Genomic DNA, 57,671 nt, shown 5'->3' with positions numbered 1-57,671 from the left:
TCTCCGCCGCGCCACCGTCCGGTGCCGTGCCGAGCAGGGCGCCCGGCAGTCCGTCGAGCAACGGCCCACCCGGCGTGGCCCGGACCCGGACGGCGTCCTGGCCCCACACCTCGACGCGGAGGGTCTCGCCTCTGGCGCGCCATTCGAGTGCGTCGCCGAGGTCTCGGAAGTGCATGGGCATGCGCCGCTCCTCGCGGTTCGTCTTCGGTGTGGATGAACGGGACAGCGGGCGTCAGGCGGCGGTCAGGGCTGGCGCGGCGCGGGCCCCGTGCTGTCCCGGATGGTCAGGGCGGGCGTGAGCAGCACCCGTTCGTCGGCCGGGCGGTCGCCGCCACCCGCCGCGGCGAGCCTGCGCATGACCTGCTCGACGGCGACCCGGCCGAGGGTCTGCGCGGAGCCGGTGACCGCGGTGAGTCTGGGGGCGAACTGCTCAGCGAGCTGGTCCTGGCAGAGCGCGATCACCGAGGCGTCCTCGGGCACGGTGCGGCCGCTCATGCGCAGCAACGTGAGCAGCGGCCCGATCGCGCCTTCGTTCTGCACCACGAAACCGGTGGTGCCCGGCCGGTCCGCGAGGACGCGGGAGAGCGTTCCCGCGGTGCTCTCGTAGGTGCCCTCGCAGGACCGGTGCAGGAACCGCAGACCGCGCTGCTCCGCCCGGTCGCGGAAACCGGTGAGGGTACGTTCGGCGTAGCCGGCGTGCCGGTGGTAGACGCCGGAGCCGTAGCCGATGAACGCGATCTCGCGATGGCCCAGATCGGCCAGGTGGTCCGCGCACACCGCACCGGCGGCGGCGAAGTCGTGGTCCACACAGGACAGTCCGCGGCCGTCCTCCGCCAGGCCGATGAGCGTGGCCTGGGTGCCCTGGGCCCGCAGCACCGGGATGCGCTCGTCGTCCAGTTCGACGTCCATCAGGATCACGCCGTCGGCGAGGCCGCTGGCCGCGATCCGCTTCACCCCGGCCGGTCCCTCGTCGTTGGTGATCAGCAGTACGTCGTAGCCGTGCTGACGGGCCGCCATGGTCACCGAGATCGCGATCTCCATCATGACCGGGACGTAGACGTCGGTGCGCAGCGGCACCATCAGCGCGACGACGTGCGACCGCCGGGCGGCCAGGGCCCGCGCGCCGGCGTGCGGGTGGTAGCCGAGCTCCCGCACGGAGATCTGGACCCGGCGCCGGGTCTCCTCGGAGATCGAGCGCTTGCCGCTCAGCACGTAGCTCACCGTGCTGGACGACACGCCCGCATGCCTGGCCACGTCGGCAATGGTCACCATGTGCGTCAACCCTTGATCGCGCCGGTCAGGACGCCCGTGCGGAAGTGCTTCTGCACGAACGGATAGACGATGAGCAACGGCACGAGAGTCAGCACCACCACTGCCATCTGCAACGACAGCGGCGCGGTCTGGGACAACGCGGTGCCGAAGCCCGAGTTGACCGAGCCCGGCATGCCGTTGCCGCGGTTGACGTACGTGTAGAGCACGTACTGCAGCGGCCATTTCTCGCTGTCCGTGGGCATGTACATCATCACGTTGAAGAAGGAGTTCCAGTAGCCGACGCCGTAGAACAGCGCCATCACCGCCGTCACCGCACGCGAGGTCGGCAGCACGATCGACCACAGGATCCGCCAGTCGCCCGCGCCGTCGATCCGCGCGGCCTCGATCAGGTCGACCGAGGTGCTGGAGTAGAAGGACCGCAGGATCAGGATGTTGAAGACGGACACCGCGCTCGGCAGGATCAGCGCCCACAGCTGGCCGTAGCCGCCCAGCCCGGTGACGACCAGGAAGGTGGGGATCAGGCCGCCGTTGACGAACATGGTGACGATCAACAGGGTCAGCAGGAAGCGGTGCGCGAACGACCGCGAACGGGACAGGCCGTAGGCGCACATGACCGAGACCACCATCGACACGACCGTGCCGACCGCCGTGATCCCCAGGCTCACCACCAGAGCGTTGCGCACCGTCGCGTCCTGCAGCATGACCCGGTAGGCCTCGAAGGTCACCTCGCCCGGCCAGAGCACGAGGCCGCCCGCGCGGTTGACCGCGCCCTGGGTGGACAGGCTGGTCACCACGATGATCCACAACGGCACCAGCATCACGAGCAGCACACCGGTGAGGGTCACGCCCTTGGCGGCCTCGCCGACGACGGTCGGCGGTTCCTCCCAGGCCGGGCGGTTGCCGCGCCGCTTGCGGCGGACGAGTGGTTCCGGCGCGACCGCGGTCGCGCTCATGCGTTCGACGACGCTGAGTGTGTCGGTCATTTCCGGTACAACCCGTCTTCACCGAAGGCGTGCGCCATCTTGTTCGCACCCCAGATGAGCAGCAGCGAGATCACGCTCTTGAACAGGCCCGCCGCCGCGCCGTAGCTGTAGTCGCCGGTGGCGATGCCGTAGTAGAACGAGAAGGTGTCGAGCACGTCGGCCGTGTCGTAGCCGACCGCGTCGCGCTGGATGAGGAACTGCTCGAATCCGACGGTCAGCGCGTTGCCCAGGCGCAGCACCAGCATCAGCACGATGACGCCGCGCAGGCCGGGCAGGGTGATGTGCCACAACCGCCGCCATCGTCCGGCGCCGTCCGCCGCCGCCGCCTCGTAGAGGTCGGTGTTGATGGCGGCGAGCGCGGCCAGGAAGACGATGATCCCCCAGCCGGCCTCCTTCCAGATCACCTGGGAGGAGACCAGCAGCGCGAAGGTGTCCGGGTTCGTCATGACGTCCCAGGTACCGATGTCGTTGTTGCGCAGGAAGTGGTTGAGCGCACCCGCGCCGCCGAGCATCTGCTGGAAGATCGTGATGGCCAGCACCCACGAGAAGAAGTGCGGCAGGTAGACGACGGACTGGACGAAGTTGCGCACCCGCGGCGACAGCACCGAGTTGAGCAGCAGCGCCAGCGCGATCGGGACCGGGAAGAACAGGATCAGCTGGACGAAGCTCAGGTACAGCGTGTTCCGCACCGCGTTCCAGAACAGCGGGTCACCGAACAGCCGCTGGAACTGGTCGAGACCCGCCCACGTGCTGTACCAGACGCCCGCCAGCGGGTCGTACTCCTGAAACGCCGTGACGAGCCCGAACAGCGGGACGTAGTTGAAGACCAGCAGCAGGACGACGGCGGGCAGCGTCATCAGGATCAGCGACCGGTCGCGGCGCAGCCGCACCCGCCAGCTCAGCCGCGCCGGTCGCCTCGTGAGGTCCGGCCGCGCCGTGGTCGTCGTGGTCACTGTCCGGTGCCGTGCTTCTGCAGGACGTTGTCATTCGTCCACTGGATCAGCTTGTCGCCACCACCACTGGTCTTCCAGCTGGCCACGGCATCCTTGACCTCGGACACCTTCTTCTTGCCGTGGTAGCAGTCCTTGATCGCGTCCTCGACCTGCTGACCGGCGTCCGCCGTGGCCTGCGCCTGGGGCATGCTGATGTTCATGTTCCAGAAGACCGGCTTGACCAGCGCCTTCACGTTGGCGATCTGCCAGGAGGTGTAGTCCTTGGTGACGACGTCCGCGCCGGGGTTGCTGACGGCGGCGGCCGCGGCGGCCAGGAACGGGTAGGTCTGCGCCTGGACTTCCTTCTTGCCGGCCTCGGTGGCGGTCGGCACGCCGTCGACCATGGTGAAGTGGGTGCCCTCGACGCCGAAGTTGACCATCGTGAACTCGGCGGAGCCGAACGGCGCGGCGAGGTAGTTCGCGACGGCCAGGCACTCCTCGATCTGTTCTGGCTTCAGGTTGACGTTGAGATAGCTCATGATGCTGGCGCCCGCGCCCATGTAGACCCGCGGTTCGCTCTTGCCGTCGGCGGAGAAGACGTTCAGCCCGCCGCGCCGGAAGTTCGGGTTGGCGGCCTTGCCGGACTGGGAGTCGGCGAGGTTCCACGCCCCCGTGCCACCACTCGTGATCAGCGTCTTGCCGCCGTAGAACCGGGTGTTGCCGTTGGCGTTGTCGCCCGCAAGCGCGTCGGGGTGCACGTAACCCGCGGCCGCGAGCCGGTTGCACCAGTCGAGTGCCGCGAGGAACTCCTCGGTCTCGTACAGGTGGACCAGCTTTCCGTTGTCCACCCGCCACTTCAGCGGCGCGCCGAAGGACGTGTAGACGTAGCGGTAGATGTCGTCGAACGCCCACACGCCGTTCTTGGCGTCGGTCAGCTCCTTGCCGAGGTTCATCAGGTCGTCGGCGGACTTCACCTGGTCGGCCTTGATCCCCCTGGCGTCGAAGACGTCGTGGCGGTAGTAGAGGAGACCCGCGATCTGGAATCCGGTGGCGAACGAGGGGATCCCGTACAACTTCTCGCCCCAGGCACCGGTCCGCCACGCGGAGGTCGGGATGGCCGCGAGGTTGGGGTACTTCTTGATGTTGTCGCCGGACAGGTACGGCGTCAGGTCCGCGAGCTGGTTCCCCACCAGGCCGCCGACGTTCATCTGGGAGTTCCACCAGGTCGGGAGCTGGATCCAGTCGGGCAGCCGCTTCGAGGCCGTCATCGTCGGGATGATGGTGTTGTAGGTGTTGCCGTCGGCCGGTTTCATCTCCAGCTGGACGCCCAGAGCCTTGTTCATGGCCTGGTAGAACGCGTTGTCAGCCGGCGGGATGGTCCCCCACAGCGGCGTGACCGCCGAGTACTTGCCGCCCTTGCCGGGGACACCGGACACGGTGGCGACCCGGTTGGTCGGGTAGCTGAGGAAGCCGGGGTTCGTCAGCACGTCGGGGCCGCCCGCGACGGACGCGATGTCCGGTTTGATCGACGTGTTCGGCACGTAGGCCGGTAACACGGCTTTGAGGGCGGCCTCGGAACCCACACCCGCCCGCTGGGCCGGGCCACCGCCGCAGGCGGACAGCAGCGGCCCCATCGCGACGAGCCCTGCGGCCGAGACGGCGGCGTTGAGGAAGCTTCTGCGGTTCAACTCGTTGCCCATGACGGAACCCGATCCTTCGTCGTCGAAGTGTCGAAGCGCTTAAACAGATTCCCGGCACGGTAGTGACGTACGTCGCACGAAACAAGCCCGTTGACAGCAGAAACCTGGTCGTGCCACCGTCGAAACGCTTCACCGCTAGCGCCGACCTGAAGGGTTACCACGTGGTTTCCGAGTCTGTGCCCGCCGCCGATCGGCTGCCTTTCCACGACCCGGCGCTGCCTGCGCGCAAGCGCATCGACGACCTGCTCGGGCGGCTCACGCTCGACGAACGGATCGCGATGCTGCACCAGTACTCGCCCGCCGTGCCGCGGCTGGGGGTCGCCGCGTTCCGCACCGGGTCGGAGGCCCTGCACGGCGTCGCCTGGCTGGGTGTCGCCACCGTCTTCCCGCAGGCGGTCGGGCTGGGGGCGACCTGGGACGAGGAGCTGGTGCGCCGCGTCGCCGAGGCCACCTCGGTCGAGCTGAGGGCGTTCCACTACCACCGGTCGCCCGCCATCGGGTCGGGCGCGAACAGCCTGCAAGCGTGGGCGCCGGTGCTGAACCTGCTGCGCGACCCGCGCTGGGGCCGCAACGAGGAGGGTTACTCCGAGGACCCGCTGCACACCGCGCGGCTCGGCACCGCGTTCTGCCGGGGACTGACGGGCGACCACCACCGGTTCCTGCGCACGGCCCCCGTGCTCAAGCACTTCCTGGCCTACAACAACGAGGACGACCGGTGCGTCACGTCCTCCGGCGTGCGCCCGCGGGTGCTGCAGGAGTACGACCTCGCCGCCTTCCGCCCCGTGATCGCCTCCGGCGCCGCCACCGGTGCCATGGCCGCCTACAACCTGGTCAACGGCCGCCCGTGCCACGTCACCCCGCTCATCGAGACGGAGCTGCGCCGCTGGGCGGAGCCGACCGGCCACGACCTGTTCGTGGTGAGCGACGCGGAGGCACCGTCCAACCTGGTCGACCCCGAGCACTACTTCGACGACCACGCCGAGTCCCACGCGGCCGCGCTCAAGGCCGGCATCGACAGCTTCACCGACCACGGCGAGGACAGCGCCACCCCGTTCCGGCGGCTGAGCGAGGCACTGGACCGCGGCCTGATCGACGAGGCCGACGTGAACCGCGCGGTGCGGCGGCAGCTGGCGATCCGCTTCCGCCTCGGCGAGTTCGACCCCGGGCTCGACCCGTACGCCGCCATCGGCCCTGAGGTCATCGACTGCCAGGAACACCGCGCCCTCGCGCTCCGGGCCGCGACCGAGTCCGTGGTGCTGCTGCGCAACGACGGACTCCTGCCGCTCGACTCGGCCCGCACCCGGCGCATCGCCGTGGTCGGCCCGCTCGCCGGCGTGCTGTGCGAGGACTGGTACAGCGGCACGCTGCCGTACCAGGTCACGGTCGCCGACGGTCTCGCGGCGGTGCTCGGGGATCGCGGCGGCGAGGTGGTCGTCGCGGACGGCGCCGACCGGGTGGCGCTGCGCTCGCGCACCAGCGGCGAGCTGCTGGGCAAGACCGCGTTCGACGTCAGCGACTGGGGCGACGGCGTGCTGACGCTGCGGTCCGCGGAGACCGGGCGCTACCTGAGCCTCAAGAGCGCGGACGACTCACTGGCCGCCGACCAGGACCAGATCAAGAGCTGGGACGTCCGCGAGACGTTCCGCCTGGTGCCCGCGGACGACTCCGTGTTGCTCCAGAACGTGCTGACCGGCCGGTACGCCGTGGTCGACCCGGTCGACGGCCGGGTCAGCCTCAGCGCGGACGCACCGGAGTCCGCCGAGCGCTGGGAGCGCGAGCTGCTGCGCGACGGCACCGCCGAAGCACTGGCCGCCGCCGCGGCCGCGGACGTCGCGGTGGTGGTCCTCGGCAACCAGCCGCTGATCGACGGCCGCGAGACCGAGGACCGCACGGGCATCGCACTGCCCGCCGCCCAGGAGGCGCTGCTGCGCGCGGTCGCCGGAGTCCGCCGCGACACCGCGCTGGTCGTGATGAGCAGCTACCCCTACGCCCTGGACTGGGCCGACGAACACCTGCCCGCCGTGGTGTGGACCTCCCACGGCGGGCAGGAAACCGGCAGGGCGGTGGCCGCCGTCCTGCTCGGCGAGACCGACCCCGGCGGGCGCCTGCCGCAGACCTGGTACCGCAGCGACGACGAGCTGCCGCACCCGCTCGACTACGACATCATCAAGGCGGGCTGGACCTACCAGTACCACCGCGCCGCGCCGCTGTACCCGTTCGGCCACGGCCTCTCCTACACCGATTTCGCCCACCGCGACCTGATCCTGTCCGCGGACACCGTCACCGGGAACAGCGCGATCGACGTCTCGGTGACGCTCACCAACACCGGCGCCCGGACCGGCAGCGAGGTGGTCCAGCTCTACGTCCGCGCGCTCGGCACCCGCTACGAGGCGCCCCGGCTGCGACTCGCCGACTTCCGCAAGGTCTCCCTGGCCCCGGACGAGAGCCGCGTGCTCACCTTCCGGCTGTCCACCGACCAACTCGCCCACTGGGACGTGGCAACGGGTGCCTTCACCGCCGACCCCGGCGCCTACGAGGTGCTGATCGCCCGTTCCGCCGACAACGTCGTGCTCACCGCACCGCTCACCGTCGCCGGCCCGGCCCCAGCACCGCGCACCGCCGTCGGCCGCCGCGTCCTGGCCGTCGACTTCGACGACCACGACGGCGTGACCATCGTCGACGCCACCCGCACCACCGGCGACGCGGTCACCCCCGCCGACCCCGCTCGGCCCACGACCCTGCGGTTCTCCTCCGTCGACCTCTCCGGCGCGGTCCGGGTCGAGGCCGAGATCGCGTGGGAGAACGGCGATCCCGGCGAGCGCGTGGAGTTCTGGACGGACGAGGGACTGCTGGCGGAGATCCCGGTGCCGGTCACCGGTGGCCGCTACGAGTGGGCGACCGCGTCGGCCACGCTGCCCGCGCCGTTGTCCGGGGTGCACGACCTGCGGGTGAGGATGCACGGCACGTTCCGGCTCGCCGCGTTCCGCTTCTCGGCGGCCGGCTGAGACCGGTGGCCCGTCACCGGCGGGAGACGGGCCACCACCTTTCACCCGCCGAACGCACGCACCTGAGCCGGTTGCGACAAGGGCGCTGTCCGCGGAAACCCCGCGGGCAGCGCCCTTTGCCGTTGCTCCCCGGCGCTCAGCCGAAGGAGACGGAGTAGCTGTTGGTGTTGAAGTTGAGGCCACCGCTGGACGAGGTGATCTCGTAGCCGAACTGCACGGAACCCACGGTGACGTCACCGAACCAGCCCTGGCCCCGGATCCAGTTCATCACCGCCCTGATGTCGACCGACCCGGAGCCGGTGTTGGACGTGCGGACGAAGGAGAACACCGCGTTCGAGCCGTTCGAGCCGCGGTGGACGTCCCAGGTGTGGCCTCCCACCGAGATCGTCGTCAGCCGGGAGCCGATCGGGCCCACCGGACCGACCTTGTTCATCCACAGCATGATCTCGTAGGCGTTGTTGTCGGCCCAGATGTCGTAGGCGGTCGTGTAGGCGCCGGAGTTGGGGTACGAGACGTTGAAACTGCTCGACAGGCTCCCGAGCGAGCTGAGCCTGCGGTTCACCTGCCTCTCCGAGTGCGGGTAGGACTTGATCCCACCGGTGTTGGGGTGGTTCGCCCAGACACCCCAGTTGCTGTAGGAGTTGGCCCAGACGGTCTGGGGGCCGTAGCCGCTGCCCCACACGTTGTTGCGCACCGTGTATCCGCCGTTCGACCAGGTTCCCCACCTGTCCGAGGAACTCCAGGTCGCCGCCAGCGCGATGCCGGAGCCCAGCGAAACCGTCAGCACGGCCACCATCGCGACGATCAACGCACGCATCATCTTGATCATTTACTTGCCCTTCCGCGCATCATTGAACGGAATTCACGCCACGTCGCCGCGTATCAAATCGAAACGCTTCGACGAGCTATTCAGAATCTGGCACAGCCGAAATCCCGGCGTCAAGGGAACTTCCGCTGTTCGACGAATTCGCTCAATTCAGCGTCGATTTTCGACTGTTGTTCGACGGCGTCGGGGCACGGGAGATTCCGCGCGGCCCGGCTTCGGCCCAGCGCCGACGTACGCGAACGTCCTGCCCCGCACTACGATGATCGCCACCTGGTGACGCGATCCGAAGGGCGGGCATGATCACGATCAAGGAGGTCGCCCGCCACGCCGGCGTCTCGATCAGCACCGTCTCGTACGTGCTGAGCGGAAAACGGAGTATCTCCGAAGAGACGAAACGGCGCGTCGAGCAGAGCATCATCGCCCTCGGCTACCACCCGAACGCCGGTGCGCGTGCGCTCGCCTCCAACCGGTCACGCGTGATCGGCCTGATCGTGCCGTTGCGGTCCGACCACAACATGCCGGTCATCATGCAGTTCGTCTCGTCGATCGTGGCTTCGGCACGCGACTACGACTACGACGTGCTGCTGCTGACCAAGGAGGCCGGGCCCGGCGAGGCCCATCGGGTCACCGCGCGGTCCATGGCGGACGCGATCATCGTGATGGACGTGGAGAGCGCGGATCCGCGCGTTCCCGAACTGCGCACGGTCGACGCCCCGGTGGTCCTGCTCGGCATGCCCGACGACCACCAGGGCCTCAACTGCGTCGACCTCGACTTCGCCTCCGCCGGTAGACAGATGGTGGGCCACCTGGCCGATCGCGGGCACCGCTCGATCGCGCTGATCGGCTCACCGCCCGCCGTCTACGAACGCGGCACCAGCTACGCCGCCCGGCTGCTGGCCGGTTTCCAGCAGGAGACCGCCAAGCGGAACCTGCCTGCCTCGGTGCACTCGTGCGCAGCGGACTACGACGCGGTCTCGGCGTGTCTCGACGACGTACTGCGCCCCGAACGCGGCACCACCGGCCTGGTCGTGCACAACGAGGCGGCGCTCGGCTCGTTGCTGCTCGAACTGCGCCGCCGGTCGCTGAAGGTGCCCGCCGATCTGTCGGTGATCACGCTGTGCCCCGACGACGTCGCGCGCGGCCTGGCCGTGCCGCTCACCTCGATCGCCGTTCCCGCCGACGAACTGGGCGCGCTGGCCGTCGAGATGGTGACGGGCCGCCTCGAGCGGGAACACCCGCCGGAGATCCGCCTGCTCCAGCCGCAGCTGACCGACCGCGGCAGCACCTCCACCCGCTGACCACGACTTCCGGTCAGCCCGCCGCGACGATCCGCCACTGCTGGTTCGCGCTGTTGCTGTCGCTCCACTGCCCGAGGTTCGCGCTGCCCGACGCACGCCCCATGCCGTCCAGGTAGAGGCCGGTGGCCCGGTTCCTGACGCGCACGTCGTTGCCTCTGCTGGTGCCGGTCACCACCGTCCACTGCTGACTCGTGGCCGTGCTCCCGGCGCGCTGGCCCGCGTCGGCACCGTTCGCCGTGCGGCCGGCGCCGTCGAGGTAGAGACCGGTGACCACGTTCCTGAACCGCACGTAGGAACCGGCGTTCTCGACGACCCACCGCTGGCTGGCGCTGGTGCCGCCGGTGCCCTGGCCCGCCGCGGCGTCGGAGGTCCTGCCGAGACCGTCGACGTACCAACCGGTTCCGACGTTGCGGATCTCGACGGCGCCTGTGCTTCCGTCACCCAGGCCCCAGGCGTGCCGCAGCTGCTGCAACCCCGACGGGTTCGTCAGCGACAGCGTGGTGTTCGGGCCGCTCCCGCTCCTGGAGGTCATGCTGTACCAGTCGCCGTCGCGCAGGCCGGGCCAGTACACGCTGCCCATCCCGAGGCTGCGCAGCTTGGCACTGACGCCTCGGACGTAGTCGGCCATGTACGACCCGCTGGGGATGCTGTAGTCGATGGCGTCGAAGTACACGCCGTTCTTGGTGCCGGGCCCCATCGCGCCGCCCCACTCGGTGGCGATGGTGCGGGCGGCGTAACCACCGATGTAGCTCGCGATGTGGTCCGCCCACTGGGTTTCGCTCTCGAAACCGGCGAAGAACGAGTAGTCGTGCACGGCGAGCAGCGTGCCGTTCAGCCTGGTGTCGCCGCCGACCGCGGGAACGTTCTGGGCGAGGCCGGCGCCGTCGAGGATCACCCTGCCGCGCGGGACGGTGGAGTACCTGGCCAGCCAGGAGGTGTACATGTTGTTCAGGTCGGTGGTGCTGTAGCCGTGCGGTTCGTTGATGACCTCGAAGTAGGCGTTCGGGTTGCCGCCGTACTTCGCGATGGCCTTGTCCCACATCTGCTGGAACGCGGTCATGTTGGGCGGCCTTCCACCGGTGTGCGCCCAGTACGCGAGGATCACGTTGCCCTTGGTGAGTGCGGTGTCGATCGCGCCGGTGTAAGCACCCCAGTAGTTCGCCACGGTCGGCTCGTTGATCGGGATCCGCACCGTGTTGGCGCCGGTGATGGAGTACATCTGGCCGACGACGCGGTCCGCGACGGTGGCGGCAGAGGAGTAGGTGTCCGACGCGCTGAGCCCGGACGGGTACAGCACGCCGTTGACGAAGTTGTCCCTCTGGTCGGCCCAGTTCACGCCGCGGAACTGGCTCGTGGAGGCCTGCGCCTGGGGCGAGACCGCGGTGACCAGGCCCGCGACGAGCAGCAACGAGGCCAGCAGGCGTAAGGAGGTAAGCGCTTTCCAACGACTCATCGGCTGCTCCACAACGTTGTGTCACTCATCGCTGTCGTTCGAGCGCGGGCCGTGCTCGGTGAACCATGAGAGCAGCCAGGCGAAGTCGACGTCAACAAGATGAGCATGCTTATCTTGATGCTCGCCTGCATCACCGGCGCCGCCGGTGAGCACGGACGATTCCCCGTTCGACGGGTTGTACTGCTCGTTCGACGCCCATGTACGCTGGTTTCGACAAGCCAAAAGTCATACCCATGAAGGAGCCGTCCCGGTGGATGCCGATGCCGCGTACGCGCCGCCCGCCTCCTACCGGCCGGGCTACGAGCTGGTGGCCGAGCGGATTCTGCAGCTCATCGCGGAGCTGGAGCTGCGCCCCGGCGACCGGATGCCGACCGAGAACGAGCTGGCCGGCCGGATGGGGACCAGCCGGACCGTGGTGCGGGAGGCGGTGAAGATCCTCTCGGCGCTCGGGCGGGTGCGCGCGCAGAAGGGCCGCGGGCTCTACGTCGCCGACGACGAGGGCATGCTCGGTTCCTCCCGGTGGGGCGGCTTCTTCCTGCCCACCGACCTCGATCACGTCTACATGCTCTTCGAGTTCCGCCGGGTCCAGGAGACCGCGGCCGCGCGGCACGCCGCGACCCGCGCCACCCCCGCTGAGCTGCGCGCCATCGAACTCGCCGCCGACCTGTGCCGCGAGGGCCACCTGACCGGGCAGGCGGCGCTGTTCGACCGCGGGGACGACGAGTTCCACCTGGCCGTCGCGGCCGCCTCGCACAACCAGTTCCTCGTCGCGGCGGTGCGCGAGGCCCGCCGCCTGCAGCGCCAGTCCAACATCATCGGGATGAACGGCGCCGTCGGCAGCCACACCGCGGAGGCGGTGGACGAGCACGCCGCGATCTACCAGGCCATCCGCGGCGGCGACCCGGATGCCGCCGCCGCTGCCGCCGCCGTGCACGTGGACCGGACCCTCGAGGACTACCGCAGGGAGATCCAGCGCCGCGTCTTCGGCTGACCTGGACCCGTCTTCCAGATGTGTGCTACAACGTTTCCGGTGTGTCAGCGCAATGAATCGCACTAATACGCCACTGAACGTACGTGCCTGACGCCGTGAGCGTGCCGTCGCCACCGGCCACTCCTGGGCGAAGATCCTGACTGTCCACTGAGGACCAACCGGAGCCGCACCGCCGTCGGCGCCCGGTGATGACGCACGGCCGGTGTGCCTCAACGCCGGAGAACTCGATTAACCCCACCTTTCAATGATGAAACGAGGGTTGCGATGTTCAACAGCCAATCCCTGCGACGGCGGGCTCGTTCGGCGGCAGCCGTCCTGGCTGCCGCAGGACTCACAGCAACAACCCTCGCCGCCTCACCCGGCCCTGCCGCGGCGGCGGCGAGCACACTCGGTGCCGCGGCGGCCCAGAGCGGCCGGTACTTCGGGGCCGCGATCTCCCAGAGCCACCTCGGCGAATCGGCGTACGTGAACACGTGGAGCACGGAGTTCAACAGCGTCACACCGGAAAACGAGATGAAGTGGGACACCGTCGAGCCCAGCCCCAACCGGTTCAACTTCGGCCCGGCCGACCAGATCGTCAGTCAGGCGCGCAGCCGCGGCATGTCGGTCCGCGGCCACACCTTCGTGTGGTACCAGCAGATTCCCGACTGGGTGAGGAACCTGAACGGGAACGACCTGCGCGCCGCGATCGCGAACCACATCAACCAGGTGGCCGGTCACTGGAAGGGCCAGATCCACTCGTGGGACGTGGTGAACGAGGCGTTCGAGGAGAACGGATCCCGCCGCCAGTGGTTCGTCCAGCAGCGACTCGGCGACGGCTACATGGACGAGGCCTTCCGCACCGCCCGCGCCGCCGATCCCAACGCGAAGCTTTGTTACAACGACTACAACACCGACGGCATCAACGCGAAGAGCACCGGCATCTACAACATGGTGCGCGACTTCAAGTCCCGCGGGGTGCCGATCGACTGCGTCGGCTTCCAGAGCCACCTGAGCTCCGGCGCGAACCTGAGCAGCTACCAGGCGAACCTGCAGCGCTTCGCCGATCTCGGCGTCGACGTGCAGATCACCGAACTGGACGTCGGCGGCTCCGGCACCGGCCAGGCCGCGACCTACCGCACGGTGATCCAGGCCTGCATGGCCGTGACCCGCTGCACCGGAATCACTCCCTGGGGCGTCACGGACAAGTACTCGTGGCGCAACGACACCCCGTTGTTGTTCGACGGCAACTACAACAAGAAGCAGGCGTACACCGCGGTGCTCGACGCGCTCAACAGCGGCGGCGGTGGTGGCGGCAGTGGAACGCTGCGTGCCGTGGCCGCCGGCAGGTGCGCGGACGTGCCGAACTCGGCGACCGCCCCCGGCACGCAGCTGCAGATCTGGGACTGCCACAGCGGCACGAACCAGCAGTGGACCCGCGCGTCGTCCGGTGAGATCACGGTCTACACCGGCGACTCGAAGCGGTGCCTGGACACCTCGGGCACCGGGGCCGGGTCGAACACGGTCATCGCGAACTGCACCGGTGGCAACAACCAGAAGTGGAACGTCAACAGCAACGGCACGATCACGAACGTCCAGTCAGGACTGTGCCTCGACGTCAACGGCGCCGCGACCGCCAACGGCACCAGGGTGATCATCTGGTCCTGCAACGGTGGCGGCAACCAGCAGTGGGCCGGCCTGACCGGTCCCGGCCCCGGCCCCCTGCCGTCGCGCTACACGTGGAGTTCGAGCCAGCAGCTGATCTCGCCCAAGTCCGACGCGACGCACAACATCGCCGGCATCAAGGACCCGTCGGTGGTCTACCACAACGGGAAGTGGCACGTCTTCGCCAGCGTGGCGAACGCGGCGGGCTACAACATGGTGTACCTGAGCTTCACCGACTGGGCACAGGCGAGCGCGGCCTCCCACTTCTACCTCGACCGGTCCGGGATCGGCGCGGGCTACCGGGCGGCGCCGGAGGTGTTCTTCTTCGCACCGCAGAACCTCTGGTACCTCGTCTACCAGGACGGCAACGCCGCCTACTCCACCAACCCCGACATCAACAACCCGGCGGGGTGGACCGCGCCCAAGCACTTCTACCCGGAGATGCCGAAGATCATCCGGGACAACATCGGCAACGGGTACTGGGTCGACATGTGGGTCATCTGCGACACGGTGAACTGCCACCTGTTCTCCTCCGACGACAACGGCCACCTGTACCGGTCCCAGACCCCCGTCGGGAACTTCCCGAACGGCATGAGCGAGCCGGTCATCGCCGCCCAGGACCCCGACAGGTACAAGCTCTTCGAAGCGGCCAACGTGTACAAAGTGGACGGTTCCGACCAGTACCTCCTGCTGGTGGAGGCGATCGGGGCACAGGGCAGGTACTTCCGCTCCTGGAAGTCCGGCAGCATCTCCGGACCGTGGACGGCGCTGGCCGACGCGGAGGCCGCCCCGTTCGCGGGCCCGGCCAACGTCACGTTCCCCGGCGGCGCCTGGACCCGCGACATCAGCCACGGCGAGATGATCCGCACCGGCACCGACCAGACGCTGACCATCAGCCCGTGCCAGATCCGCTACCTGTACCAGGGCCGCGACCCGAACTCCGGCGGCGACTACAACAGCCTGCCGTGGCGGCTGGGCCTGCTCACGCAAACCAACTCCGCTTGCTGACCGGCTAGGAGACGACGTTGTCCAACCCCCCAGACGCCCAGGACGAACGCGCGCCTGCTCACCGGCGCAGGATCCGCAGGCGCACGCTGCTCGGCGGCGGACTCGCGGCGCTGGCCGCCCCCTCCCTGGCCGCCCCCTCCCTGGCCGGGCCCGCCTTTGCTGAAACCACAGCGACATCGGCGACCGGCGATGTCGGCGCGGCTGCATGGGTCGATCCGCCCAACGGCTATCCCGAGTGGAACAACAACATCGGGTACTTCCAGGTCAACTCCCAGCCCGCGCACGCCACGTTCATGCCGTACGCCGATCTCCAGCAGGCGCTGACCGGGGACCGCACGAACTCGCCGTTCCGGCTCGATCTGACCGGCACCTGGAAGTTCAAGCACGTCAACAAGCACGCGGACCGCGACCTGAACTTCTGGCGCACCGACTACAACGACGGCGGCTGGGCCAACCTCCCGGTGCCGTCCAGCTGGCAGCTGCACGGCTACGACAACCCGATCTACGTCAACGTCACGTACCCGTGGTGGGGCAACAACGGCCAGAACGAGAACACGCAGCCGCCGTTCGCGCCGTCGCGGGTCAGTCCCGTCGGTCAGTACCGCAGGACGTTCACCCTTCCTCCCACCTGGCAGGGGCGGCGGGTCAACATCCACTTCGAGGGTGTCAAGGCCGGGTTCTACCTGTGGGTCAACGGCACGAAGGTGGGGTATCGCGAGGGTTCGTACACGCCGTCCGAGTTCGACATCACCGACCAGGTCAGAGCGGGCTCGAACCTGATCGCGGTCGAGGTCTTCAAGTTCCCGGACGGGGACTGGCTTGAGGACCAGGACATGATCCGGCTGTCCGGGATCTTCCGGCCGGTCTGGCTCTACTCGCTGCCCTCCGCGCACCTGCGCGACTTCACGATCACCACCCCGCTGCGGGACAACTACACCAACGCGGATCTCGCGGTGGCGGTGGCCGTCCGCAACAACGGCGGTCAGCAACCGGGCACGTTCACGGTGGAAACCCAGCTGTACGACCACAACCGGCAACCCGTCTGGCCGGAACCGTTGCGGACACCGGTGAACTCCCCCTCGCCGGGCCAGGAAGCGACCGCACGCGGTTCGAAAGCGGTGCAGGGACCGAGGCTCTGGTCGGCGGAGCACCCGAACCTCTACACCGCCGTGCTGACGTTGCGCGACCCGTCCGGCGCGGTGACGCAGACCGTGTCGGCACGGGTCGGTTTCCGCGAGTTCGCGCTCAAGAACGGCCTCATGCGGATCAACGGCCAGCCGGTGTCGTTGCGCGGCACCAACCGGCACGAGATGGACCCGGACCGCGGGACCGCGCTGACCCGTGAGGACCAGATCCGCGACATCACGGTGATGAAGCAGCTCAACATCAACTCGGTGCGCACGTCGCATTACCCGAACAACACCGTGTTCTACGACCTCGCCGACGAGTACGGCCTGTACGTCGTGGACGAGGTCAACCTGGAGACACACGGGATCCGCGACAGCTACCCGGCCTCCAGGTCGGACTGGACCTCGAACGTCCTCGACCGCGCGGCCCAGATGGTCCACCGGGACAAGAACCACCCGTCGGTGATCATGTGGTCGCTCGGCAACGAGGCCGGTGGTGGCAGCAACTTCGTGACGATGCGCGACTGGATCCGCGCGGCCGACCCCACCCGGGTCATCCAGTACGAGGGCGACAACCGCCCCCAGGTCAGCGACATCCGCTCCGCCATGTACGAAAGCCCGGCGGGGGTGGCGAACCGGGCGCGGAACACGTCCGACACCCGGCCGTACGTGATGATCGAGTACACCCACTGCATGGGCAACTCCGGCGGCAACCTCAAGGAGTACTGGGACATCATCCGGGCGAACCCGATCCTGCAGGGCGGCTGGATCTGGGACTTCGTCGACCAGGCCCTCACCTGGAAGACCTCGTCCGGCGTCACGTACCTCGCCTACGGCGGCGACTGGGGCGACAACCCGAACGACGGTGCCTTCTGCGGCGACGGCATCGTCACCCCCGACCGGCGGATCAGCGGCAAGGGCGTCGAGGTCAAGCAGGTCTACCAGGCGATCAACGCCGACAACGCGGGCGCCGCGGGAACCGTGCGGATCACCAACGAGTACCTGTTCACCAACGTCAACGAGTTCGTCTGCACCTGGACGCTGCTCGCCGACGGCGCCGTTGTCCAAAGTGGAGAGCTCACCGCCGAGCAGGCCAACATCCCGCCGCTGTCGAACAAGACGGTGCAGGTGCCGATCCAGCGGCCGGCCAACCCGGCGCCCGGCGAGGAGCACTTCCTGCAGCTGTCGTTCAAGCTGCGGGCGGCGACGCCGTGGGCGGCTGCCGGTTTCGAGGTGGCCAAACAACAACTGCCGGTCAACCTCAGCAGCCCGCCGGTCGTGGCGACACCGGTCACGTCGGTGCCGGTGGTGACCGCCACCGAGACCGGCGACCGCGTCACCGTCACCGGCCAGGACTTCAGCGTGGTCATCGCGAAGGCGTCCGGCCTGATCACCTCCTACGACGCGATGGGCATGCGGCTGCTGAACTCCGGCCCACAGCCCAACTTCTGGCGGGCGCCGACCGACAACGACGTCGGCAACGGCCATCCGAACCGCAACGGCACGTGGCGCAACGCGGGCACCAACCGGACGGTGAGCAGGGTCGTGCTCGACCGGCCGTCCGACCGCGCGGCTCGGATCACCGTCAGCGGCACCCTGCCGACCAGCACCGTGTCGACGTTCACGACGACGTACACGATCTACGGCAACGGTGAGATCAAGGTCGACAACCTCCTGCACCCCGGATCGTCGGGCCTGCCCTACATCCCCGAGGTGGGCACGATGCTGTTCGTGCCGGGTGAGCTCTCCCGGCTGCACTACTACGGTCGCGGCCCGCACGAGAACCAGTGGGACCGCAGGACCGGCTCCGACGTCGGCGTGTACTCCTCGACCGTCGCCGAGCAGTGGACCGGCTATCTCCGGCCGCAGGAGAACGGCAACAAGACCGACGTCCGCTGGGTCGCCCTGGTCAACGGCAGCGGCCGCGGCCTGCTCGCGGCCGCCGAACCGCTGCTGGAGGTGAACGCGTCCTACTTCACCCCGGAGGACCTCTCGAAGGGGGTCCGGCACGACTACCAGCTGACCAGGCGGCAGGACGTGGTGCTGCGGCTGAACCTGCGGCAGACGGGCGTCGGCGGCAACGACAGCTGGGGCGCGCACCCGCTCGACACCTACAAGCTGTTCCCCAACCGGGACTACACCTACACGTACCGGTTGAAGCCGCTGCCCGACGTCGGCCAGGCGCTGGCGTTGTCCCGCAAGCCGGTCGGGACCGCCGGTGGTGGCACCGGCACGGTGCAGCCGGGGGTGGACTACCGGCTCGTCGCCCAGCACAGCAACAAGCTGGTCGACATCAACGGCGGCTCCACCGCGGCGGGTGCCGCCGCGATCCAGTGGGCGGCCACGGGCGGGCAGAACCAGGTGTTCGACTTCCTCGACTCCGGCGGCGGCTTCTACCGGGTCCGGGCCCGGCACAGCGGTCTCGTGCTCCAGGTCGCGAGTTCGAGCACCGGCGCCGACATCACGCAGCAGACCGACAGCAACGCGACCAGCCAGCAGTGGCAGGTCGTCGACCAGGGCCTGGGCGTGATCAGCCTGGTCAACCGGCAGAGCGGTCTCACCATGGACGTGTGGGAGGCCTCGACCGCCGACGGTGCCCGCATCTCGCAGTGGACCGCCGGCAGCGGACTGAACCAGCGGTTCGGCCTCCAACGGCTGTAGTGCCGGTCCGAACGTCCGGGAACGCCCGTCGCACGACCTTTTGGCCGTGTGACGGGCGATCTCACCTGCTCGCGGTGTGGGCGCAGTGCCGCGCTTCGTGATGGGCGGCCATCCGGACGGGTGCGTTGACCACACCGAAACCGCGGTAGTCACCGATGCGCTCGACCACCTCGAAGAACACCCGCGCGCCGGCCAGCTCCGTGTAGAAGTGCAGGTACTCGCCGCGGTCGTCGCGGTCGTAGAGCACCGAATGCCTGCGCAGCGCGTCGATGCGCTCGGACGGCAAACCGGTGCGTGCCGCGAGGTCGTCGTAGTAGTTGCCCGGGATTTCCAGCAGTCGCGCGCCCAGCTGCCGGAGCGCCTCGGCGGAGGCGATCGCGTCGGCGCTCGTGAACGCTATGTGCTGGGGCGATTCGACTGCCGGCGCCCAGCCGCCGCGCCGGACCAGGGCGGCGTCCAGGGTGAGCCGCACGCCTCCGCCGCTCACGCCGCGGCCGCGCACCAGTCCGAACGGTGCCGCGAACTCCGCCGTGGCGCCCGGTTCCAAGCCCAGCACGGAACGGTAGAAGAGGGTGGCCTCGTCGAAGTTGTCGAACGGCTGGGTCAGCGCCACGTGGTCGATGCCGGTGATGCCCGCGTCCGGGGCCGATTCCCCGGTCGGCACGAAGTCGCCGCGCCAGTCGTCGTCCGCGCACAGGAAGATCTGCGTTCCGTCCGGGGCGGCGATGGCGGTCAGCGGGGCTTCGCCGGGGCCGGCGGTTCGGGACAACGGTGGTGCGAGCAGGACCTTCGCGCGCCGCGCCGCCGCGGCCGGGTCCGGCACGGAGATGCCGAGTGCGCCGATCGCGCCGGGCTCGCCATCCGCGTTGACCAGCACGCGTGCTTCGCCCTGCGTCCACAGTTCCACCGGCTTCGAACGGTGCACGCCCGCTCGGGTGAAACCCAGCGCGGCCAGGTTCGTCTCCCCCACGACCTCCGCGAAGGCGTAGCCGGACGGGACCGGTGCGGCGGGAACGTCCAGCAGGCCCAGGGAGTCCTGCAGGCTGATCAGCGATCGCATCGCGTCGACCGCGGCGCGGCGCGGGTCCGACTGGCGGAAGACGTCGTTGAACACCTCGAGCGAGAGTGGCCCGCGATAGCCGGCGTCGAGCACGTTGCGGGTGAACGTCGTCAGGTCGAAGTCGCCCTGTCCCGGGAAGAGGCGGTGGTGGCGGCTCCACTGGAGCACGTCCATCGGCAGCGTCGGCGCGTCGGCGAGCTGCAGGAAGAAGATCTTCTCGCCGGGGATCGCGCGGATGGCCCGTGGATCGTCCCCTTTGGACAGGATGTGGAAGCTGTCCAGGCAGACGCCGAGCGCCGGGTGGGCGGCGCGGCGGACGATTCGCCACGCGTGCTCGTAGCCGTTGACGAACCGGCCCCAGGCAAGCGCTTCGTAGGCGATGCGCAGCCCCCGTTCGCCCGCGCGCGTCGCGAGCAGGTGCAGTTGTTCCGCCGCCAGATCGTCGTCGTCGATGGCGTCCGGCGACACCGACGAGCACACCAGCACGGTGTCCACGCCCAGCTCGGCCATGACGTCGAACTTGTGCTCGGCGCGGCGCAGGTTGGCGGCGAGCACGTCCGGCGGCACGGCCTCGAAGTCGCGGAACGGCTGGTACAGGTCGATTCTCAGCCCGAGGTCGGTGCAGCGCCGGCGGATCTCCGCCGGAGCACGGCGGTCCGCGAGCAGGTCGTTCTCGAACAGCTCCACGCCGTCGAACCCCGCTTCGGCGGCCGCGGTCAGCTTGTCGTCCAGGGTGCCGGACAGGCACACGGTGGCGATGGCGGTGCGCGGGTCAGGACGCATGGGCCGGTTCCCCCTCCAACTCCTCGAAGTGCGCGAGCATCCGGTCCGCGTCCGGCTCGACACCGGTGAACAGCCGCAGCGACTCGGCGGCCTGGAGCACGACCATCCCGCCGCCGTGCAGCACCCGGCAGCCCCGCGCCCGCGCCGCGGCCAGCAGCGCCGTCTCCAGCGGCCGGTAGACGATGTCGGCGACCCAGAGTTCGTCACGCAGCAACGACTCGTCGATCGGCAGTCCGGGATGCGCCGCCATGCCGGTGGGGGTGGCGTGCACCAGTCCGTCGGCCGTCCGGACGGCCTCCGGCGTGCACAGCACGGCCCGATCGGCGCCGAACGTGCGCCGCAGCGCCGTGACCAGGTGTTCGGCGCGGGCCGGGTCGACGTCGCAGACACCGAGGCGGCCGGTGCCGAGCGACAGCAGCGCGTGTCCCACCGCGGCACCGGCTCCGCCCGCTCCCAGCAGGACGACGTTCTCCATCCTCGCGTCCGGCAGGCCTCGGCTCAGGCTGCGGGCGAACCCCGTCGCGTCGGTGTTGTGGCCGATCGCCCTGCCGTTCTCGAAGACCACGGTGTTGACGGCACCCAGCGCGGCGGCCTGCGGAACGATCTCGTCCAGGTGCGGCAGGATCGTCTGCTTCGCCGGGTGGGTGATGTTGAGCCCGTCGAACCCCTCGGCTCTGGCCGCGGCCAGCACGTCACCGACCGGTTGCCCGATGACGTCGAGGTCGAGCAGCCGGTAGGCGTAGCGCAGACCGAGCTCACCGGCCTCGCGCTCGTGCAGCGCCGGGCTCAGGGACGGACCGATACCGGAGCCGACGAGCCCGATCAGGTAGCTGGACACCCGACCTCCCGCTTAATGTACGAACTAGTGAGTTAACGCTAGCGCACCGAGTGGCCTGCAGGAAGGGTTCCACTAGAGTTGGCTGGTCATCCGCAGATCGAAGGGGGCCCGGTGGCCGCACCGTCGTCCGACACCGAGCGCCAGCGAGACAAGGACCGCACGCGCGCGGACATCCTGGACGTGGCCACCCGGGAGTTCGCGGACAAGGGCTACACGGGCGCGCGGGTCGACGAGATCGCCGAGCGCACCAGCACGACCAAACGGATGATCTACTACTACTTCGGCGGCAAGGAACAGCTCTACATCGCCGTGCTGGAGCAGGCCTACCTGGCGATCCGGGCGCTCGAGGCGGAGCTCGACGTCGAGCACCTCGAACCGGAGGACGCCATCCGCCGGCTCGCGGAGCTGACCTTCGACCACCACGAGGCGCACCCCGACTTCATCAGGCTCGTCAGCATCGAGAACATCCACCGCGCCGAGCACATCGCCCGCTCGGAAGTGCTGGCGGGGCTCGCGAACCCGGCGCTCGACGGCCTGACCCAGATCCTCGAACGCGGCCGCGCGGCCGGCCGGTTCCGCGACGACGTCGACCCGCTCGACGTGCACATGGTGATCAGCTCGTTCTGCGTCTTCCGGCTCGCGAACCGGCACACGTTCGCCGCGATCTTCGGGCGGGACATGCTCGACCCCGGCCGCCGCGAGCACTACCGGCGCATGCTCGGCGACCTGCTGATCGACTACTTGACCAGCTGAAAGCAAACCCTTGACACGCGGGGGTGGCGTATCCCATTTTGTGTTAACTAACTAGGTCGTACATAGGAGTACGCCGTGACCACATCGATGGCCCGCAAGACTGCGCTGGCAGCCTGGATCGGCAGCGCCCTCGAGTACTACGACTTCTTCATCTACGGCACCGCCGCCGCACTGGTCTTCAACAAGGTCTTCTTCCCCGCCGCCTCACCGGCGACGGGAACCCTGCTCGCGCTCGGCACGTTCGGCGTCGGCTATCTCGCCAGGCCTCTCGGCGCGTTCATCCTCGGACACGTCGGCGACCGCTTCGGCCGCAAGAAGGTCCTGGTGTTCACGTTGCTGCTGATGGGCGTGGCGACGTTCGCCGTCGGCTGCCTGCCCACCTACGGTTCGATCGGCGTCCTGGCGCCGGTCCTGCTCGTCGTTCTCCGCCTGCTGCAAGGACTTTCGGCATCGGGCGAGCAGGCGGGCGCGAACTCGATGTCGCTGGAGCACGCCCCGGAACACCGCCGGGCGTACTTCACGAGCTTCACCCTGAGCGGCACGCAGGCAGGGCAGATCCTCGCCACGGCGATCTTCCTGCCCGTGGCCGCACTCCCCCAGGAGGACCTGCTGACGTGGGGCTGGCGCGTGCCGTTCTGGTGCAGCGCGATCGTCGTGGTCGCCGGTCTCGTCATCCGCCGCAAGATCGACGAGACCGCGGAGTTCAAGCGCGCCAAGGTGGCCAAGCTGCCGGTCGCGACGTTGTTCCGGACGCACTGGGCCGACGTGCTGCGGGTCGTCCTCGCGGCCACCATCGCCTCGGTCAGCACGATCTTCACCGTCTACGCCCTGAGCTACGCGGTGAACACGATCGGCCTCGCGCGCACGTCCATGCTGTGGGTCGGTGTCCTCGCCAACGTCGTCGCGCTGGCCGCGATCCCGTTGCTGGCAGGCCTTTCGGACAGGATCGGCCGCAAACCGGTGTTCCTCGCCGGCTGTGGCGCGTGCGCGATCCTGATCTTCCCGTACCTGTGGTCGATCTCCATCGGCGCGTACGGCCTGGTGTTCGCCCTCGGCATCCTGATGTTCGGGGTGGCCTACTCCGCGATCAACGGCATCTGGCCCTCGCTGTACGGCGAGATGTTCAGCACCGAGGTCAGGCTTTCCGGCATGGCGATCGGCACGCAGATCGGGTTCGCCATCGCGGGTCTCGCCCCGAGCGTGGTGTCGGCGATCGGCTCCGGCCGCGACGACTGGATCGGTGTCGCGATCTTCACCGCGACCGTGTGCGCGCTGAGCGCGGCCGCGATCGCGACAGGGCGTGAGACGTCCAGGGTCCCGACGGCGGAGCTCGGGCGGTTGCCGCAGGAGTCCGCCGCACCCGCGGCTGCTCGCGTCTGACAACGCATGGCCGGTTGCGGAACACGTTCCGCAACCGGCTACACGTCTTCACAGCTGGACTCGCCCGGCAGCAGCGGCCGGAACACCACGATGAACGACGTCGCGCCGATGCGGAACCGCGTCCCCTTCGGCACGTCGCGGGCGAACCTCGACACCTGTGCGGCGTCCAGCACCACGCACGAGCCGGCGTCGACCCGCACGTCGGGCTGTGCGAACGGCCACGGGCGCGCGTTCTGGGAAGAGTCGGGTGCCCACGCCACGGCGGCGATCTTCGCCGGCTGGTAGGGCGTCGCGGTGCCGTCCACGTGCAGCGTCGCGTGGAAGTCGGCCAGCCCGCCCTCCGGGTTCACGGCCCTGGTGAGGAACCGGCGACCGCCGGAGTTCAGGACGAAAACCTGCGTGTACCCGTCGATCACCGAGTCGTTGGGGATGTCCTGGTCGCGGTCGAGTCCTGCGTCGTGGGCGTCCTCGTAGAAGTCCTCCGCCCTCTCGCGTCCTGTGTGGACCATCTCAGCGGTCTGCAACGCACCCGTCGCCGGGCCCGGCCGGATCACCGTGCCATCGCCGTAGAGACTGAACTCCGGCAGCTCGGCCGGTCGCGGGCTGGGCATGCCGACCAGTTGCTTCGCCTGCAACGCAAGTCCGTCCGGCAACGCGGGAGCGTCCGCCCCGCAGCCGGCCAGCACGATCGCGAACACCACCAGGAACCACCGCATCACATTCGCCCCCACGGTCAGAAGACGGAACGCGGGTGCCATCCGTTGCGCGCGTCGCGGGGCATGATGGGGACATGACTGAACCGGGCTACACCGAGGACGGCGTGCCGACGTTCGACTTCGTCCGCGACAAGATCGAGGGCCGGCACCTCACCAGCGAGGCCGCCACCGAGCTGGCCGGCGATCCGCAGCACACCCAGGACCAGTTCGAGCAGCGCGAGGAGGCCGGCCGCGACCGGCTGGAGGAGATCCGCAGGTCGTTGCGCGGCGAGTGAACCGGGGCGCCGGATAACGCCCGGACATGGGGAAGTGGCATTGGCAGGGCCCGGCGGACCGCGCCGAGACTGGCCGGACCCTGCCCCCTGCCCCGAGAGGTCCTCCCGATGGCTGTGCGGATCCGGCGAACGTTCTCGTCGGCCACCCTGCTGGTCGCGCTGGTGCTCGGGTTCGTCGTGACGAACCTCGTGATCGCCCTGTCCCCCGGCTACGGCCTGACCCTGAGCGCACTGGTTGCCTCCGGCGCGATCACCGGCGTGATGTGGTCGCTGGTAGCGGTGTACGCGATGCGGATCGCGCCACCGGAACAGGCCGGGCGCGCGCTGGCGGTCGCGATGGCGGGCACCCCGATCGGGTTCGCCGTCGGCGTGCCCGCCGGCACAGCGCTGGGCGAACTTGTCGGCTGGCGCTGGTCGTTCGCGGCGATGGGGTTGGTCGCGGTGCCACTGCTGTGCTGGATCCTGCTCGCGGTGCCGGCGGTCACCACCGAGCCCTTCAGGGCGACGCGGGACGCCCTGCCGATGCTGCGGCCGATCCTGTTGATGGTGTTCACGTACTCGTTGGGACACAACGTTCTCTACACCTACCTGGGTCCGGCGCTGGCCAGGCTGGCCCAGGAAGAGTTGCTGAGCACGGCGCTGCTGGTGTTCGGCGCAGCCGCCGTGGGCGGAATCCTCGCGGTCGGATCCACAGTGGACCGAAACCCTCGCGCGGTCCTGGGCTGGTGCCCGCTGCTGACCGCCGCCGGAATCGTCGTGCTCGCGGTGTCCGACGACGCCGCCACGACCCTGGCGGCGTGCGCGGTGTGGGGCCTGGCGTTCGGCGGCGCCCCCACGGCGTTCCAGTCGGTCACGGCCCTGATCGCGGGACGGGACGCGGATCGGGCCCAGTCGCTGACCATCGCGGCCTGGAACGGTGCGGTGGCAGGGGGTGCCGCGGTGGGAGGAGTGGTGCTGGACACCGCGGCACCCGCGTTGACGTGGACGGCGGCCGCGCTGATGGCCGTGCCGTTCTGGGTGGCGACCCGCCTTCCCGTTTCGGGGAGCGCGACGACCGCCCGTGGGTGATCTGGCTGTTCAGGGCACCCGTGCGCGTGGGCCGCCCACACCGCTCGACCGGGCCGCCGAGCGAAGGCGGTCAGTCTCCGAGCATGCGCAACCGGAGTGGATCGCTCACCACCACAACACCGTTGCGAGTGGTTACCAGGCCGACCTCACGCAGGCGACGCAGCGCGCGCACCACCGATTCGCGGGACACTCCCAGCAGGGCCGCCAGTTGCTGCTGCGACTTGATGTGCACCGGCACGTTGACAGGGGTCGATCTCCGCGCCGTCTCGGCCTCGCGGAGGAGGTAGCCCACCAGCTTGGAGAAGGCGTCGCCCTGGCCGGCGTTGGCGAGAGTCGCCTCACGGAGGCGTTCCGAGATCACCGTGCAGACCACCCGGAGCAGTCGCGGCTTCGTCTTGATCAGTTCCTCGAACTCCTTCGCCCGCACCAGAGCCGCCCGCACGGCGGAGTCGGCGATGACCGTCGCCGATCTTCGATGGCGGTCGATCACCGCCTGTTCACCGACGATGTCACCGGGGACGCGGATCGCCACCAGCCGATTGCCTGTCGCAGCGACGACGCGCACCCGGCCGCCGCACAGCACCGCGACCCAGCTGCCGGGGTCGTCGACGTGGATGAGCCGCGATCCGCGTTCGTAACGCACCAGGTCGGCGACGTCCGCGAACGCCGATCGCTCACTTTCCCGGAGGCGGCCCCAGAAGCTGCTCTGCGCGCATTGTCCGGTCAAGTCGTGCAACCAATGCCTGCTCATCACGTGTTCCCCCGCTCGTCGAGGATGGAACGGCCGGCGGTGTCACGGGCGGGCTACCGCATGGTCAGTTCCGGCCGGCTACGACGTGGGGCGAGCCCCACACGGCGTTGCCCTGCGCGCAGTTCTTCACGTCTACGGTCACCAACGAGGCCTGCAGCGTTACGGAGAAGACATCGGCGGGCAGGTCCACCGCGATCTGCTTGATCTCCCCAGGTCCGGCCACGACCTCCTGGATCGGCTTCACCTGGTCGGTGTTGACGAACACCTGGAACTTGACGCTCATCCCCGCGTCCGACGTGCCGTCCGTGCCGACCGCAGGCACCTCGAGGCGCTTGAAGTTCCTCAGCCTGAATTCTTGCTTGGCGCTGCGTTGGCTGGTGTAACAGGAGTTCAGGCGGCCCCACAGCGAGTTGTTGAACTGGGTGAGCTGAACGTCGTGGTCTCCGTGGTCGAACACCCACTGGTTCTGTGGCCGGGGCAGGCCGTCGACGAGGATTCGCGAACCGGCAGGCACCGCACCGCCGTCTCCGGGTTGCGCGGAAGCCGGAAACGAGGACGGCGGCGAGGATGCCGACGACGGGGCGGTGCTGGAAGTAGTGGTGGTCGTGGTGGTCGTGGTGGTGCTGGTGGTCGTGTTCGGTGGTGCCGGGTCTGCGCGCGGAGCCTCAGGAGTGCTGCCGGACAAAGCGATCCACACCACCAGAACGGCTACCACGAGTACTCCGGCGCCGATGAGCAGGATGCGGCTGTTCACTGGTCGATCCGGCTTGGGCACGGGCAACGGCGCTCCGCTCAGATCCGCGGACAGCGCGCGGGCGGCTTCCGGGTCCTCGCGGAGCCGTTCCGCGAGTTGCAGGCACAGCGTCTGCACCCTGACAGCGTCCTCTGGTGCGTCCTTGAACCGGGCCAGCGTTTCGGCCAGATAGGTGTCCGCGAGCAGGATTTCGAGCTGGTTGAGCAGGCTCTCCAGCTTGGCGTTGAACGCCACGGGACCTGACTGCCTCTGGTGGATCAGGTACTGCGCCAGTGCTCGAACCACGGAATTCGCAAGATCGTCGACGTTCACCAAGCGCTCCTATGCGGATCAGTGACCTAATCGCGTCAGTCGAACACGCACGGCCCAGCGCACCGGAAGGAAACTGAGTCATCTGCGGCAGTTCGGATTTCACTTGTGACCGCCCCACGGCTCCGGCACCCGGATCACCACTTGTGCTTGTGGTTGAGCCAATGCGCCCACCGAAGCCCTGCTGCTGGGAAGTAGCGTGCCAGCGTCGCGGCAGTGAATGCCTGCCACGGCAAGTCGTTGCGCCATCCGGTGATCAGCTTCGCTCGCTCGGCGACCTCGTCGACCAGCGCGTTCGCGCGCTTGCTGTCGCCGTCGCGATCGCGGAGCTTCAGGGCCATCGCGAACTCGAACTGCGTCTGCAGCGTCTCGGGGTGGGCGATCCCGAGTGCCGCCAGTTGTCCGCGGTGAGCACGGCCCAGGACCTCGACTCCCTTGTCGAAGTCGCGAAGCTGTTGATGAGCCAGTCCGTGCACGTAGTACTCACGCAGGACGATCGGGTGGTGCTCGTCCAACTTGCCGAGCAACACGGGCAACAGGGCTGACGTGCTCGCCAGCGCCTTCTTGGCTTCCCCCTGCGAGATCAAGGCGAAGTCGATGTTCACCTTGCACGCCAGCACGTCCAGGTTGCGGGCGCCGAGCTCCGCCTCCAGCTTCCCCGCGAGGCGGCGAAGAGTCGCCTCGGCCTCCGCCCATCGATTCGGTGTGGCCTTGAGTTCGGTGAACTGCAGGCGCAACTGAGCTGTCGCCAGCACGTACTCGGCCTCGATCGCGGCCGCGTGATGCTGCTGCCCCTTGTTCTGGTAGTGGTCGAGCACCTGGCGGGCGTGTGCCCGCGCCTTGTCCTGCGAATCCGTCGCCAGCTCGATGTGTGCGAGTTCGATCAGAGCCAGGAGACCCAGTGCTTCCGGCAGGCGTGTGGCTGCCGCGCGCACGTTCTCCAGTTCGGACAGGTTCTCCTTGAGAATTCCACGCAGGCGTTGCCCGCGGATCCACCGCAACCGGACCTTCACACGTTCGGATTCGGCCAGCACATCAGGATCTGACGGCTCAACCGCACGCCGCCAGTACGGCTCGGCTTCGGTGAACCGCCCCAACGCATCCAGCGCCGCCGCGCACACGCACGACAACAACACGTTCGCCCGCGTTGAACCAGAGGTCAGAGCCTTCGACGTGAGCGCAAGGCATTCTTCGTACTGGCCCGCGTCGTAGTTGTCGGAGGCGGCTTCGATCACAAGACGCGGATCCGAGACTCCGGACGCGAACAGCCGGTCCAGGAGTCGGGCAGCAGAAGCGGGGTAGCCCTCCTCGCGCAGTTCGCGAGCGATCAGCGGAAGCATCTCCTTGACCGTCGATTCGGCGACGGCAGGCTGGTCGACGAGATGACGGGCGTGGCGCACCAGCAGCTTCCAGTCGCGGGTGTCATGCCTCGACCTGCCCACCCGCAGCATGTCCACCAGATCGCCGGCGTAGGTCGAGGCGAGCCAGTCCACCGCCTTGGCGCCGAGGTGGCGCCGGACGGCCTGCCGGACCAGGCCGTGCGCGTGCCACACACCATCCTCGGCACTCACCAACATGGTGGCCTGCAGGGAATCCAAAGCAGCCACAACACGTGATTCGTCCATCCCCAGCTTGGCGAGAACGTGCCGAATCTGACGAGCGGGCACGTCTGCCGGACCACATGCGGCCAGCACCCGCAGGACTGCACGCTGGTAGTCGTCATCCACCGCGTTCAGGCGGTCGGCGAACAAGTCGGACAGTTTGGTCATGGTGTCCGACGACCCGTCGAGGACTCGTCCGACGTGCTCTGTCAGCGTCGTGAGCCCTCGCCGCACGGTCGCCGAGGCGGCCAGCAACGACACCGCCATCGCGTGGTTGTTCACCGCCGCTGCCAGCTGCCGCACCTGATCGATCGTGGCATCGTCCCGGTCGAAGCGGTGCAGGCGGTAGAACAGTTCGAGGGCTTCGTCGTCGGTCAGACCTCCGAGCCGCACCTCCTGTCCGAGCGGCGCGTACTCGGTGTGCTCGGTGATGATCAGGAGCAGCACGTCCGGACTGTCGAAACTCGTGGTGAAGAAGTCCGGTGGCACGCCGGCCGGTACGTTGTCGATGACGACGAGGGCGTGGCCCTTCGAAGTCTGGAGCTTGTTGTTGGCGTCGGTCACCGCCTCACGCAGCGCACTTTGCGCGGTGACCCCGGCGGCGTAGGCCAGGTCGACCGGAATTACGACCTGATATTCGTGAGCGAAGTGCATCACGTAGTCGTCAGCCAGACTGGTCTTGCCGGTGCCCCGGAGTCCGGTCAGCACGGCGATGCCGTTGGTGGGCTGGTGCGTCAGCCGGTAGCGCTGCGCGTGCAATGCCCGCTCCAGTCTCCACATCGCGCTGTACCGGCGGACCCTCGGCGTCACACCGGGACGCCCACCGACCATCCGCGGCAGCGTCGAGAAGTCGATGCCCTGGTAGGTGCCGGTGAGTTGGGCCAGCCGCGCCTCGACCTCTTCGACGATGTGAGCGAGGGCTGCTTCACTGCCGTTGTCCGGGGCGAAGATCCGGTCTTTGAGCACCGCGGGGTGGATGTGCTCCTTGTTGACCTCGGGGTTGATCACGAGGGTGCGCGCGACACCGCCCGCACGCCGTTCGGCGGACAACACCTGCATCAGTTCGAACTGACACGCATGGCGCGATCCATAACGCTCCGAGTAGTAGACCAGGCAGATCGTGCTGGTCTGCAACTCCGACTCGATCTTCGCGGACACCGGGTCGCCGAGACGGTTGCCCTGCCGGTCGATGTAGGTGTCGTAGCCCTTGTCCTTCAGGCGGCGAAGGATCTGCTCCATGCGGGGCAGCGCTGGGCCCGAATATGAGCCGAAGATCTTTTTGGCGGAAGAGTTCGCGGAGGGCGGCACGGCCGGACGATAACGTGTGACCGCCTGAATTCCGACAGGAAAGACGGTTCACCGCTTGGCGAGTCCGGCCAGTACATTCGACACGGAATCGGCGAACGGTGAGTCAACACGTTGGTAGAACGCCAGTGCCGCGCGGAGCGAGCTCTCCGCGTCGGCGATATTCCCTGTCGCCAGGGCAACTCTGCCCAGAGCCCAACGTGCCTTCGCTTGTTCGTGCACGCTGCCACAGCGCTCGGCATGGGTCAGGGCCTGCCTCAGTGCGACCTCGGCGCGCACGTGGTCCTGACCTCTTTCCCGTGCGGCACCAAGGGTGTTGGCAGCTTGAGCGATGTCCATGTCGTGCTTGCCCACAAGCGCGAGGCTGAGTGCCTCCTCCGCGCAACGAACCGCGTCGCCGAGTTGCCCGAGTGCGGCATGAGCGTTCGACATGCTCCGCAAGGTGATGCCGCTGTTGCGGGCAAGTCCGTCGGCGAGGTAGTAGCTCAACGCTTTCTGTTGATGCCACAAGGCTTCCTCGAAGCGCCGCTGCCTGCTCAGCACCGCGCCGAGGTTGGCAAGGCTGTCACTCGTACCACGGCGATCACCGAGCGCCTCGAACAACGCCCCAGCCGCGTGGTGCTGCTCGGCTGCCTCGTCCAGTCGCCGCACGGCCGCGAGCACCATGCCGAGGTTGTTGCGCGTGATGGCCTCGGCTCGTCCATCTCCGAGGCGCAGCGTCGCCCGCAACGCGACGTCGTGTGTGTGCAGCCATGCGTCGAGTTCACGCGAGAGGTAGAAGTAGCCGCGCAGCGTGTAGGCGAGCTGCCAAAGATGGCTGTCCAGCGCCGGATCGTCGACCTGGAACAGGGCGACGAGGGTCGCCAACTCCGATCGCATCCAATTCCGCGCGCCTTCGGCATCTGCGGGAACAAGTCCCACCGAGAGGTCGGCGGCCGCGGAGTCCGCCACCTGAAACCTGTTCGGTGTGATCAGACGATCGGCTCGCACCGCGGTCGCGAGGTAGTGGTCGAACAGCCTGCGCACCGCGCCGGAGTCGTCGGCGTGCTCGTCGCCCAATTCCGCCGCGTACGCCCGGAGGAGGTCGTGCGTCGAGTACCTGCCGGGTTTTGGCTCCACCACCAGGTGTTCCCCCACCAGTTCGTTCAGCGTCTCAGTCGCCGTTGTGACGTCCGCCCCCATCGCCGCCGCGAACGCCTCCGCGTCGAGCAGCCGGCCAGGCAGGCGACCGAACAGCCTGAACGCGGAGGCAGGTCCGGCCGCGAGGCCGCGGTAGGACCGGAAGAGCGCTGCCCGAACCGAGAACATCGGATCGTCACTGCTGAGGACGTCGAGTCGCCGTTGGTGGTTCTCCAGTTCGGTGGCCAGTTCCCTCAGCCGGAGGGCGGGACGGACGGCCGTGTGGTGCGCGAGCACGGTCAACGCCAGCGGTAGCCCTCCGCACTGGTCGACGATTCGAGCCGCCGCCGACGGCTCTCCCGCCACACGGGCGCCGATGGTCCGGGACAGCAGCTCGACGCCTTTGCCGACTGACAAGGATTTCAGCTCGACGTTCAGCGCAGCGTGCTGGACGGCGACGCTGGTCAGCCGATTCCGGCTGGTGACCACGACCGCGCAGGTGCCACACCCCGGCAGGAGCGAGCGGATCTGCTCCGCCGAGCGGACGTTGTCGAGCACGAGCAGGACGTGGCGTCCGCTCAGCAGCGTCCTCAGGTGAGCCGCGCGTTCGGCCAGGTCGACCCACTCGTCGGGGCGCGCCACGCCGAACGCTCGCAGAAAGGCCGACAACGTAGTGGCGGGCAACGCGGGTGCGTCCGGCCCGAACCCGCTCAGGTCGGCGAACAGCTGCCCGCCGGGGAAGCGCCCCGTTACCCGGTGGGCCCAATGCACGGCGAGCGCGGACTTTCCGACGCCCGCGGCACCGGAGATCACCGCCACGGAAGGAAGCCGCGAACTGCTCAGCAGGTGCTGGTCCAGCCGACGCAACTGCGCTTCCCGCCCGGTGAAATGCGCAGTTCCGGCCGGAAGTTGCTGCGGCACCGGCATGCTGCCCTTCGCCGCGGACACGTGGAAGTCACCATGGACGACACCGACCTGCGCGACCACCCCCTGCCCCTGATGCAAGTGGTTGACGACCGAGACGCCATCTAGCGGCACCGCATCACCCATTCCACTGCCTCCTGGTAGTCGACACCTCCATCGTGACGATCACGAGCGGGGATTTCAGCACCCGTACCGGGGACATCGGCGAAGGAGCCAGGTGACAGCGCGGGCCGGTTCACATCTTGTTGTGCAGTCCGCCTTTCAGATGACCGATCTGAATCGAGGGCCCGACGTGCGTGCCGGTCATGACGTTGGTGACGGGCAGGGCCCGCGAAAACCGGTCTTGTTCCGCCTCTGCGACGGCCGCCATCGGCTGCTCCTCGCCGATCCCGTGCTCCAGCAGCCTGCCGCTGAGCTTCGGCACGTACAGGTAGACGGTGCCGGCGAACTCCTTGATCTCGACCGTCCTCTGCACCACCCGCGACGGGTGCAGCGTCGCGTAACCGCTGGCCACCACGTCCTCGAACACTCGCTGGGAGAGCACGACGGACAGAAAGGTCTCCTCGGGATCCGACAGGGTGAGCACGTCGCGCACCGGCGCCGCGTCGAGCAACCGATGAGTGGTGATCACCGTGCCTCCCACGACGGCCGAGTCGCCGCCGGTGTCGCCCTCGCGCACAGGGCCGACGTTCAGGCTCGCGCGCATGCGCAACCTCGCGCTCGGCCTGCGCTCACGAAGCCTGGCATCCCGCTCGGCCAGCACGTCCTGCAGCGCGTCGAACAGGTCGCTGACCACCGCGGGCAGGTGACGCGTGGCGAACCCGATGCCGAACCCGTCCCCGGTGTTGTGAGGGAACAGCGCGCCCCGCCAGACCTCGATGAGCCCGATGCGTTCGAACGCCAAGGCGACAACGTCCGGGATCATTCCCGCCAGCAGCTCCTGGTTCGGGTCCGTGTTGCTGCCGAAGTCCTTGGTGTCGAACACCAGGACCGCGCGATAAGGCGGCAGGTCGATCGGCTCGTCATGGTCAGGCATGCGGCTCCTTCCGAATCCGTCCGATCGTTCACCAGTGCCATCACGCTGTACAGCGGAGCTCAGGCGAGACAACTCGGCCACTCAGATGTTGAGAACATCTGAATGATGTGAGTATCGTGGTGCCATGGTGAGGCTGACCAGGGTGCAGCAGCAGGAGCGCACGCGTGCGTCCGTGCTGGCAGCGGCGAAGGAAGAGTTCACGGAGCACGGCTACGCGGCGGCGAAGATCGACCGGATCGCCGAGCGCGCCGAGCTGACGCGGGGCGCGGTGTACTCGAACTTCCCCAGCAAGCGGGCGCTGTACCTGGCGGTGCTGATCGACCTGGTCGAGGGCACGTCCGCCGACGGGTCGCCGGAGCCCGCCTCGATGGAGGAGGCGCTGGGCGCGTTCGCCAGGGCGTGGCTGGAGCGGTTGCCCCTGGCCGGTGAGACGGCCTCGGGCGGCCGGCTGCAACTGCGGTCGCTCACGGGTGTTTTCGACGACGACCACGGGCGGGCGGTGCTGGCGCAGCTCGCCGGGCTGGAGGCGTTCTTGCTCGGCGCCGCGTTGGAGGGCGGGACGTCGGAGCGGCGGGTTCGGCTCGCCTCGCTGGTGCTCACGCTGTTGGGCGGTGCGGGACAACTTGCCGACACCGCGCCGGGTTCTGGTGACCCGTTCGACCTGGTGCTCGCGTGTCAGCACTTGGCCGGGCTCGGTCTCGCGGATGCCTGGGCGCCGCCGTATTTGGCGTTCGTCAAGCCGGCGCGGCCCTGCCGGGAGAGCTGGGTGGCGCCCGCTGATCTTGTTGATCTGGTCGGCGGGGAGCCGGTCGATCTTGCCGTTGACGGTCTGGTCGCGGTGCTGGGAGCTGGGCGTCTTGGTGCCGCGGAGGAAGCTTTTCGGGCTGCCCGGGCCGGTGAGCAGGTGACGGTGGTGGTCGTCGTGAGCGATGCCGCCGAGATCGGCAGGCTCGTGCGGCTGCGGATCGCCGATCTCATGGGATGTCTGCGGCGCGTGCTTCCGTTGCCGTCGCTGCGGATCGTGCTGGACGACGACGCTGCGGTTGCCACCGCGCTCGGGCTCGACGATGCCGGTGATGAGACCGAGGCGGCGATGCGGGTTCAGGGTGGGGCGATCGTTGCTCGTGCTCACGGGCGGGGCGCGGCCCACGCCGCGGCGGGCTCATGAACGACCTGCTGGTGTTGCACACGTTGCGCTGCATCGGTTTCGCGGGCTGTCCGCGCATCGCTGACGCGGTTGGGCTGGCTGAGTCCGATGTGGAGTCCGAGTTGATCGACCTGGCGGTGGCCGGCCTGGTCACGCATTCGCCCGGCGAGTTCGGTGGGTGGGGGCTGACGGACGCCGGTCGGGTCGCGGACGCCGAGCGGATCACCGGCGAGCTGGAGTCGGCGGGTGCTCGGCCCGCGCTCACTTCGGCGTTCGACGGTTTTATGGTGCTCAACCCGGAGTTGCTCGACCTTTGCACGGCGTGGCAGCTTCGTTCGGTCGACGGCGTCATGATCGCCAACGACCATCGCGATCGCGCCTATGACGCCCGCGTTCTCGCTCGGTTCGCCGAGTTCCACGAGCGCGCTCTCGTCGTGTGCCACAAGTTGTCCGCTGCCCTGCCTCGGTTCGACAGATACCGGATCCGTCTGGCGGAGGCCCTGAAACGCGCTGACGCCGGCGAATTGGGGCGTGTGGCCGACGACATCGGTTCGTACCACGCGGTGTGGGCCGAACTGCACGAAGATCTGCTGGCCACACTGGGGATCCCGCGATGAGGTGGATTCGGCCGCTGTCCGCTCAGGTCGACGAGACGGCGGAAGTGGTGGGAGGCAAGGCACATGGACTGTTGGTGTTGCGCCGCCTCGGTTTGCCGGTGCCGCCGGGGTTTGTGATCACGACCGAGGCGTGCCGCGCGTTTCTGCGCGACGGGCGGTTTCCTGACGGGCTCGACGATGAGCTCGCCGCTGCGATGGCCGCTCTCAACGCTCCCGCGGTGTCCGTTCGGTCCGGGGCCAGTGTGTCGATGCCCGGCATGATGAACACGATCCTGAATCTCGACAGGGATGTCGACCACGCGGTCGCGACGGTCTTTTCGTCGTGGAACACGCCGCGTGCCCAGACCTACCGCGAGCTGCACGACATCCCGCACGACCTGGGCACGGCCGTCATTGTCCAGGCGATGGTCTTCGGCAACCTCGACGAGCACAGCGGCACCGGCGTCGCGTTCAGCCGCGACCCCAACACCGGCGCGAACACGCCGTTCGGGGAGGTCCTTTTCGGACACCGGGGTGACGCTGTCGTCTCCGGCGGAGCGCTGACCGAACCGCTATCGCACCTCGATCGAGAACCTTTGGTGCACAATGGTTTGCTCGATGCCTTGCGTCACATCGAGGGCCACTACCTCGACGCCTGCTACGTCGAGTTCACCTTCGAGGCAGGCGAACTGTGGTTGTTGCAGGTCCGCCCGGGCCGGTTCGTCGGCGCCGCCGCGGTCCGCGTCGCCACCGACCTCGCCGACGAAGGCGTGATCGACCGCCGGGAAGCACTGCTCAGGGTTTCGCCGCAGCACCTCCGGCACGTCCGCACGCCGCGCATGGTCGCGGACCACGTCCTGGCCAGAGGGTTGGGCGCGTGTCCGGGTGTCACGTCCGGCCGAGTGGCTACCACCACCGACAGTGCGGTGCGCATGAGCGTGGACGGCCCCGTTGTCCTTGTGCGACCGGAAACTTCCCCGCACGACATGCGCGGACTCGCGGCCGCCACCGGCATCGTCATCACCGCCCGCGGCGGACCGGCGAGCCATGCCGCGGTGGTGGCCCGGGCGATGGGAAAGCCCGCCGTCGTGGGGATCGCCGACCTCGTCGTCGGCGCGGGTGAGATGAGCGTCGGCGGACACACCGTCGACGAAGGCACGCTCGTCACCATCGACGGCACCAGCGGTGAAGTGGCCCTGGGCCGTCAACGCGTCGTCACCACGGCGGCCGACGGGCACCTGCGCCGGTTGCTCGAGTGGGCCGACGACGTGTCGGGCGACCGCACGGAACGAGACGAAGCCGAACGCCTCAGCGCCGCCCACTCCGTCCTCCGCAAGAACTAGCGCCGCACACCCGCGCCATAGCCCAGCGACTCAGCGCGGCCTCCGCCATTCTCCGTGCCAACTAGGGCTGCACACCCGCGCCGAAGCCCAGCGACCCAGCACAGCCCCGCCGTCCTCCGTGCCAACTAGCACCGCACGCCCGCGCCGAACCCCAGCGACCCAGCGCCGTCCCCCGTACCAACTAGGGCCGCATGCCCGCGCCGAACCCCGTCCACCGCAGCTCCGCCGGAAGGTGGCCCATGTCGTTGTACACCACCAAAGTTGGCGCCAGCCCAGCTCGATGCTCGATCACCGTCAACGCCGTGTTCCCGCAGTCGAGTCCCAGCCAGCGCTCCGGCGGCGCGCCGAGCGCGTGCCGCACCAGCCACGCCACCGGATAGGCGTGCGTCACCAGGACCTCGTGCGTCTCCACGTCGGCAGGCCGAGCGAACCGGCCGACCAACGCCTCGGCAACGCGCGCACCGGCAGCGGCCTCCTCGGCGTCGTACCCGTCGAAGAAACCCGCCCACGTGGCAGGCGGGTTCCGCGGCACGTACGGCACGTGGTCGACGAGCTCGGCCGCTTCCCGCACCGGCACGCCCGGCAGGTGCTCCCCCACCGCATGAGCCGACCGCACCGCCCGTGACAGCGGCGAGTGCCACACGACGTCGATCGGCAGGCCCGCCAGCCGTTCGCCGAGGAGGTGCGACTGCCGCCGCCCGACCTCGGTCAGCTCTCCGAACGGGTCCGCCTCGCCGTGCCGCACCACGTACAGATGCCGAGTCGCCATACCGTCAGGATATTCACGTCATCCAGATGTTCACAACATCTGAATCCGGCGGGACGGGATCACCAAAATCAACGACAGCACGACCAGCAGCGACAGCAACACGACGTTCAGCACCTGGTCCCGCGGCTCGTACATGTGCAGCATCGTCAGGTGATAGGCGAAATGCAGGACGTTGAACACGAGCAGAGCGGCGCCCGCCAGCTGCACGACCATCGGCTTCTTGACATTGGCCAGCGCCACCAGGGCCAGCGCGGTGAACGCCAGATTGGCCGCGCCGACGTCCTTGGCGAGGTGCTCGTTGTACGGGCCGAGTTGCGGCAGCCACCGCAGTCCTAGGCCCGGGAAGTTCGCGTACCAGGACTCCGTGGCGAAGTAGGCGTAGCACCCGACGTACGCGGACGTCAGCGCGATGAACGCGAGGCTGATCCGGTCAAGCAGCAGTTTCATGCCATGCGGACGAGCCACCGGACCGATTCGTGACAGAGGCCGGCCGCGCACCCGCGCGACCGGCCCCTGGGCAGCGGCTACGGCCGGTCCGACACCTTGATCTTGCCCTCGATGATCTGGGCCTTGTAGCCCTCGAGGATGCCCTGCAGCTTGGCGTCGACCTTGCCACCCGACGCCGCGTACCCGACCCCGTCCACCTTGAGGTCGAAGACCTTCGGCAGCGACGCGAGGTCGTTCTTGGCCGCGGCGCGGAAGAAGTCGAACACCGCGACGTCGACGCGCTTGAGGCTCGACGCGACGATGACGTCCCGGTTGTTCGCGAGCGCCGGCTGGTTGTACTGGTCGGCGTCGCACCCGATCGCCAGCACGCCCGACTGCTTCGCCGCGGCGAAGACGCCGAGGCCGGACGAGCCCGCGGCGGGGTAGACGACGTCCGCACCCTTGTCGATCAGGCCCTTCGCAGCCTCCTGGCCCTTCGGCGGGTCCTGGAAGCCGGTGAAGTCACCGGCAGGGGTGATGTACTTCTTGTCGATCTTGACCTGAGGCGCGGCTGTCTTCGCACCCTGGTAGTAGCCTGCCTCGAACTTGTGGATCAGCGGGATGTCCACGCCGCCGACGAAGCCGACGTGGCAGTTCTTGCTCTGGTACGCGGCGACTACGCCCGCCAGGAACGACCCCTCCTGCTCGGCGAACACCAGCGGCGTGACGTTGGCAGCGCCCTCCACCGCCGAGTCGACCAGGCCGAACTTGACGTTCGGGAACTGCGGCGCGACGACCTTCATCGACTCGGTGTAGGCGAAACCCACGCCGATGATCGGGTTGAACCCCTCGGACGCCAGCTGGCGCAGCCGGCCCTGCTTGGCGGCCTCGTCCTCGTTCGGGGCGGCGGACACCTCGCGGGCGTTCTCCTTCTTGATCCCCATCTCCTTGGTGGCCCGCTCGAACCCGGCGGCGGCGAGGTCGTTGAACGACGCGTCGCCACGACCACCGATGTCGTAGGCAAGGCCGATCTTCAGCGCGCTCCCGTCGACCTTCTCACCGTTGGCGGCGCTGGTGGTCGAGGTGGCGGGCGCACTCGGCGGTGCCGCGAACTCGCACCCCGCACCGGCGGCGTTGGTCGTCCCGGCGGCGCCCCCGCCCGAGTCCTTCGCGCAGGCGCTCACCACCATGAGGCTGGTCAGCGCGATCGCGGCAACGGCGGTGCCACGCAGATGACGGCGCAAAGCAAATCTCCTTCCCCCTGAGGCTTCTCAGGGGGAAAGCTACCGCTCGCGGTGATCGTTTGGGACGGCAGTTCACCAACTGGGAACGGAGTTCGGCTGGAGTTAACGCCCCGCGAGCGCCTCGGGCAGGCTGAAGTACAGCTCCAGCGTCTCGTTCAGCGTGGTGGCCCGCAGCGCGCGCAACACGCTTCCCGCCGGAGTCACCAGACGCAGCGGCGTATCGCGTTCTTCGCCGAGCTGGTGGTACTCCACGAGCACGGAAAGGCCCGCCGACGCGAAGAACGCGACGGCACTGAGGTCCAGCACGACCGGCAGTCCGGCGCTGAACGCCGTGGACAGCTTGTCGCGCAACAGATCCGCCGTGTAGGAGTCGACTTCGCCTTCAGCGCGCAGCACGACAGCGGCGTCGAGCTGCTCGGTGTCGACCTTCAACGGCGGTGCGGTGCCCTCGTCCACGTCAGGCCTCCCAGGCTTGGTTCAGCGCACGCTCGAACAGTTCGGCCGGCTGAGCACCGGCGACGGCGAGGCGTTCGTCGACGACCACGAACGGAACGCCGGTGACGCCGAAGTCGCGAGCGCGTTGCTCGTCAGCGCGCACTGCGTCGGCATGAGCGGTGGGATCGTCCAGCACGGCACGGACGTCGGCGGGGTCGAGACCTGCCTCGGTGGCGATCCCGGTCAGCGAGTCCGCGGCGAACAACGAGCGCGCCTCGCCGAAGTTGGCGTGCAGCACGGCGTTGAGGAGCTCCGGCTGAAGGCCGCGCTCCCCCGCCCGGTGCAGCAGCCGGTGCACGTCGAAGGTGTTGCCCACCTCGCGGTCGAGCCGGTACTCGAGGCCCTCGTCGCGCGCGAGCTGGGCGACGGAGTCCTCCATCTCACCCGCACGCGGGCCGAACTTGGTGGCGAGCATCTCCTTCACCGGTTCGACGGTGTCTCTGCCCGGATCCAGCTCGAAGGCGCGGTGCACCACGGTGACCTCGGCGCGGTGCTCGAACCCGGCCAGCGCCCGCTCGAAACGCGCCTTGCCGATGTAGCACCACGGGCAGATTACGTCAGCCCAGAACTCGACCTGCATTGTTCGATCATGTCATGTCACCGGCTCAGCCTCTCATCAGAAACGATAATCGTTGTCATGTACGCTGCGACCCATGGCAGCGCGGGTCGTATTGGTAGCGGGGTTCACTCCCCACGACGTGGCGGATGAGCTCTGGCGGGCGGCACCGCAGTCGGTGCTGGTCAGGCACGACCTGAGCGGCCTGGCCGACGGTGTGGTGCGGCGCTGGGTGGACGGCCGGCTCACCGTGCTGGAACTCGCGCACGGGTGCGTGTCGTGCACGCTGCGCCTGGACCTCGTTCCCCTGCTCCTGGAACTGGACGGGCCGGTGATCGTGCATCTGGACCCGGTGCTCGAACCGGAGGCCGTCTGCTTCGCACTCAGCGAGACCGAGGTACAGGTCGACGCCGTGGTGACGGTGATCGACAGCGCTACCTGGCTGGCCGACGCGACCGGCACCGACTCGCTCGCCGACCGGGGCATGCGCGCGGCGGAGGGTGACGAGAGGTCGGTGGCGCAGGTCGTGGTCGGGCAGGCGGAGTTCGCCGACGCGCTGGTCCTGACCGGCGACAGCGACCCGGCCCTGGCGGCGGTGCTCGACCGGCTCTCCCCGCAGGCGCCCCGGCAGAAGCTGGACGAACTGGACGTCAGCGCGTTGCTCGGCGCGATTCCCGCCACCGCACGACGCGGCGAGGTCGACGACGGGTTCGGTCCGCTGCTGTACGGGCAACCGCCGCTGGAACCGGCGCACGGCGTGTCCGTCGTCCACTTCACCGAACGGCGCCCGTTCCACCCCATGCGGTTGCACGACTCCATCGACGTGCTGCTCGACGGCGTGGTGCGCGCGCGTGGCCGGGTGTGGCTGGCCAGCCAGCCCGACGAGGCGCTGTGGCTCGAGTCCGCGGGCGGCGGGTTGCGCGTGGGCAACCTCGGCCCGTGGCTCGCGGCGACCGACGACTGGGCGGAGGCCGGCGACGACCGGCGCGCGGCCGCCTCGCTGCGGTGGGACCCGTACTACGGCGACCGCGACCAGGAGATCGTCGTGATCACCAGGTTCGCCGACCCCGAGGAGATCGTCGCGACTCTGCGGGCGGCGCTCGTCACCGACGAGGAGCTCGCGCTGATCGCCGAGCTCGACTTCGCCGACCCGTTCGCGGACTGGCACGAGGAGATGGAACTCTGATGCGCACCCCGGTGACCGTCCTGTCCGGCTTTCTGGGCTCCGGCAAGACGACGCTGCTCAACCACGTGCTCGCCAACCGCGACGGCAGGCGGGTCGCGGTGATCGTGAACGACATGAGCGAGGTCAACATCGACGCCGCGCTGGTCGCGGGTCAGGGCACGCTCGACCGCACCACCGAGCGGCTGGTCGAGCTCACCAACGGCTGCATCTGCTGCACGTTGCGGGAGGACCTGCTCGACAGCGTCGGCGAGCTGGCGCGCTCCGGCCGGTTCGACACGATCCTGATCGAGTCCACCGGCATCTCGGAGCCCATGCCGGTCGCGGCGACGTTCGACTGGACTTTCGACGACGGCACGAGCCTCTCCGACCACGCGCGACTCGACACGATGGTGACGCTGGTGGACGCGGCGGGTTTCCTGCGCGAGCTGACCACCGGCGACCCGCTGGCCGAGCGCGACCTGGCCGCCGCCGACGGCGACGAGCGCACGATCTCGGACCTGCTCGTGGACCAGGTCGAGTTCGCCGACGTGCTGGTGGTGAACAAGACCGACCTCGTCACGCCTGCCGAGATCGCGACCCTCGACGCCGTGCTGCGGCGGCTCAACCCGTCCGCCCGTCTGCTGCACGCGCGTCAGGGCGTCGTCGACCTGGCCGAGGTGCTCGACACCGGCCGCTACGACCCGATCACCGCCGCACAGGCACCCGGCTGGGCCCAGGAGCTCGCGGGCGGGCACACCCCGGAGACCGAGGAGTACGGGATCAGGTCGGTCACCTACCGCGCGTCCAGGCCGTTCCACCCCGCCCGTCTGGTGGAGGCACTGACCGACTGGGAGGGAGTGTTGCGCAGCAAGGGTTTCTGCCACATCGCGACCCGGCCGGACGTGCTGGCCGTGTGGTCACAGGCCGGACCCAACCTGGCGCTCGAGCCCGGTCAGCTGCTGGACGCACCTCAAGCCCGGCAGGAGCTGGTGTTCATCGGCGTCGGTCTCGACGTGGACGAACCGGCCCGCCGCCTGGATCCCGCGCTGCTCACCGACGCCGAACTGGCGGCAGGCCCGCAGGCGTGGCTGACGTTCGAGGATCCGTTGCCGGAGTGGGACTTCAGCGACCTGCACGATCACGGCCCGAGGTCCGCGACCTTCGCCTGAAGATCGTCCACGAACCGGCTGAGCAGCCGGGATGCCCACGTGCTCCATCGCCCGCTCGACCAGCTGGCTGCGGTTGAGCACGGTGCCCAGTTGCATGAGGTGCGGCAGCACTCCGCGTTGACACTGCCCGATTTCGGCTAGCTTCGGACTCATGCGGACGTTCAGCCAGGTCGACGTGTTCACCGACGAGTTCACGAAGGGCAACGCGCTCGCGGTCGTGCACGACGCGGAAGGCCTCACCACCGAGGAGATGGCGGCGTTCGCGAACTGGACGAACCTGGCCGAGACCACGTTCCTGCTCCCTCCCGCGAACCCCGCCGCCGACTACCGGGTGCGGATCTTCACGGTGAGCCGCGAGCTGCCGTTCGCGGGCCATCCGACGCTCGGATCCGCCCACGCGTGGCTCGCCGCCGGGCACACCCCGCGCGACCCCGTCCTGCTGGTGCAGGAATGCGGTGCGGGGCTGGTGGAGGTGCGCCGCGACGGCTCGCGTCTGGCGTTCGCCGCCCCGCCGCTCGTGCGCAGCGGTCCGGTCGAGGACCACGCCGCGCTGGCCACGGCGCTGGCGATCACACCGGAGGAGATCGCCGGCGCCCAGTGGGCCGACAACGGGCCGGGCTGGGTCGCGGTGCTGCTGCACTCCGCGGAGGCGGTGCTCGCGGTGGAACCCGACCACGCCCGGTTCGGCGAGTTCACGGGGATCGGCGTGATCGGGCCGCACCGGGACGGCGGGGAGGCCGCGTTCGAGGTGCGGGCGTTCATCAACGAGGGCGGCCGGTACGAGGAGGACCCGGTGACGGGCAGCCTCAACGCCTCGATCGCGCAGTGGCTCATCCCCGCGGGAATCGCCCAGCGGCAGTACGTCGCAGCCCAGGGCACCAGGCTGGGCCGCCGGGGACGGATCCACCTCTCCCAGGCCGATGACGGGCAGATCTGGGTCGGCGGCAACACGGTTTTCGGCATCACCGGCCAGGTCGCACTGTGAGCTGCATGGACCGCGCCCATTGAGGTGCCGCCTACCCGCGGCGCACGAGTCTCAAACGTTGTTCTTGATCGGCAACGGATGAGAACATCGGTTGGTGGTCGCGGTATCCAGCTGGTTGCGGTCGCCGTGCCCCGCACTCGTCGTCAATGCCGCCGGTGCCGTGCATGGCATGAACGACGCAGCCAAATCCCTTTTCCCGCAGCAGGTTCCCCCGCCGCGGTGGCATCACGGCGAGTCCGTGGGCATCGCCGAGCGCAGCTATGCCGCGCACCGGGTCGACAACGAGGACGGCTCGGTCACCTGGTGGTTGCTCGACGAGACGGACCTGCGCCTGGAACGGGAGCGCGCCGCGTTGCTCACGCGGATGTCCAACGCCCTGATGACCTCCCTCAACCCCGAGCGGTGCATGACCGTCGTGGCCGAACTGGCCGCCACGCACCTCGCGGACGAGGCGCTGGTGATCGCGCCGCAGTCGAACCACGGCCATCCCGTCACGCGGTGCCTCCGGGGTGAAGCGGCGACGTACGAGTTGCAGCACATCGACGTCGATGAGGTCGTGGGCCTCAGCGAGGCGTTGCGCGGCTTCCCGCCCGTGCCGTCGCGGTGGATCGACCCGGCGGTGGCGCCGGAGTGGCTCGCGAAGGACGGCGTGTCGATCGTCGTGACGCCGTTGCCCGGCCATGGCGTGCCGGCCGGTGCGTTGATCCTCGTGCGGCGGGACAAGGCGTTCAGCGAGGACGAGGAGTCGTTCGCGCGGCTGTTCGCCTCCCGAGCGGGCGTGGCGATGTCGGCGGCGCACCTGTTCACCCAGCAGGCCGTGATCACGGAGCGGCTGACCAGAGACCTGCTGCCGCCGACGCTGCGCCGCTACGACCGCGTCGAACTGGCCGGCCGGTACCGCGCCGCCGCCGACACCGAACGCGTCGGCGGCGACTTCTACGACGTGCACGAACTTCCCGGCGACGACCTGTTCGTCGTGCTCGGTGACGTCTGCGGCAAGGGGCTCGACGCGGCCGCGCAGACCGGCAAGGTCCGCACCGCGCTGCACGCGCTGCTGCAGGTGGTGACCGATCACGACCAGATGCTGCAGGCCCTCAACCAGGCGCTGCTCAGCTCGGACCAGTCCCGCTTCATCACCACCGTCGTCGGCACCGTCCGTCCCGTCGACGAGGGCCTGCGCGTCACGCTGACCGGCGGCGGGCACCTGCCGCCGTTGATCGTGCGGGCCGGCGGCTCGGTCGAGGTGGCCCGCACCCGCGGCACGCTGGTCGGCATTCTGCCGGAGATCACGACGACCACCGACGAGGTGGTACTGGCGCCCGGCGACTCGTGCCTGCTCTACACCGACGGCATCACCGAGGCCTGCGGTGGCCCGCTGGGCGACGAGGAGTTCGGGGAGGACCGCCTGCGCCGCGCGCTGAGGTTCTGCGGCGGCATGCCGGCCGAGGCGCTCGTCGAGCACGTGCACATGCTGGCGGCGCAGTGGGTCGGCGCCGGCGTCCACGACGACATGGCGGTGCTCGCGATCACCGCTCCGCGCAGGAGGACATCGTGAAGGCCGTCGACGCTCTGTGGGAGGCCGTGCTCGACCGGGACGAGCACCGCGCGACCGACGTGGTGCTCGCGGCCGCCGACGACCTCGGTTACGAGACCGTGTTGCTCGACGTCGTCGGTGCCGTGCAACAGCGGGTCGGCCGGGAGTGGGCCGTGAACCGGATCAGCGTGGCCCAGGAGCACGCGATCACCGCGATCAACGAGCGCGCGGTCGCCGCGTTGTCGATCACCAGACCCCGGCGCGAACCCGTGCACGGACGTGTGACCGTGGCCTGTGTGGACGGCGAGTGGCACGCGTTGCCCGCGCGGTTGCTGGCGGAAGTGCTGTCGTTGCGCGGTTTCGCCGTCGACTACCTGGGCGCGCAGGTACCGGCACCACACCTGATCACGCACCTGCACAGGACCAATCCGGACGTCGTGGCGTTGTCCGGTTCCATCGCCACCCGGCTGCCGTCCGCGCACGCCACGATGACGGCGTGCCAGGCGGCGGGCGTACCGGTGATGGTGGGCGGCGCGGCGTTCGGTGCGGACGGCGGGCACGCGCGACGGTTCGGCGCGAACGCGTGGGCCGCCGACGCCCGCTCCGCCGCGGACATGCTGCTGTCCCAAACGATGCCGGTGCCGAACGCGCCGCACCAGCCGATCGACGACCTGCCGCATCTCGCCGACCAGGAGTACACGCTGGTGAAGCGCAGCGCGGGCGAGCTGGTGCGGTCGGTGTACCGCGGGCTGGAGGAACGCCTGCCCGCCATGCAGTCCTACGGCGACGAACAACGGCAGCACACGGCCGAGGACCTCGCGCACATCGTGGATTTCCTTGCTACCGCTCTGTACGTGGACGATGACGCGCTGTTCCGCGCGTTCCTGTCGTGGACCGGCGAGGTGCTCAACGCGCGCGGCGTGCCCGCTCGGGTGCTGGAACCGGCGCTGGACCTGCTCGCCGCGCAACTGCGGGACTTCCCGCGCGCACAACGGATGCTGGCCCAGCCGGACAGGTTGCTCTCCGTATGACTGTCTGAGATATGCGACAGCCCTATCACCGCTGATCGACCCCGCGCGGCCCGATCTTGCCGCAGGTCAGTGTCCACACAGGCCTTGAAACCATAGATTTGAAATGTTTTCATCTCGCGCATGGACATGGGGACATTCACGCCGCTCACAGCCTATTTAGTGGCGTGCATCGGGTCCGCCCTCGGTCTCCTGTCCGCCGAGCGCGCACGGCACGCGAACAGGACGACCCGCAACTGGTGGCTGTCGGTGGCCGCGGTGTCGATCGGCGGGCTCGGCATCTGGGGCATGCACTTCACCGCGATGCTCGGCACCTGGATGGGCGCGACCGTCGCCTACGACATCCCCATCACGTTGCTGAGCATGGTCGTCGCCATCGTGGTCGTCGGCATAGGACTGTTCGTGGTCCGGCGGTACGGCATCAACGGCGACACCCGCGTCTGGCCGCTCATCGCGGGCGGGCTCGTCACCGGCCTCGGCGTCGCCGCGATGCACTACACCGGCATGTCCGCGATCGTGATCGGTGCCGAAATCAGCTACAACCCCGCCATCGTGGCACTGTCCATCGTGATCGCCGTCGTCGCCGCGACCGTCGCACTCTGGTTCACCAGGAAGGTCAGCGGACCCCTCGCCGTCCTCGGCGCCTCGCTCGTGATGGGACTGGCCGTCACCGGCATGCACTACACCGGCATGTCCGCCATGAGCATGGCGCACGACCACACCGCCGATGTCGTGGCCAGCAACTCCCAGGACCTGATCACGTCGTTGATCATCGGCGGCGCCGGCTTCAGCGTGCTCATCATCTTCCTGCTCGCCCTCACCTCCTCCGACGACGAAGGCCGCGAGGACGCCGAACTGCTCGACCGGGTCCTGCGCCGCACCGAGGCACGCCGGTCCGGCCAGTTCTGAGTCACTGGCTGCTGATGCTCGCGACCAGGTTGATCGTCGTGGCCAGCACACCGGTGCCGAACAGGTAGGACAACAGGGCGTGCTTCAACGCCGTCCGCCGCATCTCCCGGCCGGACAGGCTGGTGTCGGACACCTGGAACGTCATCCCGATGCTGAACGCGACGTACGCGAAGTCGCCGTAGTCCGGCGGCTCCGCCTGGTTGAAGTCCACGCCACCATCCGCCCCCGCGTAATACAGCCGGGCGTACCGAAGCGTGAAGATCGTGTGCACCACCGTCCACGACAACACGACCGACAACACACCGAGCCCGACCCGCAGGAGTTCGGACGAGCCACTGGTGTGCGCGGCACGAGCCAGCACAAAGCCCACCGACACCAGACTCGCCAGCGCGGCCACGATCAGCACCACCTCGGCGACCCGGCGCGTCGGGTCGTTGCGGACGGCGTGCTGCGCGGTCTCCTCCGCGCCCATCGGCCAGATCACCAGCCACGCCCGCACGAGGTAGACCAGCGTGGCGACGTCCCAGCCGACCAGCGGGCCGAACTCGGCGTGGCCGCTCAGCGTGACGACCAGGCCGCCGACGAGGCCCGCGGCCACCGCGACCACGACCTTGGTCCGGTCCAGGACGAAGGCGTCGGTCGGCGGTCGGGACGGAAGATCATCCGGCATGCGGGCGAAGGTACTCCGGCCGAGTCTGAACAGCCCGGACGCCCGTCCAGCTGTTGCTGATCACCGTTCCAAACTCTCGGGCGCACAAACGGCAAGCGATGTGAGGTGAACCACAGACCTCCAGTTCATTCCTGGGGCCAGCCCACGACCTAAACGGATTGAACGCCTACGCGGGATGCAGCAGTAGCCCGGAGGCTCAAGCCGGATGGATGTCATGGGCACGGGTAAGCACAATGACGGCGATTCACAGGATCCGACCACGGTTGTCGGGCTGCTTTACCGAGTCGTGGACAAGCCTCACCGTGTGATCGGCTTGGCGTGCGTTTCGGCGCTGCCGTGCGGAATCATTGTGCAGGCCACCAGCTCCGCCACGGTCATGGGCATCAGCCCTGGTTGGATTGGCGCCTCGGTGAGCATGGCCTCAGCGCTGGGACTCGGGATCGCACGCGGCGTGCGTGAAATTCGCAGCAGGCACGACCGCAAAATGCAGAAGCTCGCGGCGCTCGTGGTTGCCGAACTGACCCAGGAGCAAAGCATTGCGGATACAGCGACCGTTCAAGACAACCAGTGAGTGTCGGTTCTGAAAGTTTCACCACACCTGATGGCGGGTGTTGGCCGATCAGTGACCGGCCAACACCCCGCCGTCGACCTCTTCGCCTCAGCTCGTGGCGACTACTGCCAGTCCATCATCTCCAATGTCGCCATCGCCGGCGTCTTGAGACCGAGCTCGTCAGACTCCGTGAACTCGCTGGGAACAACCCACGAGCTTCGCTGATTGCTCCGCAGCTCAGACCCTTCGGTCTGCGCGTTGTACGGCGGTCGAGTTCGACGCCGAGGTGATTCGGACCTGTTGTCCGGCCAGGACGGATTCCTGTGAGCGGGGATCGGCGCCATCACGGTTTCGGCTTCCGCCGATGCCTCCACCTCGAGTCCACGATCGACGTCCAGCATGTCGAGCCTTGCGGTCAGCGCGTCGGCGGGTGAGTCCCCCGCCAGCACCAGAGCCGAATCCAGGACCGCGCGACGGGTTGCTGCGCGACGTTCCGCAATAGCATGAAGCGAGCTTCCCGACTCCGTCTCGACCAGATGCGTCGTGCCGGCGAACCAGCGGCGCTCGTCCTGCAACGCGGACCACATGAAGGCATGCACCGACGGCAAGTCCGGACATAAGTCGAACTCGTCGATCGCGTCCACAGGCAGCATCTCAACCGCGACCGAGACACCCATTTCTGCCCACGCAAGGTCCTGACTGAATCCTCTTTTGACATCTTCCGCCACGACACCTCCTGCGGCATCGCGCCATGCTTCAGAAAGAGCGTTTCGGTTCGCCTGCAACCAGTTGTGGATCACCAGCTTCATACTTCGCGTGCCGTCCATCACGATCTGGACAGGGTCGATCACCCGCCACACGAACAACATCAAGAATGACCTCGAGCCTTGATCGCCTGCGCCGCCCGAAAGCACCACCAGTTGCCAGAACGCATGCGGCCACAGATCCACGTGGTACAGGCTGTCCCGCATCTCGTCGAGATACTCCTCGACCTTGGGCCCGATCTCGTTCGGCCAGATGGTCCGCGGCCGTCCTTCCAACGTGCTGACGAGGGCGATGTCGTCGAGAACCTCCTTGCGCCGCTTACCTCCACGTGCGTCGAGCGGCGCGGCGATCACGGGGTTGTCGTCGCCGGGGTCGGGGAACGAGCGGGTGCTGAGCATGAAGTAGGCGGCCAGCCGCCGGGACATGTAGTTGTGCCGATCGGTCGTGGCGACGGTCCAGAGAAGCCTGGTCAATCCTGCGACGTGGCGGGTGTTGCCGCCTCGCGCGGCATTGATCCATCCGTCCAACGCGCGAGCGAAGTCGCAAGTCTCCTTCTCCCCTGGCTCGGACTCCGGTGCAGCCATGGCAGTCGGCGAGGTCTTCTGCCGAATGCGGTACGCCAGCAGCCCGAGACGCTGGCGGGACACTCGGCGCGCCAGGCCGTTGCCGACGTCGTCACCCAACGACGACCGTGCGATCAACTTGTTGAGGTAGTCTTCCTCATCCGCACCATGGATCATGTCACTCATCGCTGAATCCGCCGTTCTTCGACTCGGTTTCCCCTGATTTCTCGTACGCCCGCCCGCTTCATTCCGAACCTTCGTCCAGCTCTTCTTTGCGCGCCTTGCGCATTGCGCGAGCGGAGATCGTCATCACTGTCCCGGCGTCCAGCCCCAGGAAACTTGCAATTTCCGCATAGGTGTAGCAGAGCCCATAATGCCAGTACAGGACCGTTCTCTCCATCGTGTGCAACCGCTCCAGGATTCGCCGCAGCACGTCAGTGTTGTCGACCCGATACAGCGAGGCGTCACAGGTCGCACTTTCCGCAATCTGATCAAGCTCCGGCGCAACGAGCACACCCTCCCATCCCAGCTTGCGCCGCTTCCACTTGCGGAACACGTTGGCAAACTCACGCGTGCACCCATTGAGAAAATATGTCTTCAGAGAGGCGCCGCCGTCACAACTCCATTCCTTGCCAAAAACTCCGTAGTTGAAAAATCGGGTTGCGGCGTGAAAGACTATCTCCGAGGCAAGATCCTCGATTTCGTCGAATGAGAACTTCTCCGCCTCGCCGACAGGTCGATCGATTTCGGCACTGCGAACGAAGAACGCCCCGGACCGCAGCCACGCTTCGACGACCGGCTGGCATTGCGCGATCAACCGATCACGGACCGTGGCACAGAACTTACTGTCGGGACCTCGCAAGCGCAGTGCCTGACACAGCTCCTCGTCCGCCTCAAGGCTCCCCATGACGTCATCGGCCACGCCCACCGCAGCCGCATCCCGCAAGACAGCCAGGTCACGATCAGGATCGTTGCTGCGCAGCCATGACAAGGGCCGCAGCTTCACGGTGGGCTCATCGGCCAGACCCAACACAGCGGGTACTTCAGCCACATCGACGTCATCAGAGTTAGGTGGACTATCCACACCTGCAACATTCGATGCGGAGACAGAGGCGGAGGCACTAAATTCGGCCGATCCTGCCCCCGCTTCGTCTCGCATGTCGCGCGCTACGGCACGCCCAAGTCCCGACGCGGGTTGAAGCTGTTCAATCGAGTGCGGTGACGAGGTCAGGGCAAAACTCGACCGCACCTCGACACTCACGCATTCACACTGCCTCGTATGCTCGGGACAGCTTGTCATCGGTCGTGCTCCAGAGTTGTTCGGGTAACCGAGGGGGATTTACACAGGTGCACCGCAGGGGTGAGCAGCACGAAACTCGTGGTGGGTACGCACCTGGCGACGTATAGGTCGAGCTCAAGCAAGATCACGAGATTTGACCACTACATAGTTGCTAACGCAAATTACGTTCCGGAATAGCCGCAGGTAGGCCCGATCTCACCCTCGTCGAAATTGTCACCCAACCGAAGGCTGAGATCTTGCGAGCCTTACATCCTAGCTGTTGCGGAACCGCCCGACGTACATAAAGGATTCGCGTTCCTCTGGAATACAGCCCTTACGTCTGCACTGACGACAGTCTCTGGGTGGCCAGTGAGCCGGTAGTCGTCAGCTTCCCGCCCAACCGTTCGGTCCGCGCCGAGAAACTCCAGCCGCCTGCGGACCGCTACCCGTTCACGATCCAGGGCACACTCGCAGCAGCGGTCCTCCGTTCGGTCCGCGCCGGACCTGGTCGGACACCCGGCCAAGGTCCCGAACGTGGCGTCTGCGTCGGCTACAACCTCGGCGAGCGGCCGCACTGCGTTCGCGGCGCAGGCTTTCGCATGCTCGGACACCTGCCCAAGTCGTGGAGCGGCCGGGCCACGACGCGGCGTCAACTCGTCGTAGCGAACCGACCGGCGATCTCACCGGTGGCGCCAGTGGTAGGCCGTGGTGGCACTGCTTCGAACCCCGCCACCGACAGGGGCGCCGCAGCCGTGCGGGCGGTGCACGGACCCGACCGCATGCTCTGAGCCCGCAATCGCGCAACACCATTCGTGCACCTATTCGAATTCCCATGACCGGTCCAGACGAATTCCTGATCGCGCGGAATATTCCTGACTGAACCGCATCCCGCCGGTTCACGTACTCGCCTGCATACCGGTAAGGTCCGCGATCTGCGAGTGCGGCAAGGCCGAACGGGTGAAAAATGCCGAATTCCCGTCTGCTGGGTCAAACAATCGTCGAGCGTGCCGTAGCGAAATTCGGCACGCGGTCGATATCGCGGGCAGCGGTCCGGGCGGGGGCATCTGCCGGCGGTCGCGGCACGGCCGATCGCGGGAACGAGGTGCAGGTGACCAGGGTCTTCCTCAGCTACGCCGAAGAGGACGGCGCAGTGACCGGGACGCTCGCGGAACTGCTGGAGCAGCACGACTTCGAGGTGTTCCGGTACGAGAAGACCAATCTGGGGCTGTTCGTTCAGACGCTGGCGGACGAACTCGGCAAAGCCGATCGGTTCGTCGCGTTGCTTTCGCGCCACTACCAGCGGTCCGAGTGGTGCATGAAGGAGTGGAACACCGCCGACCGGTTGTCCACCGAGTCGAAGACCAATCGGCCGGTGATCACGGTGTGCGAGGTCGGCGAGTTCGACGAACCGTTGCACCCGTTCATCGGCAACCACGCGCGGCACGACCTGCGGGCGACCACGGAGGCGAAGCTGGCCGCGGTGCTCGCCACGTTCGGTGTGCTGGCCGCGCCGTTGGACGGTGGGCGGTTCCGCAACCGCGAGCAGGAGCTCACCAACCTGCTCAACGCGTTGAGCCTGTCGAGCGGGCAGGACCTGTGGGTGGTCGCGGCGCCGCCGCGGATGGGCAAGTCGTGGTTCCTGCGGGAGGCGGAGCGGCGGCTCACGGCGAAGGGCTGGGGTGAGACGCGGCTACTCGACCTCGCGCGGTGGCCGGAGTTGTGGAGTGCGCCGGCCAAGGTCGTGGTCGAGCTGATGGGTGTGAACGTCGAGCCCGAGGGCGATGCGCTGACCGAGGACGAGATCGAGGACATCGCCCGTGAGGTCAGCAAGCGCGGCAACAACCAGCTGTACCTGCTCGACAGCGCGGAACGGCTGGACCGGGAGACGGCGGCCGAGGTGCGCAGTGCGTTGACTGCGGTCTACACACATCTGGTCGAACGGCGGGTGCGCAAGCGGTTCAGCATGATCATCGGTACGCGGCGGCCCGATTCGTGGCGCGGGCTGGGGCGGTACACGCAGTGCCGGTTCCGGACGCTGGGCCTCTCGGAGTTCAAGCTCGAGGTCATCGAGGACGCGGTGCGCGACGGGGCCGCCGACGCCGAGGACAGCCTGGTGCGGAAGTCGGCGCTGTTGCTGCAACAGGAGAGCGACGGGTTGCCCGCGTTGCTGCTCGCATGGCTGGACTGGGCGCACGAGGCGAACCTGATCGGCATCGAGCGGGGTCTGCGCAAGGCCACGACGTTCGAGGCCGTCACGGCGAAGTACGTCAGGAACGATCTGCTGACGCACGACGTGCTGTTCCCTTCCGGCGCCGGCAACGCGCTCGCCAAGAAGGCGCTCGAACACGCGCTCAAGGTGCTGGTCCCCTACCGCCTGATCACCCAGTCGCACCTGAAGTTCCACTTCGACGACGACGCGGCGATGCGCGACGACGTCACCGCGGCCGGCTGGGACATGCGCGAGCTGTGGACCGCGCTCAACTCCACGTCGTTGCTGGACCCGCGGATGGGCCTGTGGCGGGTGATCAACTCGCCGATCCGGCGGGTGCTGTACCGCTACTACTACCGCTCCGACGCCGAACGGGTCACCGCGCACGAAGAAGCGAAGTGGTGCTACCAGCGGTGGACCGTCAACGAGGCCGGTAGCGAGCAGGTCATGATGATGAAGGAGTGTCTGTGGCACGAGCTGTGCCGGCAGCTGCTGCAGCAGCCTTCCGAGCTGCGCCAGGCGTTGCCGGAGGCGGCCACCCAGTACGCGAAGGCCTTTCTCAGCTCCGGGCTCTACGACCGGCGTGAGTTCGTGGAGTGCGTGCACGAGCTGCTCATCGAGGACCACGAGTTCCAGCTGACGCTGCACGACCACGTCGGCCTGTTCCAGGAAGTGCTGTCGGCCATCGACACGGCGGTCTCGGAGGGCACATGACTTGGCGCGGCACCGAGAACGACAACTTCTACATCGGGCGCGAGGAGGAACGCGCGGTCCTGGGTGTCGTCGACGAGGTGCGCCGGGACGGCACCAGCCGGGCGGTGCTGCTGTACGGGCCGGGCGGGGTCGGCAAGACGCGGCTGGTGCGGGAGCTCGCGGATCGCGGCCACGACGGCGTGGTGTGGATGGCGCCGATCGACGTCGACGACTCGGAGTACTGGCTGCTGACCAACCTCGAGCACGACATCGCGGTGAAGCTCGACCCTGGGCACGACTTCTTCGAGCCGTACTTCCACCAGGCGGCGTCGTTCGAGGACGTCACCCGGCAGCGGATCGGCCTGGAGACCATCAAGGGGCACCTGGAACGGCTGAACGAGACGTTCGTCGAGTGCTACCGGGCGTTCGTGGCGGCCAGCGGCACGACCGTGGTGATCACGCTCGACACCGTCGAGGCCGTGCGCGGCATGTCGTCGTTCCTGGTGAAGCTGACGCAGTGGATGAAGGAGCTGCCCTCCACGGCGTTCGTGCTGTCGGGACGGCCGGTGCGCGACGATCCACTGCAGGTGCAGCTCGGTGGCGTGCACCGGCCGCTGGAGACGACGGTTCTGGAACTGGGCGGGTTCACCGGTGCCGAGGTCGAGGCCTACTTCGACGCGGGCCCGTTGCGGGGCTCGCTCACCGCGGCCGAACGCGACCGGCTGGCGGAGCTGACCGAGGGACATCCGCTCTGGCTCGCGCTGGCCGTCGCCTACCTCGTGCACCAGGACCCGCCGCGGGAGATGACCGAGGAAGGGGAGATCAACGCCAAACGGCGTGATCTCTTCCGGCGGCGGCTGATCACCCCGTTCCGCGACACCGGGTTCTGGCCGGAGGCGATCAAACGGCTCGCCGTGGTGCGGCACAGCGTGAACCAGACCATCTGGCAGCAGCTGATGAGCGACCGGGATCTGCCGGCGGACGCCGAGTCGTGGCCCCACGCCTGGGAACAGCTGCTCGCCCGGCCGTGGGTCCGGCCGCGCGCCAACCAGCGGTACGTCACGTTGCACGACGCGCTGGCCGAGGAGCTCGCGCAGCGGCTGATCCCGTTGGAGGACAGGGACGAGACGTGGCGGACGGCGCTGTGGCAGCACGCCGTGACGGCGTACTCCGCGCTGCACCAGGAGAAGAGCGCGGAGCAGCAGCACACGCTCGACACGTTGCCCGTCATAATGGCCGCGCTGCCCAGCACCGGCGACGAGGCGTTGCGCGAGCTGGCGCAGCTGCCGGCCGACAAGCGGGAGCTGGACCAGATCCGCACCGCCGAGCTGCACTACCGGCTGCTGCTGTCGTTCGAGGACGGCACCGACAGGTTCGTGGCGCTGCACCGGGAAGCCCAGCAGGACAACGACCTGCTGTTCGAGGAGCTCATCTGCCACGAGCTGGAGCGGTTCCTGCCGCACGCCAGGTTCACCGCGCCGCTGGACGACGTGCTCGGCGTCGTGGTGCGGCGGTTCCAGCGCTGGCTGGCCGACGAGGCACCGGTGCGGTACCTGGAGATGACGCTGATCATCGCGTCGTTCCTGACCCACAACGAACAGCCGGCCGCCGCGATGGAGCTGATGCAGGACGTGCCGTTGCAGGGCGCGGGACCGGAGATGCGGTACCGCCTCGCGAACGAGCGCGGCAACGCCTGCATGCGCATCCCGAACCGCATCGCCGAGGCGAAGGGGTTCTTCCAGGAGGCACAACGACAGGCGCAGCAGCTGCCGTTGCCCGCACAGGCGCGACGGGTCGCGCAGGCCAACAAGGAGCTCGGCTTCTTCTACCGCAACATCGGCCAGTGGCAGGACGCGGACAACGCCTACAGCCAGGCGCGGGACACGCTCGCGAGCGTGCTCGGGCCGGGCAGCACGGACGAGGCCCGCGAGGAGATGGCGTCGATCCAGACGAACTGGGCGTACCTCAAGGCGTTGCGCGGCCTGTACGTGGAGGCCCGCAACCTGGTCGAGAGCGCCGTGCAGGTGCGCAAACGGCTGGGCAACCGGATCAACGTCGGCATCTCGCTCAGCGTGTGCGGCGAGGTGCACCGCTACGAGCGGAACTTCCTGGAGGCGTGGCAGGACTACCGCGAGGCCGAGACGATCTTCCAGGAGCACGGGAGCTGGGCCTGGCTCGGGCAGATCTACCAGGAACAGGCGATCTGCCTGTTGCAGGCGCACCAGGCGGGCGTCGACCTGGTGGAGGATCCGCTGGAGCGGGCGCGGTCGCTGATCGAACGCTCGCTGGAGATCTGCCGCGACCGGGCGATCCGCGGGTACCCGTCGGCGTTGAACAGGGCGGGCCGGATCTTCGGCGTGACCGATGTGGACAAAGGGCTCGACTACCTCAAGCAGTCCATCGTGGCGGCGAACCGGATCGCGGACGGCTGGTTCCTGTCCGCGAACATCATCGAGTACGTCGAACTCGCCTACCAGGCGTGGAACCAGACCGAGGACCAGGCGTACCGCGACGACCTCGACGCGCTCACCGGTGACGTGGCCGAGGCCATCGAGCGGTACCGGTTCATCGACCTGCGGGGCAGGTGGGAGCTCATGTGCGGGCACCTGGCCGCGACGGACGCGCTGGCGGACGACGACCCGGAGGGACTGGATCAGGCCGTCCTGCACTACGGCAAGGGGTTCACACTGCTCGCGGACCGGCGGGTGGGGTCGCACGGCGCGGCCGCCATCTCCACGGAGTTCGTGCGCTTCCAACGGGTTTACGACAAGCTGCCGCACGACGTGAAGATCGAGTGGTATACGGTTCTGCGCCGGATGTGGACGGCGGAGAACGAGCAGAGGCAGTACACATCCCTGCTCGCCCGCCTCGAACAGCTCTACTGATGATCTTCGCCGCAGGAGGCACCGCACCATGAGTTCGACCGGCGTCCGGGCGTTCGCGTTGTCCAGCTACGACGTGCCGCACGGGCACGAGCTGGTCGTGCGCAGTTGCGAGGACTGCGCCTGCCCGACCAGCGGCGCGCGTGCCGCCCGTCCGGAGAGGACAGTCCACTCCGGACGTCCACTCGTGCGGTCGCGGGAGGTGTTCGAACTGGAGCTGGACGCCGGGCACTGGGTGCTGTTCGCGCCGCAGGGCAACGGCGGGGTCGTCGTGGTGAACGAGGCCGGCCTGGACATCTTCCGGCGGTTCCACTCCCCCGTCGCACCCGCGGAGCTCAGCGGGCACGAGCCCGAGGCCGTCACGCAGGTGGTGCGGCGGCTCGTCGAGCAGGACCTCGTGCACGAACCGGGCACGCCGGCGGTCGCGTCGTTCGCCGAGTCGCGCGAGCTCACGGCGTGGTTGCACGTGACGAACGCCTGCAACCTGCGTTGCACCTACTGCTACGTCCACAAGTCGGCCGACGAGATGGACACCGCGCTCGCGAAGTCCAGTGTGGACGCACTCGTCGATTCCGCGCTGCGTCACGGCTTCCGCTCGTTGCGGCTGAAGTACGCTGGCGGCGAGGCCAGCCTCAACGCGGCGGTGCTGCTGGAGCTGCACGACCACGCGGTGGCCCGGTGCGCCGAGCACGGACTGGACTTGAGCGCTGTCGTGCTGAGCAACGGCGTGGCGCTCCCCGCTCGCTTCACGCGCGACCTGCTGCAACGGTCGATCAGGGTGATGATCTCGCTGGACAGCCTCGGGGCGGCGCACGACGCCCAGCGCCCGACGCTGGGCGGCAAGCCCTCCGCACACCTGGTGATGCGCACGATCGACCAGCTGGTCGAACGGGGCCTGCCGCCGCACCTGTCGATCACCATCACCTCCGGCAACACCGCGGACATCGCCTCAGTCGTGCGGTTCGCGCTGGCCAGGGACCTGACGTTCAGCTTCAACTTCTTCCGCGACAACGCGTGCACCAGCGACGCCTCCGGCCTGCAGTACGAGCAGCAGGCGATGGTCGACGGCGTGACGGACGCGTTCGCCGCGATCGAGGAGGCCATGCCGCCGTGGAGCGTGCT

Annotated in this window: 47 protein-coding genes (2 of these 47 cut by a window edge); 23 read left to right on the top strand and 24 right to left on the bottom strand. The window is 68.4% G+C overall.

Annotation, left to right across the window (positions count from 1 at the left end; all coding sequences use genetic code 11):
• The 5 genes from SK803_RS34425 to SK803_RS34405 all read right to left on the bottom strand — a co-directional run.
• Positions 1-181, bottom strand: the start of a protein-coding gene (locus tag SK803_RS34425) for a glycoside hydrolase family 31 protein (protein WP_319970357.1). 1,847 nt of this gene lie to the left of the window's left edge; the window shows 181 of its 2,028 coding nt (coding positions 1-181); it begins with the start codon at positions 179-181; its stop codon lies beyond the left edge, outside the window.
• 62 nt (positions 182-243) lie between these two features.
• Positions 244-1,272: a LacI family DNA-binding transcriptional regulator gene (locus tag SK803_RS34420; RefSeq protein ID WP_319970356.1), complete on the bottom strand. Its 1,029-nt coding sequence runs from the start codon at positions 1,270-1,272 to the stop codon at positions 244-246.
• 5 nt (positions 1,273-1,277) lie between these two features.
• On the bottom strand, positions 1,278-2,255 hold the full coding sequence (locus tag SK803_RS34415) for a carbohydrate ABC transporter permease (RefSeq protein ID WP_319970355.1): 978 nt from the start codon (positions 2,253-2,255) through the stop codon (positions 1,278-1,280).
• Complete coding sequence (locus SK803_RS34410) at positions 2,252-3,208, bottom strand: ABC transporter permease (RefSeq protein WP_319970354.1); 957 nt, start codon at positions 3,206-3,208, stop codon at positions 2,252-2,254. The genes SK803_RS34415 and SK803_RS34410 overlap by 4 nt, the downstream gene beginning before the upstream one ends.
• A complete protein-coding gene (locus SK803_RS34405) occupies positions 3,205-4,887 on the bottom strand; it encodes a type 2 periplasmic-binding domain-containing protein (RefSeq protein ID WP_319970353.1) in 1,683 nt (560 codons plus the stop codon). Before SK803_RS34405 ends, SK803_RS34410 begins: the two co-directional genes overlap by 4 nt.
• Before the next feature lie 161 nt (positions 4,888-5,048).
• On the opposite strand from SK803_RS34405, the gene SK803_RS34400 reads away from it, so the two are divergent.
• The gene (locus SK803_RS34400; protein WP_319970352.1) at positions 5,049-7,892 is read left to right on the top strand and encodes a glycoside hydrolase family 3 C-terminal domain-containing protein; all 2,844 of its coding nucleotides are present in this window, start codon (positions 5,049-5,051) and stop codon (positions 7,890-7,892) included.
• Positions 7,893-8,028: 136 nt separating this feature from the next.
• On the opposite strand, the gene SK803_RS34395 is transcribed toward SK803_RS34400, so the two are convergent.
• Positions 8,029-8,721 (bottom strand): glycoside hydrolase family 12 protein, encoded by a 693-nt coding sequence (locus SK803_RS34395; RefSeq protein WP_319970351.1) that lies wholly within the window; start codon positions 8,719-8,721, stop codon positions 8,029-8,031.
• Positions 8,722-8,999: 278 nt separating this feature from the next.
• Here SK803_RS34395 and SK803_RS34390 point away from each other — a divergent pair, with 278 nt between their 5' ends.
• Complete coding sequence (locus tag SK803_RS34390; protein ID WP_455032251.1) at positions 9,000-10,016, top strand: LacI family DNA-binding transcriptional regulator; 1,017 nt, start codon at positions 9,000-9,002, stop codon at positions 10,014-10,016.
• 13 nt (positions 10,017-10,029) lie between these two features.
• Here the strand turns inward: SK803_RS34390 and SK803_RS34385 are convergent, their stop codons facing one another.
• A complete protein-coding gene (locus SK803_RS34385) occupies positions 10,030-11,469 on the bottom strand; it encodes an RICIN domain-containing protein (protein WP_319970349.1) in 1,440 nt (479 codons plus the stop codon).
• 21 nt (positions 11,470-11,490) lie between these two features.
• Positions 11,491-11,622 carry a hypothetical protein gene (locus SK803_RS34380; protein ID WP_319970348.1) on the bottom strand — a complete coding sequence of 44 codons (132 nt, stop codon included), beginning with the start codon at positions 11,620-11,622 and terminating at the stop codon, positions 11,491-11,493.
• Positions 11,623-11,719: 97 nt separating this feature from the next.
• Between SK803_RS34380 and SK803_RS34375 the strand changes: the two genes are divergently transcribed.
• The 3 genes from SK803_RS34375 (at position 11,720) to SK803_RS34365 (ending at position 18,900) form a co-directional block, all read left to right on the top strand.
• Positions 11,720-12,460, top strand: coding sequence for a FadR/GntR family transcriptional regulator (locus SK803_RS34375; RefSeq protein WP_319970347.1), 741 nt, complete (start codon positions 11,720-11,722; stop codon positions 12,458-12,460).
• 264 nt (positions 12,461-12,724) lie between these two features.
• Positions 12,725-15,112, top strand: coding sequence for a non-reducing end alpha-L-arabinofuranosidase family hydrolase (locus tag SK803_RS34370; RefSeq protein ID WP_319970346.1), 2,388 nt, complete (start codon positions 12,725-12,727; stop codon positions 15,110-15,112).
• Between the two features lie 17 nt (positions 15,113-15,129).
• Positions 15,130-18,900: a glycoside hydrolase family 2 TIM barrel-domain containing protein gene (locus SK803_RS34365; RefSeq protein WP_319970345.1), complete on the top strand. Its 3,771-nt coding sequence runs from the start codon at positions 15,130-15,132 to the stop codon at positions 18,898-18,900.
• 61 nt (positions 18,901-18,961) lie between these two features.
• Here SK803_RS34365 and SK803_RS34360 read toward each other — a convergent pair whose 3' ends face one another.
• Entirely contained in the window at positions 18,962-20,743 is a 1,782-nt protein-coding gene (locus SK803_RS34360) for a sugar phosphate isomerase/epimerase and 4-hydroxyphenylpyruvate domain-containing protein (protein ID WP_319970344.1), read from the bottom strand.
• Positions 20,733-21,581 (bottom strand): shikimate dehydrogenase, encoded by an 849-nt coding sequence (locus SK803_RS34355; protein ID WP_319970343.1) that lies wholly within the window; start codon positions 21,579-21,581, stop codon positions 20,733-20,735. Before SK803_RS34355 ends, SK803_RS34360 begins: the two co-directional genes overlap by 11 nt.
• A gap of 111 nt (positions 21,582-21,692) precedes the next feature.
• On the opposite strand from SK803_RS34355, the gene SK803_RS34350 reads away from it, so the two are divergent.
• Entirely contained in the window at positions 21,693-22,334 is a 642-nt protein-coding gene (locus SK803_RS34350; RefSeq protein WP_319970342.1) for a TetR/AcrR family transcriptional regulator, read from the top strand.
• A 75-nt stretch (positions 22,335-22,409) separates the two neighbouring features.
• Positions 22,410-23,714, top strand: a complete 1,305-nt coding sequence (locus tag SK803_RS34345; protein ID WP_319970341.1) for an MFS transporter — start codon at positions 22,410-22,412, stop codon at positions 23,712-23,714.
• 38 nt (positions 23,715-23,752) lie between these two features.
• Here the strand turns inward: SK803_RS34345 and SK803_RS34340 are convergent, their stop codons facing one another.
• On the bottom strand, positions 23,753-24,430 hold the full coding sequence (locus tag SK803_RS34340) for a hypothetical protein (RefSeq protein WP_319970340.1): 678 nt from the start codon (positions 24,428-24,430) through the stop codon (positions 23,753-23,755).
• A 74-nt stretch (positions 24,431-24,504) separates the two neighbouring features.
• On the opposite strand from SK803_RS34340, the gene SK803_RS34335 reads away from it, so the two are divergent.
• Together SK803_RS34335 and SK803_RS34330 are read left to right on the top strand one after the other, a co-directional pair.
• A complete protein-coding gene (locus SK803_RS34335; protein ID WP_319970339.1) occupies positions 24,505-24,705 on the top strand; it encodes a hypothetical protein in 201 nt (66 codons plus the stop codon).
• A 108-nt stretch (positions 24,706-24,813) separates the two neighbouring features.
• Positions 24,814-25,773 carry an MFS transporter gene (locus SK803_RS34330; RefSeq protein WP_319970338.1) on the top strand — a complete coding sequence of 320 codons (960 nt, stop codon included), beginning with the start codon at positions 24,814-24,816 and terminating at the stop codon, positions 25,771-25,773.
• Between the two features lie 70 nt (positions 25,774-25,843).
• Here the strand turns inward: SK803_RS34330 and SK803_RS34325 are convergent, their stop codons facing one another.
• The 5 genes from SK803_RS34325 to SK803_RS34305 form a co-directional block, all read right to left on the bottom strand.
• A complete protein-coding gene (locus SK803_RS34325) occupies positions 25,844-26,524 on the bottom strand; it encodes a Crp/Fnr family transcriptional regulator (protein ID WP_319970337.1) in 681 nt (226 codons plus the stop codon).
• Between the two features lie 64 nt (positions 26,525-26,588).
• Positions 26,589-27,590, bottom strand: coding sequence for a hypothetical protein (locus SK803_RS34320; protein WP_319970336.1), 1,002 nt, complete (start codon positions 27,588-27,590; stop codon positions 26,589-26,591).
• Positions 27,591-27,724: 134 nt separating this feature from the next.
• Positions 27,725-30,496, bottom strand: a complete 2,772-nt coding sequence (locus SK803_RS34315) for a tetratricopeptide repeat protein (RefSeq protein WP_319970335.1) — start codon at positions 30,494-30,496, stop codon at positions 27,725-27,727.
• Positions 30,497-30,544: 48 nt separating this feature from the next.
• Positions 30,545-32,662, bottom strand: a complete 2,118-nt coding sequence (locus tag SK803_RS34310) for a tetratricopeptide repeat protein (RefSeq protein WP_319970334.1) — start codon at positions 32,660-32,662, stop codon at positions 30,545-30,547.
• Positions 32,663-32,771: 109 nt separating this feature from the next.
• Positions 32,772-33,572 (bottom strand): nucleotidyl cyclase domain-containing protein, encoded by an 801-nt coding sequence (locus SK803_RS34305; RefSeq protein ID WP_319970333.1) that lies wholly within the window; start codon positions 33,570-33,572, stop codon positions 32,772-32,774.
• Between the two features lie 124 nt (positions 33,573-33,696).
• On the opposite strand from SK803_RS34305, the gene SK803_RS34300 reads away from it, so the two are divergent.
• The 3 genes from SK803_RS34300 to SK803_RS34290 are packed head-to-tail and all read left to right on the top strand — an operon-like array spanning position 33,697 to position 36,658.
• Complete coding sequence (locus SK803_RS34300; protein WP_319970332.1) at positions 33,697-34,740, top strand: TetR/AcrR family transcriptional regulator; 1,044 nt, start codon at positions 33,697-33,699, stop codon at positions 34,738-34,740.
• Positions 34,737-35,336 carry a transcriptional regulator gene (locus tag SK803_RS34295; protein WP_319970331.1) on the top strand — a complete coding sequence of 200 codons (600 nt, stop codon included), beginning with the start codon at positions 34,737-34,739 and terminating at the stop codon, positions 35,334-35,336. The genes SK803_RS34300 and SK803_RS34295 overlap by 4 nt, the downstream gene beginning before the upstream one ends.
• Positions 35,333-36,658 carry a PEP/pyruvate-binding domain-containing protein gene (locus tag SK803_RS34290; RefSeq protein WP_319970330.1) on the top strand — a complete coding sequence of 442 codons (1,326 nt, stop codon included), beginning with the start codon at positions 35,333-35,335 and terminating at the stop codon, positions 36,656-36,658. Before SK803_RS34295 ends, SK803_RS34290 begins: the two co-directional genes overlap by 4 nt.
• Positions 36,659-36,839: 181 nt before the next feature.
• On the opposite strand, the gene SK803_RS34285 is transcribed toward SK803_RS34290, so the two are convergent.
• The 5 genes from SK803_RS34285 to SK803_RS34265 all read right to left on the bottom strand — a co-directional run bounded on the left by SK803_RS34285 (position 36,840) and on the right by SK803_RS34265 (position 40,172).
• Positions 36,840-37,427 (bottom strand): histidine phosphatase family protein, encoded by a 588-nt coding sequence (locus SK803_RS34285; RefSeq protein WP_319970329.1) that lies wholly within the window; start codon positions 37,425-37,427, stop codon positions 36,840-36,842.
• Between the two features lie 30 nt (positions 37,428-37,457).
• On the bottom strand, positions 37,458-37,874 hold the full coding sequence (locus SK803_RS34280) for a hypothetical protein (protein ID WP_319970328.1): 417 nt from the start codon (positions 37,872-37,874) through the stop codon (positions 37,458-37,460).
• A gap of 77 nt (positions 37,875-37,951) precedes the next feature.
• Positions 37,952-39,085 (bottom strand): BMP family lipoprotein, encoded by a 1,134-nt coding sequence (locus SK803_RS34275; protein ID WP_319970368.1) that lies wholly within the window; start codon positions 39,083-39,085, stop codon positions 37,952-37,954.
• A gap of 114 nt (positions 39,086-39,199) precedes the next feature.
• Positions 39,200-39,553 carry an STAS domain-containing protein gene (locus SK803_RS34270; protein WP_319970327.1) on the bottom strand — a complete coding sequence of 118 codons (354 nt, stop codon included), beginning with the start codon at positions 39,551-39,553 and terminating at the stop codon, positions 39,200-39,202.
• A gap of 1 nt (position 39,554) precedes the next feature.
• Positions 39,555-40,172, bottom strand: coding sequence for a DsbA family oxidoreductase (locus SK803_RS34265; protein ID WP_319970326.1), 618 nt, complete (start codon positions 40,170-40,172; stop codon positions 39,555-39,557).
• 73 nt (positions 40,173-40,245) lie between these two features.
• Here SK803_RS34265 and mrf point away from each other — a divergent pair, with 73 nt between their 5' ends.
• The 6 genes from mrf (at position 40,246) to SK803_RS34235 (ending at position 46,938) form a co-directional block, all read left to right on the top strand.
• Positions 40,246-41,334: a ribosome hibernation factor-recruiting GTPase MRF gene (mrf, locus tag SK803_RS34260; protein ID WP_319970325.1), complete on the top strand. Its 1,089-nt coding sequence runs from the start codon at positions 40,246-40,248 to the stop codon at positions 41,332-41,334.
• Positions 41,334-42,482, top strand: coding sequence for a GTP-binding protein (locus SK803_RS34255; RefSeq protein ID WP_319970324.1), 1,149 nt, complete (start codon positions 41,334-41,336; stop codon positions 42,480-42,482). Before mrf ends, SK803_RS34255 begins: the two co-directional genes overlap by 1 nt.
• A gap of 151 nt (positions 42,483-42,633) precedes the next feature.
• Positions 42,634-43,467, top strand: a complete 834-nt coding sequence (locus tag SK803_RS34250) for a PhzF family phenazine biosynthesis protein (RefSeq protein ID WP_319970323.1) — start codon at positions 42,634-42,636, stop codon at positions 43,465-43,467.
• Between the two features lie 169 nt (positions 43,468-43,636).
• Positions 43,637-45,022 (top strand): PP2C family protein-serine/threonine phosphatase, encoded by a 1,386-nt coding sequence (locus SK803_RS34245; protein WP_319970322.1) that lies wholly within the window; start codon positions 43,637-43,639, stop codon positions 45,020-45,022.
• Complete coding sequence (locus SK803_RS34240; RefSeq protein WP_319970321.1) at positions 45,019-46,032, top strand: cobalamin B12-binding domain-containing protein; 1,014 nt, start codon at positions 45,019-45,021, stop codon at positions 46,030-46,032. Before SK803_RS34245 ends, SK803_RS34240 begins: the two co-directional genes overlap by 4 nt.
• A gap of 120 nt (positions 46,033-46,152) precedes the next feature.
• Positions 46,153-46,938: an MHYT domain-containing protein gene (locus tag SK803_RS34235; RefSeq protein ID WP_319970320.1), complete on the top strand. Its 786-nt coding sequence runs from the start codon at positions 46,153-46,155 to the stop codon at positions 46,936-46,938.
• A 1-nt stretch (position 46,939) separates the two neighbouring features.
• Here the strand turns inward: SK803_RS34235 and SK803_RS34230 are convergent, their stop codons facing one another.
• Complete coding sequence (locus SK803_RS34230; RefSeq protein ID WP_319970319.1) at positions 46,940-47,608, bottom strand: DUF1345 domain-containing protein; 669 nt, start codon at positions 47,606-47,608, stop codon at positions 46,940-46,942.
• A gap of 205 nt (positions 47,609-47,813) precedes the next feature.
• On the opposite strand from SK803_RS34230, the gene SK803_RS34225 reads away from it, so the two are divergent.
• Positions 47,814-48,179 (top strand): hypothetical protein, encoded by a 366-nt coding sequence (locus SK803_RS34225; RefSeq protein ID WP_319970318.1) that lies wholly within the window; start codon positions 47,814-47,816, stop codon positions 48,177-48,179.
• A 101-nt stretch (positions 48,180-48,280) separates the two neighbouring features.
• On the opposite strand, the gene SK803_RS34220 is transcribed toward SK803_RS34225, so the two are convergent.
• Positions 48,281-49,672: a hypothetical protein gene (locus SK803_RS34220; protein ID WP_319970317.1), complete on the bottom strand. Its 1,392-nt coding sequence runs from the start codon at positions 49,670-49,672 to the stop codon at positions 48,281-48,283.
• 58 nt (positions 49,673-49,730) lie between these two features.
• Positions 49,731-50,747 carry an RNA polymerase sigma factor gene (locus SK803_RS34215; RefSeq protein ID WP_319970316.1) on the bottom strand — a complete coding sequence of 339 codons (1,017 nt, stop codon included), beginning with the start codon at positions 50,745-50,747 and terminating at the stop codon, positions 49,731-49,733.
• A 380-nt stretch (positions 50,748-51,127) separates the two neighbouring features.
• Between SK803_RS34215 and SK803_RS34210 the strand changes: the two genes are divergently transcribed.
• The 4 genes from SK803_RS34210 to SK803_RS34195 form a co-directional block, all read left to right on the top strand.
• Positions 51,128-51,553: a hypothetical protein gene (locus SK803_RS34210; protein WP_319970315.1), complete on the top strand. Its 426-nt coding sequence runs from the start codon at positions 51,128-51,130 to the stop codon at positions 51,551-51,553.
• 320 nt (positions 51,554-51,873) lie between these two features.
• On the top strand, positions 51,874-53,688 hold the full coding sequence (locus tag SK803_RS34205; RefSeq protein ID WP_319970314.1) for a toll/interleukin-1 receptor domain-containing protein: 1,815 nt from the start codon (positions 51,874-51,876) through the stop codon (positions 53,686-53,688).
• Positions 53,685-56,552 carry a tetratricopeptide repeat protein gene (locus SK803_RS34200; protein ID WP_319970313.1) on the top strand — a complete coding sequence of 956 codons (2,868 nt, stop codon included), beginning with the start codon at positions 53,685-53,687 and terminating at the stop codon, positions 56,550-56,552. Before SK803_RS34205 ends, SK803_RS34200 begins: the two co-directional genes overlap by 4 nt.
• A gap of 28 nt (positions 56,553-56,580) precedes the next feature.
• On the top strand, positions 56,581-57,671 hold the 5' portion of the coding sequence (locus SK803_RS34195) for a radical SAM/SPASM domain-containing protein (RefSeq protein WP_319970312.1). 388 nt of this gene lie beyond the right edge of the window; only the first 1,091 of its 1,479 coding nucleotides appear in the window; its start codon is at positions 56,581-56,583; its stop codon lies off the right edge, out of view.

The sequence above is a fragment of the Lentzea miocenica genome (assembly GCF_033949945.1).
GTDB classification, from domain to species: domain Bacteria; phylum Actinomycetota; class Actinomycetes; order Mycobacteriales; family Pseudonocardiaceae; genus Lentzea; species Lentzea miocenica.
Note: the sequence above shows the minus strand (reverse complement) of the source record. Positions and strands in the feature narration are given on the sequence as shown.

Bases quoted from the DNA above. Each gene is read 5' to 3' on its own strand.
- SK803_RS34420 (WP_319970356.1), bottom strand. From the start codon at position 1,272: ATGGTGACCATTGCCGACGTGGCCAGGCATGCGGGCGTGTCGTCCAGC.
- SK803_RS34415 (WP_319970355.1), bottom strand. From the start codon at position 2,255: ATGACCGACACACTCAGCGTCGTCGAACGCATGAGCGCGACCGCGGTC.
- SK803_RS34405 (WP_319970353.1), bottom strand. From the start codon at position 4,887: ATGGGCAACGAGTTGAACCGCAGAAGCTTCCTCAACGCCGCCGTCTCG.
- SK803_RS34395 (WP_319970351.1), bottom strand. From the start codon at position 8,721: ATGATCAAGATGATGCGTGCGTTGATCGTCGCGATGGTGGCCGTGCTG.
- SK803_RS34385 (WP_319970349.1), bottom strand. From the start codon at position 11,469: ATGAGTCGTTGGAAAGCGCTTACCTCCTTACGCCTGCTGGCCTCGTTG.
- SK803_RS34370 (WP_319970346.1), top strand. From the start codon at position 12,725: ATGTTCAACAGCCAATCCCTGCGACGGCGGGCTCGTTCGGCGGCAGCC.
- SK803_RS34360 (WP_319970344.1), bottom strand. From the start codon at position 20,743: ATGCGTCCTGACCCGCGCACCGCCATCGCCACCGTGTGCCTGTCCGGC.
- SK803_RS34340 (WP_319970340.1), bottom strand. From the start codon at position 24,430: ATGCGGTGGTTCCTGGTGGTGTTCGCGATCGTGCTGGCCGGCTGCGGG.
- SK803_RS34335 (WP_319970339.1), top strand. From the start codon at position 24,505: ATGACTGAACCGGGCTACACCGAGGACGGCGTGCCGACGTTCGACTTC.
- SK803_RS34330 (WP_319970338.1), top strand. From the start codon at position 24,814: ATGGCTGTGCGGATCCGGCGAACGTTCTCGTCGGCCACCCTGCTGGTC.
- SK803_RS34325 (WP_319970337.1), bottom strand. From the start codon at position 26,524: ATGAGCAGGCATTGGTTGCACGACTTGACCGGACAATGCGCGCAGAGC.
- SK803_RS34310 (WP_319970334.1), bottom strand. From the start codon at position 32,662: ATGGGTGATGCGGTGCCGCTAGATGGCGTCTCGGTCGTCAACCACTTG.
- SK803_RS34305 (WP_319970333.1), bottom strand. From the start codon at position 33,572: ATGCCTGACCATGACGAGCCGATCGACCTGCCGCCTTATCGCGCGGTC.
- SK803_RS34300 (WP_319970332.1), top strand. From the start codon at position 33,697: ATGGTGAGGCTGACCAGGGTGCAGCAGCAGGAGCGCACGCGTGCGTCC.
- SK803_RS34295 (WP_319970331.1), top strand. From the start codon at position 34,737: ATGAACGACCTGCTGGTGTTGCACACGTTGCGCTGCATCGGTTTCGCG.
- SK803_RS34290 (WP_319970330.1), top strand. From the start codon at position 35,333: ATGAGGTGGATTCGGCCGCTGTCCGCTCAGGTCGACGAGACGGCGGAA.
- SK803_RS34285 (WP_319970329.1), bottom strand. From the start codon at position 37,427: ATGGCGACTCGGCATCTGTACGTGGTGCGGCACGGCGAGGCGGACCCG.
- SK803_RS34280 (WP_319970328.1), bottom strand. From the start codon at position 37,874: ATGAAACTGCTGCTTGACCGGATCAGCCTCGCGTTCATCGCGCTGACG.
- SK803_RS34265 (WP_319970326.1), bottom strand. From the start codon at position 40,172: ATGCAGGTCGAGTTCTGGGCTGACGTAATCTGCCCGTGGTGCTACATC.
- mrf (WP_319970325.1), top strand. From the start codon at position 40,246: ATGGCAGCGCGGGTCGTATTGGTAGCGGGGTTCACTCCCCACGACGTG.
- SK803_RS34255 (WP_319970324.1), top strand. From the start codon at position 41,334: ATGCGCACCCCGGTGACCGTCCTGTCCGGCTTTCTGGGCTCCGGCAAG.
- SK803_RS34250 (WP_319970323.1), top strand. From the start codon at position 42,634: ATGCGGACGTTCAGCCAGGTCGACGTGTTCACCGACGAGTTCACGAAG.
- SK803_RS34245 (WP_319970322.1), top strand. From the start codon at position 43,637: ATGAACGACGCAGCCAAATCCCTTTTCCCGCAGCAGGTTCCCCCGCCG.
- SK803_RS34235 (WP_319970320.1), top strand. From the start codon at position 46,153: ATGGACATGGGGACATTCACGCCGCTCACAGCCTATTTAGTGGCGTGC.
- SK803_RS34230 (WP_319970319.1), bottom strand. From the start codon at position 47,608: ATGCCGGATGATCTTCCGTCCCGACCGCCGACCGACGCCTTCGTCCTG.
- SK803_RS34225 (WP_319970318.1), top strand. From the start codon at position 47,814: ATGGATGTCATGGGCACGGGTAAGCACAATGACGGCGATTCACAGGAT.
- SK803_RS34220 (WP_319970317.1), bottom strand. From the start codon at position 49,672: ATGAGTGACATGATCCATGGTGCGGATGAGGAAGACTACCTCAACAAG.
- SK803_RS34200 (WP_319970313.1), top strand. From the start codon at position 53,685: ATGACTTGGCGCGGCACCGAGAACGACAACTTCTACATCGGGCGCGAG.